This window comes from Pseudomonas sp. NPDC087614 (genome assembly GCF_044743485.1).
Classification (GTDB): Bacteria; Pseudomonadota; Gammaproteobacteria; order Pseudomonadales; family Pseudomonadaceae; genus Aquipseudomonas; species Aquipseudomonas baetica_A.
This window is the reverse complement of the sequence record NZ_JBIUWN010000051.1, coordinates 1-47,463: the sequence shown is the minus strand read 5'-3', so window position 1 is coordinate 47,463 and position 47,463 is coordinate 1. Positions and strand designations below refer to the sequence as shown.

Below are 47,463 nucleotides of genomic sequence, written 5' to 3'. Positions count from 1 at the left end.
AGAGCGCCCGCACCTGTCCTTAAAATACAAAACGCCCGATGCAGTGCATCGGGCGTTAGGGTGAGATAGGTGTAAACCTATTTCAGGACTAGACACATCGATACCCGCGGCATCGAAGTCGTGCCCGGCGCGGAAAACCTCTACCTGAACGATCTGGATTTTGAAGCCGATCCGACAGAGGGGCGCCTGTCGATGCCGACACGGGGCATCAGTGCCCAGCGGCTCTGGCTGGTGAACTCGCAACTGACCCGTGCAGCGTGCATCGAGGATGTATTCAAATGTGCCGGCGGCAGTGTCAGCGCTATCGAGAAAGCAACCTGGAACGGAACGCTCACTTACAGCGAGCAAGGCACCACGATTTATGACGCACTGATAGACCGAGTAGGCGCCGATGGCGCGAAGGTACTGTTCTTGCCGAAAGGACGCGACACATTTGCAGGTGACATCACCTGGCCGACACCCGAGCATGAAAGACCTTGAACTGAAGCCAGCGGTTTGACCGAATGAATCGCGCCATACTTCTAATCGAGGCATGGCGCTTTTTATCAGGTAACGGCTGAAAGCTTTTCAAAAACTTTAATTACAAACACAGCAGAACTGTAATTAAAAGCATCGTGTTTCGACAGGTTGGGATTGACATTCAGGAACGTGCTCATGCCCTTGACCACATTGCAATACAAAGGCCTGTTATTCGACTCACTGACCAAACCAATATAGGCCGCCCCGAATTCGATATCGCTAAAAGTAGTGCTCGACACCCCAAGCTTATTGATCGAAAAATAATCCGTTTTATCAGCCGTGCTGGCCAATAGATTATGTGTTTTGTTTTCGAAGGCTAATCTGGCGTTATCAAACATGCCGCGCTGCACGACGTGGATCGCGTACCGGTCGCCCTGCGCAACGAACTTCAACAGTAAAGGTTCGTCGTGTTCGTGATCAGCAAGGGTGAGTAAACTGGCAACACGAGAATCTGCCAGGTTAACTTCGGCATCCAGTTGCTCGCGTTTGGTAAGACGCGGACTGCGCAGACGCTGTTGGAGGCGCTGTTGATTGAGCACTACTGGCAGACCGTCAAGGTACAGGTTTGCAGTAAATGTGATGTCGGTGTTTATCGATACAGTCATAAAATTTCCATCCATGGAGGCCTGGCGCCGTAATCGTCAGGGTGCCAGGCCATCTGAAAAAACAGTCAGGCGGTCGCCGCTGCCACTATGGTTTTCGCGGTTGCAGACATACGCGGAACTTCGCTGACAGGAATTTTTTCAGATTTACGCTTACGCCGCGCAACCACCATCAAATCGGCATAGACGCAGGCCGCTTCAATCACATTGGCAACGTTATGATCAGCCCCGGCATGTTTCAAAATATACTTGCCAGCGATGTCATCCCAAAACGCCCACTCATCTTCATATACCGTCATGACGTCTTCCTTATTATTGTTCATATCACCCGCTTCCTGCGGGGAACTTGAACTTAAGATAAAGACAGAAGCAAAACAATACTGGCAGGCATTGTGAGTTGATTCAAAGTACAACTAGGTGAACAACTCTCCCTGTAATTCATCGAGCAACGCCTGGATGGCATCCAGTCGTTGTTGTGGATCATCAAGTTGCAGCAGATCGATCTTGTCTTCTTCGGCGAACGGCAGCAGATACGCCAACTGATTGGCGAGCGACTGCTGACCCGGCGCGTCAGTGCCCATGTTCAACGCCTCGACCATCGGGTGCTCGGCCAAAGCCTTGAGCAAGGCAACCAGGTCGGCGTCCTCGTCCTGCAACGGTTGCTCGGGATCGTCGTCCAGCCACTCAACGTCGGCGAGGATCAACTGATCGCGCTGCACGTCGGTGCGCAGCACATTGAAACGCCGTCCACCCTGTACACGAATGCCCAACAGCCCATTGTCCTGCTGCTGGAAATCGGTGATCCGCGCCTCGCACCCGACCAAGGCAAAACCTTGCGGCGCAACGCCGACTTCATGGCCGTCGAGGATGCACACCACACCAAAGCCACCGCCCTGTTTCATGCAGCGACCGATCATGTCCAGGTAGCGCGCCTCGAAGATCTGCAAGTCGAGGTTGCAGCCGGGAAACAGCACTGTGTTCAGCGGGAAAAGCGGCAGACTCATAGACATTTCCTTACACCACCATCGACACCGCCAACGGCAGGAACACCGCCGTGGCCACGCCCATCAGACTCATCGCCAGCGCCGCGAAGGCGCCGCACTCATCACTTTCCTGCAACGCCACCGAAGTGCCGACCGCATGCGCGGTCATGCCCAGCGCCATACCGCGCGCCTCGGGGCTATGCACGCCTAGCCGGGTCAACAACGCCGGGCCGAAGATCGCCCCGATCACGCCGGTGATCAACACAAACACCGCCGCCAATGCTGCGACACCGCCGATCTGCTCGGCCACCAGCATGGCGATCGGCGAAGTCACCGACTTGGGCGCCATGGTCATCAGAATCATGTGATCGGCGCCGAACCACCAGCCCAGCAAGACGCCCATCCCCGTGGCAACCACCCCGCCTATCACCAGCGTAGTAAAAATCGGCCAGAACAATTGGCGGATGCGTTTGAGGTTCAGATACAACGGCACCGCCAACGCCACCGTCGCCGGCCCCAGCAGAATGCTGAGGATCTCGGTGCTCTTGCGGTATTCGGCGTACGTCAGGCCACAGCCCACCAGCACACCGATCACCAACAGCATGGAGACCAGCACCGGTTGCAAAAAGATCCAGCGGGTTTTCTCGAACGCTGCCAGCACGAGTTGATAGGCACCCAGGGTGATGCCGATGCCGAACAGCGGATGGTGGATCACGGAGTCCCAGGCACCTTGCCAGTCGAAAAGCATCAGGACTCCTCCGAGCGGTGCGTGTGACGCCTGACCATGCGCTGCATCAGCATTCCGGCGAAGGCCATCGACAGAATCAACGACACCACCAGTGCGCCGACAATCGCCCAGAAGTCGGCGGCAATCGCCGCGGCGTAAACCATCACGCCCACTGCCGGTGGCACCAGCAGCAACGGCAAATAACGCAGCAGGCTCGCGGCCGCGAGATTCAGCGGTTCGTCGACCTCACCACGCATGATCAGGAACACCAGCAACAGCAGCAGGCCGATGATCGGCCCCGGCAGCACCGGCAACAGCAAGTGATTGAGCGCCGTGCCGAGCAATTGAAACAGCACCAGCAGGGTCAGGCCACGTAGCAACATCCGACATCTCCGTCTTACTTTCCGCCCAGCAGGGGCTCGGCATTATAAGCACGCCTGCGCTATGGATCGGCATTCGCCAAAAGCATGGTCAGTTGACCTGAGCAAATCGCCATGATGATCTACAGTGGTTCGCAGGGCGGTCAAATCCCCCACCTGAAAAACTATAAAACCGATGTACCCAAGGAGAGTCTCAATGCCCTATGTTCCAGTTGCAGAGCTCAAAGATTATGTCGGCAAGGAACTCGGACGTTCCGAATGGCTCACCATCGATCAGGAGCGCATCAACCTGTTCGCCGAAGCCACCGGGGATTATCAGTTCATTCACGTCGACCCGGTCAAAGCCGCGCAAACGCCATTTGGCAGCACCATTGCCCACGGTTTCCTGTCGTTGTCGCTGATCCCGAAATTGATGGAAGACATCCTCGTGCTGCCGCAAGGCGTGAAGATGGTGGTCAACTATGGCCTCGACAGCGTGCGTTTCATCCAGCCAGTGAAGGTCAATTCCAAAGTTCGCCTGAAGGTCGACCTGGGCGAAGTGACCGAGAAAAAACCCGGCCAATGGCTGCTCAAAGCCACAGCGACACTGGAGATAGAAGGCTCGGACAAACCGGCCTACATCGCCGAGCCCCTGTCGCTCTGCTTCGTTTAAGCGCCGGGATGCGAAGCAGCGCACGCTGTTTCGCATCCACTGTCTTAGCGGCGGCTGTATAAGGTCACATAGCTGCGGCATACTCGGTCGCCTAATTGCCCGGATCCCGCTATGCGCTCACTCGCCACTCTTGCCCCCCTAGCCTTGACCCTGTTGCTTGCCGCATGCGGCGACGGCGAATCGCTGTTGCCTCCTGATGCACGCCTGCCGGATGGCGGACGCTATCGCGGCGAACTGGTCGACGGTTTGTTGCAAGGCCAGGGGCGCGTCGACTACCCCAACGGCAGTTGGTACGCCGGGCAGTTCGACAAGGGGCAGTGGCACGGGCAGGGCGAATGGCATGGCAGCAATGGCGAGGTCTATCGCGGCCAGTTCCAGCAAGGTCTGTTCGACGGCCAGGGCAGCCTGACCACCAACGCCAGCAGTTACACCGGCGGTTTCAAGCAGGGCCGACGGGACGGCGAAGGCACCCTGAAAGAAAACGCCATGACCTACCGTGGCGAGTTCAAGGCTGATCAATATTCCGGGCTCGGCCGTCTCGAAATGGACGATGGCAGTTCCTATCAAGGCCAGTTCGCCCACGGCAAACCCAACGGCGAAGGCCAGCGTGGCGACTCCAGCGGCAACTCGTTCACCGGCCATTTCGTCAATGGTCAACTGGAAGGCAACGCCACCTTCAACAGCGCTGACGGTGACGTCTACGTCGGTGGTTTCAAGAACAACCAGTTGCACGGTAAGGGCCGCTACGAAAACGCCGACGGCGACGTTTGGCTCGGACAGTTCAAGGAAGGAGCGCTGACCGGCAAGGGTGAACTGATCGGCGCCGACGGCAGCCACTACGTGGGCGAATTCAACGACTGGCGCTTCAGCGGTCAGGGACGCTTGAATCTATCTGACGGCAGCTTCTACATCGGTGGTTTCGACAGCGACAGTTACTCTGGACGCGGCATCCTGGTGCTGACCGATGGCAGCGTGATGAGCGGCACCTGGGTCAATGGCCAGCGAGTGCGCGATGCCGACGGCAAGTTGCTGCCCGACATCCTCGAACTCGGCTTGCTGGCCCAGGGCCGCTTGCTTGATGACGCCCTGGCGGCCATCCCGGCCTCAACGCCAGCGGTTGAGCTGTACACCCTGACCTTGGGCGGCGATGGCAAGCAGAGCGTGTTCCTGCGCGAATCCGACTACGTCGCCAACATGCTCAAAACGCGGTTTGGGGCTTATGGCCAGATCCGCCTGGTCAACCACCGCGACCACCTCGCCGACCGACCGATGGCCACTCGCGAGAATCTGCGCCGCGCCGCGCAAACCCTCGCCGAACGCAGCGGCCCGGAAGACCTGCTGTTTATCTACCTGACCAGCCACGGCACCGCCGAACACGAACTGGTACTCGACCAGCCGCGCATGGAACTGGCCGACCTGCCCGCCGACGAACTCGCCGCCGTGCTGGCACCGCTGAAAAACCGCGACAAGATCATCGTGATCTCAGCGTGCTACTCCGGCGGCTTCATCCCGGCCCTCAAAGACGAACGCACGCTGATCATGACGGCTTCGCGCGCCGATCGCGTGTCCTTTGGCTGCTCCGAAGAGGCCAACTTCACCTACTTCGGCGATGCACTGTTCGCCCAGGCGCTGAACCAGACCGACGATCTCGAACACGCCTTCAAACTGGCCAAAGCCACCGTCGCCGAGCGTGAACTGGCGGACAATTTCGAAGCCTCGGAGCCGCAAATCTGGGCGCCGAAAACCGTGCTGTCACATTGGCAACTGCTGCGCAAACAGCAAGCCAGGAAAGCGTTGCAAAGTGCTGCATTGAACGACGCAGCGATAAAGAGCAACTAAGCTGAACAGTATCAAGGGGGAGACACTATGTACTTGACGCCTCAGCACGTATTGCTTGCCGGAGCCACTGGTTTGACCGGTGAACACCTGCTCGACCGTTTGCTCAACGAACCAACGATTTCTCGCGTGCTCGCCCCTTCCCGTCGGCCATTGGCGGAACACCCGCATTTGGAAAACCCGGTCGGCGACCCGCAGGTTTTTCTGCCGCAGCTCAGCGGCCGTGTCGACATCGCCTATTGCTGCCTCGGCACCACCATCAAACAGGCCGGCTCCGAAGCCGCCTTTCGTGCGGTCGACCTGGACATGGTGGTGGCGTTCGCCAAACGCGCACGGGAGATGGGCGCACGGCACCTGATCGTGATCAGCGCGCTGGGCGCCGATCCGAATTCATCGATTTTCTACAATCGGGTCAAAGGTGAAATGGAACAGGCATTGCGCGCACAGGACTGGCCGCAACTGACCATTTGCCGGCCATCGCTGCTGCTCGGTGAACGCACCGAACCGCGTCTGGGCGAGCAGCTTGCTGCGCCGTTTTCAAAATTGATCCCCGGTAAATACCGTGGCATCGAGGCCTGCCAACTGGCCCGCGCCATGTGGCGCCTGGCGCTGGAAGAACAGGATGGGGTGCGGGTGATTGAATCGGATGAGTTGCGCAAGCTCGGCAAGTAGTTTTGTGGTGTCTGGGCTGGCCTCTTCGCGAGCAAGCCCAGACACCACAGTAATCTTCAGCGAATACAGACCTGGCGTAAGACTCAATCCCTGTGGGAGCGTGGCTTGCCCGTGCCCGCCAATGGAGTGCGAGCACTCCCCTACAATCCACCAGTTGCCTGAAATCCCACGCCAATCACCGTGAGCAACGACAACGGCAGTAACAGCGTATCGAGCAACGCACTCGCCGGCAGATCCACGCCCGGATAGCTCGGCGCCTCAGCCCCGAACCGATCCATCGCGCAACACCCGCCATTGATCGCATACAAATCCAGCCGCGTACCGGCATACACCACCGGCGCCCCCGGTTTGGCGGCATCGAGCGTGCGTGCCGTAGCGCAACCGGCCAGTTGCAGCGCCAGCACAACGATCAGCAGCTTATTCATCGCTGCTCAGATGATGCTCACCCCAACGCGGCAGCATGTCTTGGGGAATGCCCAGCAGATTGAGAATCCGCGCCACGACGAAATCGATCAGGTCATCGATGGTCTGCGGCTGGTGATAGAAACCCGGCGACGCCGGCAGGATGGTCACGCCCATGTTCGACAACTTGAGCATGTGCTCCAGATGAATGCTCGAATACGGCGCCTCACGCGGGACCAGAATCAACTGGCGGCGCTCCTTCAGCGTCACGTCGGCGGCGCGCTCGATCAGGTTGTTGCAGGCACCGGTGGCAATCGCCGACAGCGTGCCGGTGGAGCATGGCACGACGACCATCGCCGCAGGTGCACCGGAGCCTGAGGCCACTGGCGACATCCAGTCTTCCTTGCCATACACGCGGATCTGCCCGGCGGCCGCTCCGGTGTATTCGGTGAGGAATGCCTGCATCGTCTGCGGTTTGGGCGGCAGCGACACATCGGTTTCGGTGGCCATCACCAATTGCGCAGCCTTGGAGATCAGGAAGTGCACCTCGCGATCTTCACGCACCAGACAATCGAGCAGGCGCAAACCGTACTGCGCGCCTGAAGCGCCGGTCATGGCCAGGGTGATGCGTTCGGGGCCATTGCTCTCCAAACGAGTGTTCATTGCAGCGCCTCGGCGAGTTTGCCGTGCAGGCCGCCGAAGCCGCCGTTGCTCATGATCACGACGTGAGTGCCGGGCTGAGCCTGGCTCTTCACCCGCTCGATGATGCCTTCCAGTGAATCGCTGACAATCGACGGCACCGTGCATAACGCAGCGGTGGCGGCCAGATCCCAGCCGAGGTTGGCCGGGGCGTACCAGATCACCTGATCGGCATCGACCACGCTGTCCGGCAAGCCGTCGCGGTGCGCGCCCAGCTTCATGGAGTTGGAACGCGGCTCGATGATCGCGATCAAGGGTGCATCGCCGATGCGCTTGCGCAAGCCGTCGAGGGTGGTGGCAATCGCGGTTGGATGGTGAGCGAAGTCGTCATAGATGGTGATGCCGCGCACCTCAGCGACTTTTTCCATCCGGCGTTTGACGTTCTTGAAGGCGCTCAGCCCGGCAATGCCCATCGACGGCACCACGCCAACATGACGCGCCGCGGCCAGCGCGGCCAGGGCATTGGCGACGTTGTGCTGACCGGTCAGCTCCCATTCGACGGTGCCTTGGGACACACCTTCGAACATGACTTCGAACGCCGAACCGTCGTCCTTCAGCAACTTGACCTGCCACTGCCCGCCGGCACCGGTGGTTTGCACCGGGGTCCAGCAACCCATTTCGATCACACGCTGCAAGGCAGGCTCGGTGGTCGGATGAATGACCAGGCCTTCACTCGGGATCGTGCGCACCAGATGGTGGAATTGCCGCTCGATCGCTGGCAGATCCGGGAAGATGTCCGCGTGATCGAACTCAAGATTATTGAGGATCGCGGTACGCGGGCGGTAGTGAACGAACTTCGAGCGTTTGTCGAAGAAGGCGCTGTCGTACTCGTCGGCCTCGATCACGAAGAACGGCGTACCGCCCAAACGTGCGGACACCGAGAAGTTCTGCGGCACGCCGCCGATGAGGAAACCCGGGCTCATACCGGCGTATTCCAGCACCCAGGCAAGCATGCTGCTGGTGGTGGTTTTGCCATGGGTACCGGCGACGGCCAGCACCCAGCGACCTTGCAGCACATGATCGGCCAGCCATTGCGGGCCGGACACATACGGCAAGCCTTTGTTCAGCACATATTCCACCGCCGGATTGCCGCGGGACATGGCGTTGCCGATCACCACCAGATCCGGTGCCGGATCGAGCTGGGCCGGGTCGTAGCCCTGAGTCAGCACAATGCCTTGGGCCTCAAGCTGCGTGCTCATCGGCGGATAGACGTTGGCGTCGGAGCCGGTCACATGATGGCCCAGCTCTTTGGCCAGAACCGCCATCGAGCCCATGAAAGTCCCGCAGATACCCAGAATATGAATGTGCATAGTCGACCTCGTAAAACATGGCCGCAGGTTAGCGTAGGGAGGGGGAAATCGCACCTTGTGTTTCGCGCCTTAGCGAGCAAGCCCGCGCCCACAATGTCAGCGCAGTCCTTGCGGGCGCGGGCTTGCTCGCCAATGGCGCGACCCGGTTTAGCGGGCGATAGCGTGCTTGCGCAGCTTTCTGTAAAGCGTATTGCGACTGACCCCAAGCTGTTGCGCCGTTTGTGTCATGTGCCACCGCGTCTGTTCCAGCGCGGCGAGCAAGGCCAAGCGTTCGGCATCTTCAAGGGGATGCTCGGCCGCACAAACCTCCACAGCCACCCTCGGTCGCACTTGTCGAAACATCGCCGGCAAATCCTCCAGCCCAACCCGCCCGTCATCACACAACGCCGCCAACGTGCGCAGCACATTGCGCAACTGCCGCACATTGCCCGGCCAGTTGAACGCCAGCAACGCCTCACGCGCCGGCGCTTCAATCAGGATTGGTTCGCCGCTTGCCTCTTCGGCCAGCAGAAAATCCAGCAATTGCGACTTGTCACTGCGATCACGCAATGCCGGCAGCGCCACTTCCAACCCATTGAGCCGGTAATACAGATCCTCACGAAAACTGCCGTCCTCGACCCGGCCCAGCAGATTGCGGTGGGTCGCGCTGATGATCCTCACGTTGACCGCTTCGGGCTCACCGCCAATCGGCACCACCTGCCGATCTTCCAGCACCCGCAACAAGCGAGTCTGCAAGGCCAGCGGCATGTCGCCGATTTCATCAAGGAACAACGTACCGCCATCGGCCTGCTGCAACTTGCCGCGCATACCGTCCTTGCGGGCACCGGTGAAGCTGCCGCCGCGATAGCCGAACAGTTCGCTCTCGATCAGGCTCTCGGGGATGGCCGCACAGTTGAGGGCAACAAAGGCTTTGCTCGATCGCTGGCTGGCCTGATGCACAGCCTTTGCGAAAGCCTCTTTGCCGGAGCCGGTTTCGCCGTTGATCAGCAGCGGTACATCGCGTTCGAACACGCGCAGGGCTTTACGAAAGTCCGCTTGCAGCGCCGCATCACCGAGGCAGATCCCCGACAGACGCGCAGGCTCGGGTTTGATGGGGGCCGGGATGATCGGCAGCGGCTTGCACGACTCGCCACGCAACACGGCAAACAGATGTCGCCCGTCGCGGGTGCGCAGCGGCCAACTGGCGCTGGCATTGGCACTCGCGCGGCCCAGCAACTCATCCAGCGAACAATCGAAAAACGCCTCGACCGGTTGGCCGAGCAACCCACCGCGAATATGCCCCAGCAGGTTCAGCGCACTCTGGTTGACCGCACTGATCCGCCCTTCCCCGTCAAACGCCAGCAAGCCTTCGCTGAACAGGCCGACGGACTCGGCCTGCAAATGAAAACGCAACAACCATTGGTTATCGAAACAGCGCAGGAAGTAGCAACTCTCGATCATCTTCGCCGACAGATTGACCAGCGCCATGGTGTGGAACTGGCTCTGGCGCGAGACGTCGTGGCGCGCCGAAGACACGTCGAGCACCGCCAACAGTTCGCCGTGCGGGTCGAACACCGGGCTCGCCGAGCAGGTCAGGCCGGTGTGACGACCGCGAAAGTGTTCATCCTGATGGATGGTCAACGCCTGACGCTCGACCAGGCAAGTGCCGATGCCGTTGGTGCCTTCACAGGCTTCGCTCCAGTCAGCCCCGAGCCAGAGGCCGGCGCGCTCGAAAATCCTGCGCTCGGCGGGCGCGGTGACGCAGTTGAGGATCACCCCGCGCGCATCGGTCAGCAGCACCGCGTGGCCGGCGCCGGACAGTTGTTGATGCAGGCTGCTCATTTCATTGCCGGCGATCTGCAGAACCTGTTGCAGACGCTCGCGGCTTTCAAGCACGCGCCCGTGTTCGAGCACGGTGGGCGCCATGGCCAGGGCCGGGTCGAGGTGATAGTCCTCAAGACAACGCAGCCAAGAGCGGGCAATCGACGGATCGGCACCGGGCCCGTGCAGGTGCGGTTTGCCCTGGGTGGCCGTGAGAACCTGCTGGGCATGGCGACTCAAATGGTTGTCGTGCATTTCTTATTGTTCTCCCCGAGGCTCGACGGCCCAATGCTTGAGGTGACGCCCAGCATCCTCCAGCCACCGACGCATTGCAATGCTGGCGAGACTGTCCGGTCACTGGCTGTGCCGAAAACGGTACAAACTGTCACCCCCGCTGTACCGAAACCGTCACAGGTGCGCTCCGCCCGTCCGACAAAAACCACGCAAGGCCTTGATTTACCTGACCTGCACGGCAGTGGCCCAACCTTTGCTCTACGCTTATAGCAAGCGCACTTGCGCGTTTCTCTAATAAGTACAAAGCCAAGGAGAACATCATCATGCGTTACGCTCACCCCGGTACTGAAGGCGCCAAAGTCTCGTTCAAGAGCAAGTACGGTAACTACATCGGCGGCGAGTTCGTCGCGCCTGTCAAAGGTCAGTACTTCACCAACACCTCGCCAGTCAATGGCCAACCGATTGCCGAATTCCCGCGCTCCACTGCCGAAGATATCGACAAGGCACTGGACGCTGCCCACGCCGCCGCCGATGCGTGGGGCGCGACCTCCGTGCAGGCGCGCTCGCTGATCCTGCTGAAAATCGCCGACCGCATCGAACAGAACCTCGAACTGCTGGCAATCACCGAAACCTGGGACAACGGCAAAGCCATCCGCGAAACCCTCAACGCCGACATTCCGCTGGCCGCCGACCATTTCCGTTACTTCGCTGGCTGCCTGCGTGCCCAGGAAGGCAGCGCTGCCGAAATCGACGGCAACACCGTGGCGTATCACATTCATGAACCGCTGGGCGTGGTCGGTCAGATCATCCCGTGGAACTTCCCGCTGCTGATGGCCGCGTGGAAACTCGCCCCGGCGCTGGCCGCCGGCAACTGCGTGGTGCTTAAACCGGCCGAGCAAACGCCACTGGGCATCTGTGTGCTGATGGAAGTGATCGGCGACCTGCTGCCACCGGGCGTACTCAACGTGGTGCAAGGCTTCGGCAAAGAAGCCGGCGAAGCCCTCGCCACCAGCAAACGCATCGCCAAGATCGCCTTCACCGGTTCGACCCCGGTCGGCTCGCACATCATGAAGTGCGCCGCCGAGAACATCATTCCGTCCACCGTCGAACTGGGTGGCAAGTCGCCGAACATCTTCTTCGAAGACATCATGCAGGCCGAGCCGACCTTCATTGAGAAGGCCGCTGAAGGTCTGGTGCTGGCGTTCTTCAATCAGGGCGAAGTCTGCACCTGCCCGTCCCGTGCGCTGGTGCAGGAATCGATCTACGAAGAATTCATGAAAGTGGTGATGAAGAAGGTCCTGTCGATCAAACGTGGCGACCCGCTGGACACCGACACCATGGTCGGCGCCCAGGCGTCCGAGCAACAATTCGACAAGATCCTGTCGTACCTGGAAATCGCCAAGGGCGAAGGCGCCGAACTGCTGACGGGCGGCAAGGTGGAAAAACTCGAGGGCAATCTGTCGACCGGTTATTACATCCAGCCGACCCTGCTCAAGGGCACCAACAAAATGCGCGTGTTCCAGGAAGAAATCTTCGGCCCAGTGGTGAGCATCACCACGTTCAAGGACGAAGCCGAAGCCCTGGCCATCGCCAACGACACCGAGTTCGGCCTCGGTGCGGGCCTGTGGACCCGCGACATCAACCGCGCCTACCGCATGGGCCGGGCGATCAAGGCCGGTCGCGTGTGGACCAACTGCTACCACCTGTACCCGGCGCATGCCGCGTTCGGCGGGTACAAGAAGTCCGGCGTTGGCCGCGAAACCCACAAGATGATGCTCGACCACTATCAGCAGACCAAAAACCTGCTGGTGAGCTACGACATCAATCCGTTGGGCTTCTTCTAAAACCGGGGGCAACACAAAGGTTTGTGTTGCCCGTTCAATCGCCTTCGCGAGTAAGCCCGCTCCCACAGGGGCCTTGCTTCGGCCCACATGGCTGGATTCGGCACAGATCCGATGTGGGAGCGGGATTGCTCGCGAAGGCGTCCTTAATGACACAACACACAAGGCCTGGCCGCTCTGGCACGGCCCTTGCGTACCCGTCATTCAGGATTTGCAGAAAAACTGCCGCTGCGTGAACAGCCTCCATCCACCCCAACCGCGACACCCGAAAGTCCAACAGATCAAACAATAAAAAAGACAGCGAGGACTTATGACTACCACCACACAACTCAAACCCACACTCGGCACCCTGCACCTGTGGGGCATTGCCGTCGGCCTGGTGATTTCCGGCGAATACTTCGGCTGGAGTTACGGCTGGGGCACCGCAGGCACCTTGGGTTTTCTGGTTACGGCGCTGATGGTCGCGACCATGTACACCTGCTTCATCTTCAGTTTCACCGAATTGACCACCGCGATTCCCCACGCCGGCGGGCCGTTTGCCTACAGCCGTCGGGCGTTCGGCGAAAAAGGCGGATTGATCGCCGGCATCGCTACGCTGATCGAGTTCGTCTTCGCACCACCGGCCATTGCCATGGCCATCGGCGCCTATCTGAATGTGCAATACCCCGAGCTTGATCCGAAGATCGCTGCGGTCGGCGCCTATTTCGTGTTCATGACCCTGAACATTCTCGGCGTGAGCATCGCCGCGACCTTTGAGTTGGTGGTCACGGTGCTGGCCGTCGCCGAACTGCTGGTGTTCATGGGCGTGGTCGCGCCGGGCTTCAGTTTCAGCAATTTCGTGCTCAACGGGTGGTCGGGCGCCAACGAGTTCACCCTGGGTTCGATCCCCGGGATCTTTGCCGCGATACCGTTTGCGATCTGGTTCTTCCTCGCCATCGAAGGCGCGGCCATGGCGGCGGAGGAAGCCAAAGACCCGAAACGCACGATTCCCAAGGCTTATGTCAGCGGCATCCTGACACTGGTGTTCCTCGCCATCGGCGTGATGGTGATGGCCGGTGGCGTTGGCGACTGGCGCCAACTGTCGAACATCAACGATCCGCTGCCGCAGGCCATGAAAGCGGTGGTCGGCAACAATTCGTCATGGATGCACATGCTGGTGTGGATCGGCCTGTTCGGTCTGGTGGCGAGTTTCCACGGCATCATTCTTGGCTACTCGCGCCAGTTCTTCGCCCTCGCCCGCGCCGGTTACCTGCCGAAAAGTCTGGCCAAACTCTCGCGGTTCCAGACGCCCCATCGCGCGATTCTGGCCGGTGGCGTGATCGGCATCGCGGCGATCTACAGCGACGGCCTGGTCAATCTGCAAGGCATGACGCTGACCGCGGCGATGATCACCATGTCGGTATTCGGCGCGATCGTGATGTACATCATCAGCATGCTCAGCCTGTTCAAACTGCGCCAAACCGAGCCGAACCTGGAACGCACCTTCCGCGCCCCGGGCTATCCGGTGGTGCCGGCCATCGCGCTGTTTCTGGCCGTGGTGTGCCTGGTGGCGATGGCGTGGTTCAACACGCTGATCGGCTGTGTGTTCCTTGGTTTCATGGTCATTGGGTATCTGTATTTCCAGTTGACCGCCAAGCAACGCGCCGACGCACCGACAGACGCTATGCTCGAAGGTATCTAGTTGCACCGGTACCGGGCCTTGCGCCCGGTGCCCGCCTTATTGAAGTGCATGGAGATCCCGCTCCCACAGGGGAACCGAGTTATCCACAGAATCAGGAGGACACCGCCCCATGGCCGCATTTGCCCATTGCGTCGGCGCCCAGACCTATCGCTTCGACAGCCTCAAGGACGTCATGGCCAAAGCCAGCCCGGCACGTTCCGGGGACTTTCTCGCCGGTGTCGCCGCGCTCAACGACGGTGAGCGCGTGGCCGCGCAAATGGCGCTGGCCGATATCCCGCTCACGCACTTTCTGCAAGAAGTGCTGATTCCCTATGAGTCCGATGAAGTCACCCGCCTGATCATCGACACCCATGACAAACAGGCCTTCGCCGTGGTCAGCCACCTCACCGTCGGCGGTTTTCGCGACTGGCTGCTCAGCGAGGCCGCCGATGAAACCAGCCTGCGTAATCTCGCGCCCGGCCTGACCCCGGAAATGGTCGCCGCCGTGTCGAAGATCATGCGCGTGCAGGACCTGGTGCTGGTGGCGCAGAAAATCCGCGTAGTGACCAAGTTTCGCGGCACCCTCGGCCTGCGCGGGCGCCTGTCAACTCGCCTGCAACCCAACCACCCGACCGACGAGCCGTCCGGCATTGCCGCGAGCATTCTCGACGGTCTGCTGTACGGCAACGGCGACGCGATGATCGGCATCAACCCGGCCACCGACAGCATCGCCTCGATCTGCGCGATGCTGGAAATGCTCGACGCGATCATCCAGCGCTACGACATCCCCACCCAGGCCTGCGTGCTGACCCACGTCACCACCTCCATCGAAGCGATCAACCGTGGCGTGCCGTTGGACCTGGTGTTCCAGTCGATCGCCGGCACCGAAGCGGCCAACGCCAGTTTCGGTATCAACCTGAATGTGTTGCAGGAAGGCTACGACGCCGGTTTGAGCCTGAACCGCGGCACCCTCGGGCAAAACCTGATGTATTTCGAAACAGGTCAGGGCAGCGCCCTGTCGGCCAACGCCCACCATGGCGTCGATCAACAGACCTGCGAGACCCGGGCCTACGCTGTGGCCCGCCATTTCAAGCCGTTCCTGGTGAACACCGTCGTCGGATTTATCGGCCCGGAATACCTCTACAACGGCAAACAGATCATTCGCGCCGGCCTCGAAGACCACTTCTGCGGCAAATTGCTCGGCGTGCCGATGGGCTGCGACATCTGCTACACCAACCACGCCGAGGCCGATCAGGACGACATGGACACCCTGCTGACCCTCTTGGGTGTGGCGGGGATCAACTTCATCATGGGCATCCCCGGCTCCGACGACATCATGCTCAACTACCAGACCACCTCGTTCCACGACGCGCTCTACGCCCGCCAGACCCTGGGCCTGAAACCGACGCCGGAATTCGAGCAATGGCTGGCGAACATGGGCATTTTCACTCAGGCGGACGGCAAGGTTCGCTTCGGCAACAACCTGCCGCCGGCCTTCCGCCAGGCCTTGGCGCAACTGGGATGAGTCTTATGGAAAACCCGCCCCTCGACCCGCAAAACCCATGGCTGGAACTGCGTCGCCTGACCCCCGCGCGGATCGCCCTCGGCCGCACCGGCACCAGTCTGCCGACCCGCGCACAACTGGATTTCCAGTTCGCCCATGCTCAGGCGCGGGATGCGGTGCACTTGCCGTTCGATCATGCCGGGCTCAGCGCCCAACTCAATGAGCGCGGGCGCCAGACGTTGCTGCTGCACAGCGCGGCGGTGGATCGCAACAGCTACCTGCAACGCCCCGATCTGGGGCGCAAGTTGAGTGATGACTCAGCCCAGGCTCTGCGCGACTACGCGGCGACCAATCCCGGCGGCGTGGATCTGGCGATTGTCGTCGCCGATGGCTTATCCGCGCTGGCCGTGCATCGCCACACGCTGCCACTGCTGACCCGACTTGAAGAGCAAATGGCCGCCGATGGCTGGTCCGCCGCGCCGGTCATCCTCGTGGAACAGGGCCGCGTCGCGGTCGGCGATGAAATAGGTGAACGGCTGGGCGCAAAAATGCTGGTGATGCTGATTGGCGAACGCCCGGGCCTCAGCTCACCCGACAGCCTGGGGGTGTATTTCACCTACAATCCAAAGATCGGGCTGACCGATGCCTACCGCAACTGCATTTCCAATGTGCGGCTTGAGGGCTTGAGCTACGGCATGGCGGCACATCGTTTGCTGTACCTGATGCGCGAAGCCTGCCGACGGCAACTGTCGGGGGTCAATCTGAAGGACGAAGCACAGGTTCAGACGCTGGAGTCGGACACCGGTGCGGACATGAAAGGAAACTTCCTACTCGGCCCGTCGACAACCTGAACCGATTCCGCATTGCGTTTCTGCGCCGGTATCAGGCAGGATCGACGCACGGCCGCCAGGGTTTCCCATCGCCGTCAGAGCAGTTGAAGACAGCCACTTGAAGACGAGACCTATCATGCGGATTATTCAAGCGACCCTCGAACACCTGGATTTACTGACTCCGATGTTCGTCACCTATCGTGAGTTCTACGGTTCACTGCCTTACCCGGATTCCTCCCGCGCGTTTCTCGAAAAACGCCTGCGCCGCAAGGAATCGGTGATTTATCTGGCCCTCGCCGACGATGACGACAAGAAGCTGATGGGCTTCTGTCAGCTCTATCCAAGTTTCTCTTCGTTGTCGCTCAAGCGCGTATGGATCCTCAACGACATCTATGTCGCCGAAGACGCCCGCCGCCAACTGGTCGCCGACAACCTGATCCGCACCGCGAAGAAAATGGCCAAGGAAACCCAGGCCGTGCGCATGCGCGTTTCCACCAGTGCCGATAACGAAGTGGCACAGAAAACCTACGAGTCCATCGGGTTCAAGGAAGACACCGAGTTCAAGAACTACGTGTTGCCAATCAGCGACGAACTCTGACCCAAGAAATCGCAGCCTTCGGCAGTTCTACAAAAGAACGCATCCCAATGTAGTCGCTACCGAAGGCTGTGATCCTGCAGGCCTTCTCCTCTCCCGTCGTCCCTGACAATTGTTCACACCCGGACATCCCTCGCTACAAAACCAACGCGCTTTTCACCTCTCAGACCGTATAATCCCGAGCTTTCCGGCTTGTAAGAAAAACTACACCTCGATGTAGGCTTACATGAAGTCATCCGCACAGGCCTGCAGAGTCGGGCCGCCACACAGGTGCCCCCATGGATTTCAACCCGCTCGACCTTATCCTGCATCTCGACGTTTACCTCGACTTGCTGGTGAACAACTATGGGCCCTGGATCTACGCCATTCTGTTTCTGGTGATTTTCTGTGAAACCGGTCTGGTGGTGATGCCCTTTCTGCCAGGCGATTCGCTGTTGTTCATCGCCGGTGCGGTAGCGGCAGGCGGTGGCATGGACCCAGTCCTGTTGGGCGGTCTGCTGATGCTGGCAGCGATCATGGGCGACAGCACCAATTACGTGATCGGACGAACAGTCGGAGAAAAACTGTTCAGTAACCCCAACTCGAAAATCTTCCGTCGCGACTACCTGCAACAGACCCACGACTTCTACGACAAGCACGGTGGCAAAACCGTGACCTTGGCGCGCTTCCTGCCCATCATTCGCACCTTCGCGCCATTCGTCGCCGGTGTGGCGAAGATGCCTTACCCGCGCTTCTTCGGCTTCAGTGTGTTCGGCACGGTGCTGTGGGTCGGTGGTCTGGTGACCTTGGGTTACTTCTTCGGCAACGTGCCATTCATCAAGAAAAACCTGTCGTTGCTGGTGCTCGGCATCATCCTGCTGTCGCTGGTACCGATGATCATTGGTGTGGTACGCAGCCGACTCGGCAGCGCCAAAGCCCAATCGCACTAAGCCGATGTGGTCACTGAGCGCCTGGCGTCGCCGGCGCATCCTGGCCAGGCACCCGATTGCCGACGACCTGTGGCAACGGGTGCGCCATCACCTGAGCTTTCTCGACGGCATCAGTGCAGCCCAAGACCAATGGCTGCGTGAAGCCTGCGTGCTGTTTCTCGAAGACAAACACCTGACCGCCCTGCCCGGTGTCGAATTGCATCAGGAACAACGCCTGCAGCTTGCGGCTCAGGCGCAATTGCCACTGCTCAATCTGGGCGATCTGAACTGGTACCAGGGTTTTCACGAGATCGTCCTCTATCCCGACGACTTCCTCAGCCCGCAGCGCCATCGCGATGCCAGCGGCGTCGAACATGAATGGGATGGCGAACACAGCGGCGAGGCCTGGCAACAGGGGCCGATCATCCTGGCCTGGCCGGGTGTAATGGCCAGTGGTGGCTGGGAAGGTTACAACCTGGTCATCCACGAACTGGCGCACAAACTCGACATGCTCAACGGCGATGCCAACGGCCTGCCGCCGCTGCACGCCGACATGCGCGTCAGCGACTGGGCCGAGGTCATGCAAAAGGCCTACGACGACCTCAACCGCCAACTGGACCGCAATCCGGACGCCGAAACCGCCATCGATCCCTACGCGGCCGAAAATCCTGCCGAGTTCTTCGCCGTCACCAGCGAATACTTCTTCAGCGCACCCGATCTGCTGCACAAGGCTTATCCACAGGTCTACTTGCAACTGAAGCTTTTCTACCGGCAGGATCCACTGGGCAGGCTGCGGCAACTTCAGGCCCAGGACCCGGTCTATCAGGCTCACGACTAAGGTCTGCACGACTTTCGGTGCGTGGCATCGGCGGCGGAATATGCCTATAATCGCCGCCACTTTTTGGTCAATCCGGCCAAGTGTTTTTGGTCAACTACGGGGGCAACGCCCAATGAGCTACAGCAAGATTCCGGCTGGCAAAGACCTGCCGAACGACATCTACGTCGCGATCGAGATCCCGGCCAACCACGCGCCGATCAAATACGAAATCGACAAAGACAGCGATTGCCTGTTCGTTGACCGTTTCATGGCCACCCCAATGTTCTACCCGGCCAACTACGGTTACATCCCGAACACCCTGGCTGACGACGGTGACCCCCTCGACGTGCTGGTTGTGACCCCTTACCCGGTTGCGCCAGGCTCGGTGATCCGCGCACGTCCAGTGGGCATCCTGAACATGACCGACGACGGCGGCGGCGATGCCAAAGTCATCGCAGTCCCACACGACAAGCTGTCCCAGCTGTACGTCGATGTGAAGGAATACACCGACCTGCCGCCACTGCTGATCCAGCAGATCGAGCACTTCTTCGCGAACTACAAAGATCTCGAAAAAGGCAAATGGGTCAAGATCGAAGGCTGGGCCGGTGCAGACGCCGCCCGCGAAGCGATCACCAAGTCGGTTGCTGCCTACAAAGGCTAAGCGCCTGCAACCTGCGTGATGCTTGAAGAAGACCCCGTTTGATACGGGGTTTTTTATGCGCGAGAACATCCTACTTAAACGCAACGTTTAAAGCATACGTAACAAAGTTTTAACCTGTTTAACTTCCCACAAGATGGGCTTACATCCCGTCGCAAAATTCAGCCTTTTTTTGAACGCCAAGTTTATTCAAACCGCTCTAGCACGGCCGTAGACTCCGTGTTTATGAGAAAGAACACTAGCGGTCCAAGATTCAAGGCACTCCTGGAAGCAGCGAACATCACCACCACGGGATTCGCAAAGTTCTGGGGCACGGAAGCCCAAAATGTCCACAACTGGTACACCCGGGGCGTCCCGGCGTATCGCATGGAAGAAGTCTCAAGGCTGCTGTCCGTTAACAGCGAATGGCTGAAGACCGGCGAAGGCATAAAGGAGTTGCCGAGCCTGACGCCGCCCGCCAGCAATGGCGACACCTTCGACGCCCACGCCATCCGCGGCGTCTACGCCGTCATCGACCCCAACGACGTCGACCTGGTGTTCTTCAAGGAAACGCCCCTCACCGACGGCTCCGGCAAAACCCACGTCATCCACGACACGGACCAATCCATCCGCCTGCTGCGCGCGCACCTCGATCAACTGGAAATCCGTCACTCCGACGCCATCTGCGCGCACATGATCGGCAACAGTATGGCCGACCGCATCGAAGACGGCTCCATCGTCGCCATCGACCGCGGCCTGACTCAAGTGGTGGATGGCGAGATCTACGCCATCGAACACGACGGCATGCTGCGCATCAAATACCTGCACCGCATGCCCGGCAACGGCCTGCGAATGCGCAGCCACAACAGCGCCGAATACCCGGACGAAGTGTTCCGCCCCGCGCAGATAGAAGAGCAACGGATTCATATACTGGGCTGGGTGTTCTGGTGGTCGACGCTGAGCAAACGCCGGCCGGTGGTGCCGTTTCTATGATCGGCCAGCACACACAAAACCCTGTGGGAGCGGGCTTGCCCGCGAAGAGGCGCTGAAAAACAGTTCAAATACCGGTTCTGTACTGCGTCAGTCGCTCTAAACCGCACTTCAGGCTGGGAATTCCCAACAAAACTCAGTATCCTGCGCCCCACATTCGCGCATCGCCCCGCTCCCGCGGCTCAGATGACGCCCGACGCGGCAGACCAACGTCTGACCAAGTCCCACAGCCGGACGCAGATCCGGATGTACGTTTTGAAGGCTGGCGCGGTTTACCAAAAATAAACCAAGCCAGTCCCCGAGAAGCCGGCCACAAGCCGGCTTTTTAATGCCTAATGCCTTCCTAGCAACAGCGGCTCACGCTTTCACAGCCCCAGCGCTAACGCTCAGAGCCCCCCTCAGCGAACGTTAATTTATACTCGCCTGCCGGTCAGTTCAAAAACACCCACCAGCACAGGGATGCGCCCATGTCCGTTCCAACCTACGATCAGTTCATCGAACCGATCCTGCGGTTTCTCGCCACAAAACCCGACGGTGCAATTGCTCGGGACGCCCACGAAGCGGCAGCCAAAATGCTGCAGTTAACAGAAGCGCAGCGTGAGGAGCTGATCGCGAGTGGTCAGGCCACCTACAAGAACCGATCTGGCTGGGCGCACGATCGTCTCAAGCGCGCCGGTCTTTCCAGCAGTGCCAAACGCGGTTATTGGAAGTTGACTGACGCAGGCGTGCAGTACGCCCAGGAGCATGCATTTCCACTGTCAGCCAAGGATGTGGAGCATTTGGCAATCGGTTACATGAATGTGAAGCTGAAAGTCGCGCCAGATGCCGAGCCACTGGATGACCAACCAAATGTGGAGCCAGATCTGGCCTCCGCCACCGAAAGCCCTGACGACCGACTGGAGCGAGCGCTAAAGGAACTGCGCGATGCCACGGCGGCCGACCTTTTGGACAACTTGCTGCAAGTCAGCCCCAACCGTTTCGAAGTGATCGTGCTGGATGTGCTTCATCGCTTGGGTTACGGCGCCAGTCGCAATGATCTGCAACGTGTCGGCGGTTCCGGTGATGCCGGCATCGACGGCATTATCTCGCTCGATAAATTGGGGCTGGAGAAGGTTTACGTTCAGGCCAAGCGCTGGCAGAACACGGTTGGCCGGCCTGAACTGCAGGCGTTCTACGGAGCGCTCGCAGGGCAAAAAGCCAAGCGTGGCGTGTTCATTACCACCTCTGGCTTTACTGCGCACGCTGTCGACTTCGCCAAATCGGTGGATGGCATTGTGTTGGTAGACGGCACGCGGCTGGTGCATCTGATGATGGATCATGAGGTGGGCGTGACATCCCGTTCGTTGCGGTTGCCGACGCTGGATCGCGATTACTTTGATGAGGAATAACGTTGAAGTTTCTGCTGTTCGAACCTTCTAGCTAAATCTCCACATTGGGCTTGTGGTCAAAACTGATGGCACACTAGAATCATCACGACTGTTCTACCAACCCCCACGGATCGAGGGTTACATCAGCACGGGGCGAGGCCGGGACTGAATTCAGTTTAGGTTGATGTGCAGGTCAAGGAGACCACTATGTCGGACGCAAATATCAGGGAAAAATACTTCGTTTACCACCTCACCTCCGTTGAGAATCTGGATGGAATCTTTAAGGAAGGCCTAAAGCCTCGGGCCAGTCTGGAAAATTTCACCGACGTCGCAGACAGCGAAATCCTCAAGAAGCGCAAAGCGCTCAATCTTGATCGCTATGTTCCATTCCACTGGTTCGCCGCGAATCCGTTTGATGGACGGGTACAGCTCAGCCGGCCCAAAGAGAAGTTCGTCCTCATCTCCGTCTTTCGATCATTTGCCAAACAAAGCGGTTGGAAAATTATTCCCCGGCACCCACTCGCTGATGATGCGATTCAACTGCTCGATTACAACGCAGGTTTTGAAGCAATTAATTGGGAGCTGATGAGTACTCGGGACTATCAGAACCCGGAATGCAAAAGCGTTTGCATGGCCGAATGCCTATCTCCGGAAGTGGTAAACCCCAAAAACTTTTCCAGGATTTATACACCCAACGATGAAGTCAGCTCGCTTTGTGAGGCTAAAATGCGCGAGGCAAAGCTTGCGACTCCCATCAGCGTGAATCCCGGAATGTTCTTATAAATGAACTACACCAGCCTGAATCCAGAGAAAGCTCTGATTTGGCGTATCGTCCATCGCGATAACCTGCCCTGGATTCTGGACAACGGTCTGCATTGCGCAAACTCGGAAGCACAGGCATCTCAGTACGTGAATATCGGTAACGTCGACTTGATCGACAAGCGCCGTTCCCGTCAGGTGCCCATCGCTCCCGAAGGCGTTCTGGCCGACTACGTGCCCTTCTATTTCACGCCCTTCTCAGTGATGATGCAGAACATTCACTCTGGCTGGAGTGTTCAGCAACGCAGCAATGACGAGATCGTGATTCTGGTCTCAAGCCTGTATCGCGTTGAAGAGCTCGGCCTACCGTTTGTCTTCACAAACGCGCACGCCTATCCGAGTTGGACAAACTATTACAGCGATCTGGCCAATCTCGACCAGATCGATTGGTCTATCCTTCAACGGCGCGACTTCAAGCGCGATCCTGATGATCCTCGCAAAATGGAGCGTTATCAGGCTGAGGCGCTGATCCACCATCACTTACCGATTACGGGACTACTGGGCATCATGTGCCACACCGATGCAATGAAAGCACGCATAGAAGCAGACGTCGCCGCTAGAGGCCTGACGCTGCCTGTCCATGCGCGTCCCAAATGGTATTTCCAATGATCCGATTCACCCAAGGCAACCTGCTGGAAGCCAACACCGAAGCCCTCGTCAACACAGTGAATACCGTGGGCGTGATGGGCAAGGGCATCGCATTGATGTTCAAAGAACGCTTTGCGCAAAATTACCGTCTCTATGCAGCAGCGTGTAAGGCGAAGGAAGTAGAAACCGGCAAGATGCATGTGACGGCCACCAATGAACTCGATGGCCCTCGCTGGATCGTGAACTTCCCAACCAAACGCCATTGGCGTTCTCCGTCGCAAATGGCATGGATCACTGAGGGCTTGCATGATCTGCGTCGGTTTCTGCTTGAGAACGACGTGAAATCTGTCGCCGTCCCGCCTCTAGGTGCTGGTAACGGCGGCTTGAAGTGGCCTGAAGTCCGTGAGCAGATTGTCGAAGTGCTGGGGGATCTGGACGCTGATGTCTTGGTATTCGAGCCCTCGAACCAGTATCTGAACGTCGCCAAACGTTCGGGCGTAGAAACGCTCACGCCAGCCCGCGCGCTTATCGCCGAACTGGTTCGTCGCTACTGGGTGTTAGGCATGGAGTGCAGTCTGCTAGAGATCCAGAAGCTGGCCTGGTTTCTTGAGCGCGCTATCGAGAAGTTGCCGAATACCGAGAACCCTCTGAATCTGAAGTTTGTCGCGCACAAATATGGGCCGTACGCCAACCGGCTGGAGCACCTGCTCGATAACCTCGATGGCAGTTATCTGCACTGTGACAAACGCATCAGTGACGCAGGCATTAGCGATGTGATCTGGTTTGATCAAGAGCGCAAAGCCTTTTTGCAGACTTATCTGAAGACGGAGGCCAAGGAATACTCTCAAGCCCTGGAACGGACTGCCGAGTTGATTGACGGTTTTGAATCGCCATTCGGCATGGAGTTGTTGGCGACGGTGGATTGGCTGTTGAGCCAGGAAGGGGTATCTGCGACCGTACCTGCAGTGCGTGAGGCGTTGAAGCAGTGGGACGGTGGCGCTGGTGCTGCTGCTCGCAAGAGCAAACTGTTCGATGATCAGGCACTTGATATTGCGCTCAAGCGTCTGACCTCCAGCAGTTTCCGACCTGAACTGGCGGCCTGAGTGATTGAAAGGAGTTGGGCAGCAACCTGCTGCTCAATTCCCCATCACGGATAACTAAACGCCTTCACCAACGTCAACTCCCCCACCGCCCGCATCGGGATCAAAAACGTCTCCATCTTCTCGCTTGGTGTGCCTTCCTCGGTAATCACCGTTACCTGCGCCGTCGTCAGCGGTTGCGCGGCTTCATCCCCGCCATCTTCATCGCTGCGATACCCGCCACCGTAGTAATTCACATACACCAGATACTGCCCCTTGATCGGCGCCGGCATGGCGAAGATTTCCGGGCCGTAGCCGGTGGTGACGTCGACGTCGAGGGCGCCGCCGTTGGGGGCGACGCGGTTGCCGTACCAGATGTGGGCGCCGTCGGGGGTGACGAGGTGCAGGTCGAGGTCGGTGCCGTCGCTGTCCCAGGCCAGCAGCACGCGCAGTTTTGGCGGGGTAGCACCGCCGCTGGTGTTGAGGAATTGAGTGCGGCGGCGTTGTTGGCCGTCGGGGCTGCGCACTTCGACGCTGTTGCTGCCGTTGGGGAAGGAGAACGGACGGTCGAAGCGGCCGGCGGCGTCGATTTTCAGCGGCATGCTGACGCCGTTGACGATCAGTCGACCGGGCTCATTATTCTTCGGACTGGCGTTGATCTGGCCGCTGATGCGCGCTGTGTTGGCCTGGCCGACCGGGGTGTTCACCGAGGAGGCCGGGTAGTTGACGGTCTGACGAAAGCTTTCGCCCTCGCCTTGCGGAGCGCCGGTGCGCCAGCCCCCGACCGGGGTGTCGAGTTTGATGCTGTCGGCGGCCATAGTCGGCGATAACGCGGTCAGCGTGCAGAGCAGCAACAAGACCTGTGGATAACGGAGTGTCATGGTCTATTCCAGCAAAAGGTGACGGGCGAGCCCTTCGATGTAGGTTTCATCCTGGCCGTTGGGATGCGCTTCAAAGGCCAGGTGCAGATATTCGTGGGTCAGGTCGAGGCGGTCTTGCAAGGTCAGTACGCCGCGCACATAGATGCGCTGGCGTTCGCGGTCGACGAAGGGGCGGCCGAACGCGAGTTTGCACACGGCGAACGTGCTGACTTCGTTGTAGCCGGTTTCGCTTTCAAGCTTCTGACGCCAGCCGCGTCGCTGTTTTTGCAGCCAGTCTTGCGCGGCGGGCAGTGCTTCGCAGGAAGCGACCGGGTTGTCCCAGCGGCTGAGGCTGGCGCGGGGATAGGCATGGAGCAGGATTGCGTCGTAGCGCTGGCCAGCGTTGGCTTGTTCGACGGCTTGCTGCCAGGCGAGTTTGTCCGGGCCGGGTTGGTCGGAGTGATAGGTGACGGTGCTGCCAGCCAACACCAGATCGGCCGTCCAGGCGGCGATGTTGCGCGATTGCGCCGATGCCGGGCGTGGAGCAACCCGCTGGCGATTGGTGCTGTCGTCGATGCTCAGGCAATCGCCGTGGCGCGTGGCGTTTTGCAGCAAATAGGTACGGATCGCCACGGCCAGTGCTTTGGCGGCTTCGCCAGGTTCGGGTTTGGCTTCGCGATCAAGGACACGGGCGACGTATTCTTCGCGATCCAGCCTTGCGACGAGTTTGTCATTGAGCAGAAACAGTTCGCCGTCGCTGTGGATATCCAGCGCGTTGCCGTTGGCGAAATCAACACGGTAGTCGCCCTGCAACGGGCCAGACGTCACGACCCGTTCGCCCGCCAGAACCCGTACAACGGGATAGCGCGAGAACAGTCCGACTTCGACACAACGCCTCGCCTCTGCCGGCCACGCAACCGGCAACACCGTCGCCAACGCAGCGCCGTAATGCCGTAAAACCATTTGACTGGTGCCGCGCCCTCCGGCCCAAACCGGCGAGCCGTCCGCTGTCCATCCGGCAAATCCGCCCTGCCGCGACTGCCGGTCGTGATCGCCGAGCCAGCTCCAGGTTTTCACCCGCAAGCGCGCGCCGAGTTCTCCGACGACATTGCCGTCGGCAGCATTGAGCACCACGTCGAGCAACACGCGGCGCATCTGTTCTTGAGCTGGCAGCAACGCCAGAACGCTCAGCAACTCACTCACCGAAACCCGCGTGGCCGGTTGCACCGACGGCAAATCCAGCAACCACAATGGCGCCTTACGCGCCTGCCAGTAGGTTCGCCAATCGCCGGAAGAAATCCCCAACCGCGCTGGCTCGAAATACAGCCCACACGACTTCACCAACGCCTGATCCCGCTCGATCTTGCCGCCCGCCGAGCAGCAATAGACTTCCTCTTTCGACTGCCCGCGACATTCATATGCCGGCTCCCGAGCGCCGGTATCCACCAGCCACGCGTAGACAAACAGTTTCCAAAGACTGCCCAGCGGTGCATCCAGGGTCGAAGGCAACGGTTCACGAGCAATCAGTTGCGTCGTACTCAGTGACAACAGCTCACCTTTGTACGCCACGCGCAGTGGCTCATCCTGCGCTGTCGCCAGCGCAGGAATCATCCACAACAGCAGCCACAGCAGCGGCCGGGTCATGTCAGTTGACCGTGACCTGACCGAGGGCGGCTTTCGCTTCCTGGGCTTGATGCTGTGGCGCGTACACCTGAGTGAAACGCACCGGCGGCAGGTTGAACCGGCCCTTCTGCGAGAAGCGCACCAAATGGCGCAGACGCAACTCGCCGCTCAGGGCATCCACCGGCACCGCGTAGGCCAGTTGTCCCGGCTCGAAACGCGCCTTCTCCAGCGAGGTCGGTTCGGTACCGTCCTTGCCCTGCAACTTGATGCCCCACGTTGTGCGCTCGACATCGGCGCCCGGTGGCAGCGGCACTTCGAGCATGCCGTAGCGCAGCGGTTTGGGCGCTTTGCTGGTGAGGATCACTTCGTCCAGATACAGGCTGTCGCTGGACAGCGGTTTGGTGCCGACCGGCTCCAGTTTGAAAGTGAACGCTTCGTCGCCCGACACCAGTCGCGACAGGCGACGGGTGATGGTCACCGCCATCGGATCGACGGCCGGTTGCTGGGTCTGGAAACTCAGCGCCGCACGCAGCGGACGCTCTTGAGTGCCAGACACCGTCAACACGCTTGGCACCGCTGCATTGCCCTGCCACGTCCAGTACATCTCACCGGTTGCGCCGTAATTTTTCTTCCAGCCTTCACCCGGTGTCAGGGCGATGGTCGGCGACGCCTGGGCGATGCTGCGTTGCAGCCAGGTCAGCGCCAGCGCACGTTCGAGGGTCGATTGCTGTGGCAGCAGACGCTGCAACAACGCCGTCGCCCGGGGCTGATCAAACGCTTGCAGCGACAGGTTCAGCGCTTCGGCAAACGGCTGCGAGCTGACGGCCAGACGCTGTTGTGCCGCACTCACCTGACGACTGAAGGCTTCAGGTAACGGCACTTTCGATTGCGTGGCCAGCGAGGCGGTCAAGACCCGCGCCGCCGCCAGACCCAAAGCCGAATCCGGATCGCTCATCACCAGGCTGTCCTGGCCGTCGTCCATCAGCGTCTCGGCATTACCTTCACCGGCCTTTGCCAGATCCTCCATCAAACCGCTGAGCAACGTGTTGACCGGCAAGCGCATTTGCTTGGCGAACGACAATATCAGCGCCCGTTTCAGCAACGGCGTGTTCGGCGCCTGTTTGGCGTAAACCTCCAACACTCGCTGCCAGTGCACTGGCGGCAAGGTCAGTTCCAGCACCTGGCTGGCGTTCCAGTCAGCGTAGTAGGCGTACGCGGTGAGGAATGCATCGGGCTCACCGGCATAGCCCCACCAAGTGAAGCTCGCTGACGGCCCGGCCATTTGCACCAGACGTAGACGGCTGTTCTGCATGATCAGGCGCAAGCGATCACGGATCTGCGGGCTAGAGGCCAGCGACGGATAGGCGATGCTCAGCGGCAGCAAACGGCTGGCGGTTTGCTCGACGCCGCCGTACGGGTAGCTCAGCAGATCGTCGAGGGCGGAACGGAACAGCGCTTGCGGGCTGTCATCCAGGCGCAGGCGAATATCGGTGGCGTCAGCCGGCAGGCTCAACGCCGTGTCACCGCTGGCTACATCAAGGCTTTGCGTCTGCGTCACTTGCCAGCCATCGCCGGTCGCGCTCAAGCGCACGGCCAAGGCATCAGCGATTTTGCCGTCCTGCACCAGTTCCGCTGTCCACTCGCCCGAAGCCAACGCAAATGCCGGCAGCGGCACATAGTTGATGCCGTTATTCAGGGTCACCGGCAGGCGTTGTTCGGCGCCGGCGTAATGGGTCACCAGTTCAGCCTTGACCGGTTTCTCGGCCTGACTGAAGGCGAATACACCGAGTTGCGGCTGATCGCCCTTACGGAATTTGCTCGGCCCGCTCCACTTCAGGTACAGCGGTTTTTCCGAACGGACGAACTGTTTCTTCTGCCCGACCTGACCGTCATCGGCAATCGCCCGAGCCGTGATGCGCCAGCGGGTCAGCGAGTCCGGCATTTTGAAAGTGAAACGGGTTTTGCCGTCGGCGCCGGTCAGCAACTCTGGTTGCCATGCGGCGGTGTCGACGTCTTCGCGACGCGGACGCTCCAGCACTTTCACGCCACGCTCGCTGCGGTTGGCCTTGCCCGGCGCGCCAGGACTGCCCGGCAACGCTACGTCGTAACTGATGAACGACAGGCTGGCGCTGGTGCGCACGTTGTTGCGGCGTGGGTGGTAGAAGAACTGGTCGATGCTCGGCGCGACTTCCGGTTGCAGCGCGTAGACCATTTCATCGACGACGCTGACGGTCAGGTGCGCCGGTACGGCTTTGCCGGCGAACTGCGTGGTCAGGTCGACGGTGACGGTGTCGCCCGGCAGATACACCGCTTTGTCGGTGCTGATCGCCACGTCGATTTGCGGCGCGACCACTTTGATCCCGGCATTCTGGAAGCTGTACTGACCGCCCTTGGTGTACAGCACGGAGAAGGTCAGGTTCGGCGCAAAGTTGTCCTTCACCGGGATGCGTGCGCGGTATTGGGTGTCGCTGAGTTTTTCCAGTGTCAGCCAGTCGCCGCCCTTGGCCAGCAGCGCGGTGGCTTCGACCTTGTCGCGCTCCAGCGACAGCAAGGCATCGCTGACCGGTTCCGGGAAGGTGATCAGCGCCAGCGCTTCATCGCCAGCCTTGTACTCGGGTTTATCGAGGACGATTTCCACGGTGCCCGGCACGGCTTTGACGCCGTCGCCGGTGACCGAATGCGCGTTAGCGCCGAGGACGCGACCGTGCTGATCTTTCAAGGTCAGGTTGTAGGTGCCCGGACGTTCAAAAGCGAGGCTGAAGCCTTTATCGCTGGCCGCCAGTTTGCCTTCGCCCGTGCTCTGATCCTCCAGACGCACCCAGCCATAAGAGCTCGGCGTCACGGCTTTGCTTTGCTCGCTGCCACCTTCGTTGGCGTAGCTGAACGCGACTTTGTCGCCGACCGCACTGAAGCGTTGCGGCGCGCTCAAGCGAAAACTCGCGGCGCCACGGTCGATAAGGATTTCCTTGGTGGTCTTGACCCGATACGCCGCACCATCGCTGGCGAACACGGTGAGCATGTAGCGGCTCGGTTTGTCGGCGGCCGGCAGGTCGAGGCTGGCGTTGCCCTTGCTGTCGGTGGTCAGTTCGGTGCTGGTCAATTCCACCGGGAATTGCCCCAGGTATTGCAGTTCGTTGTCGACCATCGACAGTTGCTGGGCGCGCAGGCTCAGGCTCAGTTTGGCGTTGGCCACCGGTTTGCCGTCCGGGTACAGCAACACCAGACTGCCTTTGACCGGTTCGCCGGTGCGGTAATCCTGTTTGGCCAGATTCAGCGAGATTTCGAAGTGCGGCTTGATGTACTCCGCCACACGGAACGCACTGCTGTACGCCTGATCCTTGTAGTTGAAACGGAGTTCATAACCACCGGCCACGGCGTTGTCCGGCAACTGGAAACGGCCCTGAGTGCCGGCCTTCGAATCGAGCTTCAGATCCATTCGTTGCAGTTCGGTGCCGGTGGCGTCGAGCACGCTGACGTTGACGTCCGCCGCACCCGGCAGCACCGAATCCCGTGCGTTCTTGAACTCACGACCGACGATCTTCAGCGACACCCAGTCGCCCGGGCGATACAACGGGCGGTCGGTGAACGCATAGAGCTTGGTGTCGTAGATTTCGCTGTCGTAATAGAAGTTTTCAGAGACGAACACCCCGCCCTCTTCGTCCTCGCCGATCACGAATGAACGCTCAGGGCTGACGTGTTTCAGGCGCAGCAAACCCTCGGCATCAGTAGCACCGCTGCTCATCACGCCGAGGCCGTCAGTCCACAGCACATTGACCTTCGGCACCGAACTGCCTTCGTGCTTGCGCGCCGCCCAGACGAGTAATTCATCACCGGCGATTTTGCTCACCGCCACGGTGTTGGAGACGAACACCATGGTGGTTGCGCGGTATTTGCCGATCAGCGCTTCGACCAGGTACAGACCGGGTTTCAGGTTGCCCAGCGGAATGTAGACGTTGCCCGGCGCGACGCTGACGAAATCGCTGGAGGAGCCGGCCAGATTGACCCCGGCCGGCGGCTGGATCGGTTTGGCCTGCCACAGCGGATAACGGAACTGGCTGACCACCGGCAAACCCGGAATCAGTGCGAATTGCGGTTGCGCGTCATACGGGGTCGGTGCGGCGATGGCGTTGCCCATCTTCAGTTCCGGCACTTCCTCGGTGACCTGTTTGCGCGACTCGTAAGAGAACGCGCGCTGCATCACCCGCCGCGATTTGCGGTACCAGTTGTCCCACAGATACGCGAGGGTGTTGGACAGGCCTTCGCCCTTGAACTGGCCATCGCTGACCACGCGGTGCAGGTTCTTCTGGCGTTTGAGGAAATCCAGTGGCTTGTCGATGCGATACACGCGAATGTCGGCGCCACCGTAGGGTTCCATGCGGAAACGACGGTAGTCACGGCCCGGTGCTTCGAGGCGCACCATCGCCTGTTCGTCCGCCGCAAAACTGCTGTCGGCCAGCAGGAAGAAGCTTTCACCGGACACCGGCGTGTAACCGCTCGGTTCGACCGAATCGTCGGCATTAACAGTCGCCAGCGGCAGCAGCAGTGCCAGCAACAGAGGAATTTTTGCGCAGAGTCGCAACATGCGGGCACCGATCATTGGGAGAGAAAGTTCAGTCGATAGACGCCGATGAAGTTGGGGTTGGCTGCGTCGGGTATCCATCGGGTGTCCTTCCATGTCATGAGTTGCTGCAGGCTTGCCGAACGCATGCCGTTGTCAGTGGGGGTTGTGGTGCCGGTGTGATAGGCGATGTAGCGGCCCATCCAGATCATCAGGTGCTGGTCGTCGCCCTGATCGAAAAACATCAGGTCACCGGGGCGCGCCTGTGACACGTCACGGCTGACCAGATGACTGTTGAACTGAATCAGTTTGATTGCGTTGACGTACGGCCCGATTTTGCCCCCGCCCTGTTGCCATTGCTGGGCGAGCTTGCGCTGGTCATCGCTCAGCGACAGCTCCGGCGGCAGATAGCGGTTGGACAGGCCATTGCTGCGCAGCCATTTGTTGTCATGGACTTTCAGCGCTTCGTTGGCAGCGAAACGCACCAGGCCGGCGCAGTCCTGCTGGTACCAACGCGGGCTCGGCCCCTGGCTCAATTGCTCTTGGGCGATGCGGACAAACCAGGCGCGGAACACCTGTGATTGCGCCGGATCGAGCGCCGGTGCCTCCATGGCGCGGGCACCCGCGCTGAGCAACAGCGCGAGCAGGCCGAGGCTGCGGATCAGTGCCGTCACAGCGCTTTCCATTCCAGCGGCAGCCATTGCCAGTGGCCGTCGGGTTCGCTGCCTTCGGGCAACGTCAGGGCATATTTGCCATAACCGCCGAGGGTGCGCAGTTTCGGGATCAGGTAGGTTTGCGCGGCGTTGTAGAACACCGGTTCCATGTCCTGCGGCAGGCTGTCGAGGGTTTCCTGCTGCATCAGTTGCGCCATCGAGTCAGGGCCGAAATAGATCGGCATCAGTACGTCTTTGGGCAGCACATCGGCCATCGGCGGGAAGCGTTTGTCGAGGGTGCCGAGCGCTTTGTCGACCAGCTTGTCGTCGAGGGAAAACAGCAGCGTCGAACCGTGGCGGGCGAGGCTGACGTTCATGAACGCCCGACCACTGATCGCGTCCGGGTTCTCGGCGGTTTTTGCTGCGTATGGGCCGAAATTCGAGCTGACCTGACGCCGCCAGACATGGCTTTGGCCTTCTTGCTTCTCGATCACCGGGAAGACACTTTCTTCGACGTTGGGCTCGAAGGCGCCGACCATCGAGCCAAACAGTTTGCCGAGATCACCGTCGAATTGGCTGTTGCCCTCATCCTTCAAACTGGCAACCAACAGTGGCGTGTACAGCCGCGAATCGGCGTACCAGCATAGGCCCGCCGCGCCAGCCACGTGTTCGGTGAGTGTCTGCGCTACCGCCTCTTCGGCGCCGAGTTTCACCAACAGCGGTTTCTGCGGTTCGGCCGCCACCGGCAAGGTCACACAGGCACTGGCGCCCAGCGGCATGGCTTGCCACACCGGTTTGAAATCGAAGTCCGGCTGGTTGTCCAGCTCGTCCATGGCCAGGTAGCTGTGCCAGCCCTTGTCGTCCATGTCGAAACGCAGCCCGGCGAAGTTCGGGATAAAGCGCTGATACCCCATGGCGAGCACGCTGGAATTCACCGACAGGCGTTGTTTGATCTCTGGCGCCTTGGCCGGCAGGCCGAACGCTTGCGGGAACAGTTTGTCGCCATTGAGCAGTGCCGCCAGCGCTTGAGACGAAACGTGCCCCCACTCTGCGGATGCGCCGTTTTCTGCCTCGTAGTATTTCGCAGGATTGGACAGCACCACCAGTTTGTCGCCATGGGAGGCGAACAACAGGGATTTACTGGCGTTGTAGCTGAGCTGATAAAGCGGCACCTCGTCGCTGCCGACTTCAAGTTTGCCGAACACGCTGAGCTGCGTGTCATCCAGCGCCACTTTCGCCAAAGGCTCCAGCAGTTTCGCCAGCCCGCCGCGATCCATCACCAACAGGAAATCCTTCAACCGGCCATCAGCCCCGCGCCATAGTGCTACGTCTGCCGGTTGATCAAAAAGCTGCTCGATCAGGCTGTCCTGCAGTTTCAGGTCGTGCTCGTAAATGATCCGGCGCAGGCTGCCGATCAGCCCGAGTCGGTCGCCGTGGGTTTCGTAATAGAAAACGAAATCTTCGGTAAGCGTGGCTTTGAGAAACGGCACCGTCAGCAGGTCTTTGGGCAACTGGCTCAGGGAGCGGGTTTCCAGCAGCGCATCGGGACGGCTCAGGCCGAGCTTGTCACTGGCCAGCTCGGCCGGCGGTGTTTTGGGCTTGAGCAGCAGCCAGCCAAAACCACCCGCCACGCCGGCCACCAGGCATAGCCCGATCAGCAGCGCCGGCCAGCGTCGGGAAGGTTTGCCGGCCGGTGTCGGGACGGCCGGAGAAGCAGCGTTATCACTCATATTCACAAAACCCGAAGTTCATCCGTGTTGCGGGATGCTTAATAGTTGAAAGTCTTGACCAGCAGCAGATCACCGATCGCCCGCAGGGGCACGATGAACGTCTCGCGTTTTTCGTCGACAGTGTTTTCGTTGAGTACCAGCGTGATTTGCGAGGTGATCACCTCGTTCTGGTTGCTGGTCTCCTCGAAGTTATAGCCGCCGTTGCCGAAGTTGCCCCAATAGTTGACGTAAACCAGATAGGTACCGTGCAGCGGAGCAGTCATGGTGAACATTTCCGGGCCGGGGCCATCGACGCCATCCGGGTCCAGACCGCCGCCATTGCTCAGCGCCGGCCGCGCCCAGAACGCATGCTGACCGTCAGGCGTGACAATGTGCAGATCGAGTTCGGCTTTCGGATCGTCCCACCCCAAGACAAGACGAATTCGCGCCGGCGTGCGCAGGTTATTTGCTTCATAAAATTGCACGCGCTTGAGCGACTGGCCTTCGGCGCTGATCACTTCGACACTGTTGGAACCGGCGCCGAACGCGTACGGCCGGGCGAAACGCCCCTGATCGTCGGTGTACAAATTCAGCGGATTGCCATTCACGGCGAGACTGTGCGGCGGGCGCATGTGGCCGATGGCCTTGAGCTGGCCTTGAATCATCGTGCGATTGCGCTGGATGCCGCGATCGATTGGCGGCGTCGGATAGGCGACTTGCGGGTTTTCACTGCGATCAAGCAACCCGTGATAGCGCCAGCCACCCACCGGTTCGGACATCTCAGCCGTCGGCGCGGCCAGCAGCGCAGGCGCGCAGGCCAACCCGATCAGCAGCCAAAGAAATGAACGCATGTAACGCCTCCTGCCATGCCTGAACGAAACCTTGCACCCGATCCTCGGTACTTCACAGCGGTAGAAACTGCGTTTCGTCTGAAAGACCCGTGACTGCCAGGTCGTAGAAGGCGCGAAGAGTAGCGATTTAGTAGTTTTTTAACAATCGGATACATCTGCTTTTGCGGTGGGAATCACGCACATTTATTGGGTGTGAGCCGAATAGCGGGCTTATTCGGCTCACGAAATGAGCCGAATAAGCAGTCTGATCCAATCAACCCACGCGAAATGGCCAATCCTGGCTGGCAAGACCTCCGGTTTTGCCTTGGCCAGAGGCATGACTGGCGCGAACTCAAAGCACTATTTCAACTGGAGCTCAAGGTCATCTCATGGTCAACTACTGCCAGAAAAACCGTCGGCAAGGACGGTAGGAGACCAGAGGTGGACCTGTGAAGCTGCGCAAACTGAAATTAAAGGATTTCCGTCGATTCGAAGAGATCGAAATCGATTTCCATCCTGAACTGACAGTCATTGCCGCACGTAACGGGCAAGGTAAAACTACAATTCTTGAGGCCATCGCAACCGCTCTTGGACCATTTGTCGGTGCTTTTGATATGGGGAAATCCAAACATATCGAGCGGACAGACGCTCGTTATGTGCGTCTGGGCAACAGTTTCGAAAATGAACAAAACTTTCCTGTCATTATCGATGCAGTGCTTGAGGAGCCAGATATCGAGTGGCAAAGAGCATTGCATGGCCCCAAAAGCCGTACTACGACAAAAGAAGCATCCGCTCTGGCGAACTGGGGCAAAAAACTCCAGGACTCGCTGCGTTCCAAAGTAGCAACAGCCTTGCCGCTGGTTAGCTATTACCCTGCCGGACGATTGTGGATAACCCATAACAATAGCTCGCGTAAAGCCGTGGTTAGCGCCAGCCGAACCATGGGCTATGAAGACTGCCTGTCCTCTGCTTCCAACTTTGTACAAATGCAGCAATGGATGCGCAAGGCGACAATGGCACTTCTCCAGCAGCGGGAATTACCGGGGTATGAAGAGTCAGATCTACAACCCAGAATCGCCGGGATTCAAAATGCCGTGAATCTGGTTCTGGAGAATGAAGGGTGGAGTAACTTTCATTACAGCCTCAGTTTCGAAGATCTCGCAATGTCCCACCCAGATCATGGACTGTTACCTATCAGCCTGCTCAGCGATGGTGTTCGAGCCATGATTTCGCTTACCGCCGACATGGCCTTTCGTTGTGCACGCTTGAATGGTCAGTTTCAAGATCAGGCGCCTTTGCTGACAGAAGGCATTGTTCTCATTGATGAAGTCGACCTGCATCTGCATCCTGCCTGGCAACAACAAGTTCTGGCAGCCTTACGCAGGGCATTTCCCAAGATCCAGTTCATCGTGAGCACGCATAGTCCTCAAGTACTGACCACCGTGAACCGTGAACAGATCCGTGTGATTCATAGAGACGAACAAGGATGGATCTCGGAACAACCGGCAATGAGTCCTTTGGCACAGAAGTCAGGAGATGCCCTGGCCGGGGTCATGAATGTGAGCACCCGTCCACCGATGCCGATAGTCGAAACAGCGCACGCCTATGAACAGCTATTTCGAGATGGCGCGGGCATGACTCCGCAAGCGCAACAGTTGAAACAGGAACTGGACGAAGCGGGTTATGAAATCTCCGAAGCAGATATGACGCTCTGGACATTCCTTGCGGCGCAAGTCAGGAAGACGCGCAATGATTGAGTTGGCTCACAACCCCGTAATGCCGCAAGCGCTTCTGGACTTCAATGCTGCCTATCCACAAGCAGGGCCAAATGAATTCGATGGCGCTGCTTTTCACTTGGTGAAAAAAATCGTGAAGGCAAGTCTCCATCACGATCAGGGTGGGCTTTGTGCCTACTGCGAAACGCCATTGGAAGCCGATACCGGACAAATCGACCACATCAAGCCCAAGCGCGGCAATGATGGGCATCCTCACTTGACGTTCACCTATACCAACTATGCACACGGATGTATTCGGTCAGATGGATGCGGCCAACGAAAGGGTGACCGGCTCCTTCCGATTGAGCCTGCACCCGGCTGTAACGAACAGTTCTCACTGTCGTCGGATGGCTCACTGGAGCCTATGCCTACTCTCAGCAGAAGGGAGAAGCATGTGGTTCGTCAAACGAGAGACATGCTTGGCCTTCAAAGCGCTGCGCTCGTTCTTGAACGGGAAAAATGGAGCCTTTGTTAGCCTGCTGCAAGAACAACCTCTGGTCGCGAATGATTTTTTGAAGGAGGCACCTTTCCGCTACATATTGCTTCGTTTGATCAGCTAGATATTTCGTCATACCCGATCATTAACGCGTCCCCGCTCATTTGCCCATAAACCCCCTATCTGCTAGTGTCGCGCCGGTTTAACGTCAACCGGAAATAGCCGCCATGGCCCGCAAAAAAGCTGCACTGGATTTCGAACAGTCCCTCGCCGACCTGCAAACATTGGTCGAGCGTCTGGAGAACGGTGAATTGTCGCTGGAAGACTCGCTGACCGCTTTCGAGCAGGGCATCGGGCTGACCCGTGACTGCCAGGCAGCGCTGGCCCAGGCCGAGCAGAAGGTGCAAGTGCTGCTGGAGCGTGATGGCGAACTCGCCGAGGAACCCTTCGACGCGGAACAGCCAGAATGATTGCAGCGTATTCGGCGACCAGCCAGGCCCGGGTCAACGCGGCACTGCAAAGCCTGTTCGACGCCCCTTTGCCGGAACTGTCGCGCCTTTACGAAGCGATGCGCTACAGCGTGATGAACGGCGGCAAACGCGTGCGTCCGCTGTTGGCCTACGCCGCGTGTGAAGCGCTCGGTGGCAAGGCTGAGCAGGCCAACGGCGCAGCGTGCGCCGTTGAACTGATCCACGCTTACTCGCTGGTGCACGATGATTTGCCGGCAATGGACGACGACGATCTGCGTCGCGGTCAGCCGACCACGCACAAAAAATTCGATGAAGCCTGCGCGATACTCGCCGGTGACGGCTTGCAGAGCCTGGCATTCAGCGCCCTGCTCGCCCCCCACCTGAGCGATCTGAGTGCCGACATTCGCCTGCAAATGGTCACTGCGCTGGCTCACGCCGCAGGCCCGGCGGGCATGGTCGGCGGTCAAGCCATCGACCTCGGCTCGGTAGGGCTGAAGCTCGATCAGCAAGCCCTCGAACAGATGCACCGGCACAAGACCGGCGCGCTGATCGAAGTCAGCATCAAACTCGGCGCCCTGGCTAGCGGCCGTGCCGAGCAGGATGAACTCAACGCCCTGCAGACTTATGCACAGGCCATCGGTCTGGCCTTTCAGGTTCAGGACGACATCCTCGACGTCGAAAGCGATACCGCCACCCTCGGCAAGCGCCAGGGCGCCGATATCGCTCGCGACAAACCGACCTACCCGGCCCTGCTGGGTCTGGACGCGGCCAAGGCCTATGCCCTGGAGTTGCGCGATCAGGCTCTGCACGCCCTGCGACCGTTTGACGCGGCAGCCGAGCCTTTGCGCGAGCTGGCCCGGTATATCGTCGAGCGCCGCCACTGACGGCAAATCCGCCAAAGAAGACCAACGCGTGGGCAGGGGGCGATGCATCAGGTAAACTGCCGCCTCTTCTATACCTATAACGATTCGCCTGATGCCCACGACGTTTCATGAGATTCCCCGCAAGCGCCCGACCACGCCCCTGCTCGACCGCGCGAACACGCCGGACGGCCTGCGCCGGTTAGGCGAAGCCGAGCTGGAAACCCTGGCCGATGTGTTGCGCCTGGAATTGCTCTACACGGTCGGTCAGACCGGTGGGCATTTCGGTGCCGGCCTGGGCGTCATCGAGCTGACCATCGCGCTGCATTACGTCTTCGACACCCCGGATGACCGGCTGGTGTGGGACGTGGGTCATCAGGCGTATCCGCACAAAATCCTCACCGGCCGTCGCGAGCGCATGGGCACCCTGCGCCAGAAGGACGGCATAGCGGCCTTCCCGCGCCGCGCCGAGAGCGAATACGACACCTTTGGCGTCGGCCACTCCAGCACCTCGATCAGCGCGGCGCTGGGCATGGCGATTGCCGCCCGTCTGCAGAACAGTGATCGCAAGGCGATTGCCGTGATTGGCGACGGCGCGCTGACCGCCGGCATGGCCTTCGAAGCGCTGAACCACGCGCCGGAGGTGAACGCCAACATGCTGGTGATCCTCAACGACAACGACATGTCGATCTCGCGCAATGTTGGCGGTCTGTCGAATTACCTGGCGAAAATCCTGTCCAGCCGCACTTACGCAAGCATGCGTGAAGGCAGCAAGAAAGTGCTGTCGCGCCTGCCTGGTGCCTGGGAAATCGCCCGTCGCACCGAAGAGTACGCCAAAGGCATGCTGGTGCCCGGCACCCTGTTCGAAGAGCTGGGCTGGAACTACATCGGCCCGATCGACGGCCACGACCTGCCGACCCTGATCGCCACGCTGCGCAACATGCGCGATCTGAAAGGCCCGCAGTTCCTGCACATCGTCACCAAAAAAGGCAAAGGCTTCGCCCCGGCGGAAGTCGACCCGATCGGTTATCACGCAATTACCAAACTTGAACCTGTCGACGCCCCGGCCGCTGCGCCGAAAAAGGCTGGCGGGCCGAAGTATTCGGCGGTGTTTGGCCAATGGCTGTGCGACATGGCAGCAGCGGATCCGCGTCTGGTCGGGATTACCCCGGCAATGAAGGAAGGTTCGGATCTGGTGGCGTTCAGCGAGCGTTTCCCGCTGCGCTACTTCGATGTGGCCATTGCCGAGCAACACGCGGTGACGTTCGCTGCCGGCATGGCTTGCGAAGGCGCCAAACCGGTAGTGGCGATCTACTCGACGTTCCTTCAGCGCGGTTATGACCAGCTCGTTCACGATGTGGCGGTGCAGAATCTCGACGTGCTGTTCGCCATCGACCGCGCAGGTTTAGTGGGTGAAGACGGCCCGACACACGCTGGCAGCTTCGATCTGTCGTACCTGCGCTGCATCCCGGGCATGGTCATCATGACCCCGAGCGATGAAAACGAACTGCGCAAAATGCTCACCACCGGCCACCGCTACAACGGCCCTGCGGCTGTACGTTACCCTCGCGGCACGGGCCCGAATGCGACCATCGAGAAAGATCTCGAGCCGATCGAAATCGGTAAAGGCATCGTCCGTCGTCAGGGCAGCAAAGTCGCTCTGCTGGTGTTCGGCGTGCAACTTGCCGAGGCGCTGAAAGTCGCTGAGACGCTGGATGCCACCGTGGTCGACATGCGCTTCGTCAAACCGCTGGATGAAGCACTGGTGCGCGAAATTGCCGGCAGCCACGAGCTGCTGGTGACGATCGAAGAGAACGCGATCATGGGCGGCGCCGGTGGCGCGGTCAGCGAATTCCTCGCACGCGAGAACATCCTCAAGTCGATGCTGCACCTGGGCTTGCCGGATATTTACGTCGAGCACGCCAAGCCTGCGCAGATGCTGGCCGAGTGCGGGCTGGATGAGGCCGGGATCGAAGCGTCGATTCGCGAGCGTCTGGCACTGCTCAACAAATAAACGCAATACCCTGTGGGAGCGGGCTTGCTCGCGAAAGCGCCGGATCAGTCAAATATTGAGATGACTGACACTGCGTTTTCGCGAGCAAGCCCGCTCCCACATTTGGTTTGTGTACACCTGAAAGACCTACGGATCACCGATGAACCTCTCGCGCCTCGCCCTGCCCTTCCTTCTGTTGCCAGCCACCAGCGCCCTCGCTGACACCTTCGAACGCGATCAGGCCCTGAAACTGCCGGACACGCTGATCAGCGCCAACCGTCAGGTCGAAGCGCGCAACGACAGCAGCGCCGCCAACACGGTGTTCACCCGTGAAGACATCGACCGCCTGCAACCCAGCGACGTACCCGATCTTTTGCGGCGCATGCCCGGCGTGCAGGTGGCGCAAACCGGTGGGCGCGGCAGCCTGCCGGGCATTTACATCCGCGGCACGCAGTCGGCGCAGAGCCTGGTACTGGTCGATGGCCAGCGCATCGGCAGTTCCACTTCCGGCGACAGCAACCTGCAGCACTTGAACATCGAGCAGATCGAACGCGTCGAAGTGCTGCGCGGTTCGCGTTCAGTGATTTACGGCAGCGATGCGATTGGCGGGGTGATTCAGATCTTCACCCGACGCGGCACTGAGCAAGGCTTGCAGCCACGCCTGCACGTCGGTTTCGGCAGCCATCAGATCTGGGAGCGCAGCCTTGGCTTGTCCGGTGGCGATGACAAAACCCGCTTCAATCTGGGTGCCAGCCTGGATGAAACCGCCGGGATTGACCGCACACACGAGTCCTACCCCAGCGACGGCGATCACGACGCTTACCGCAACAAGTCCGTCAGCCTGAGCCTCAGCCATGCGCTGACCGAGGACGTCGAAGTCGGCGCGAACCTGCTGGATAACCGAGGCAAGAGCGAGTTCGACAACCCGTTCGGCCGTTTCGACATGAACACGTTTGAGTCTGTGCAACAACAGCCGTACAGCGATTTCAACGTCAGTAGCGTCAGCACTTACCTCGACGCACGGATCAATGAAACCTGGAAAACCCGCGTCGAGTTCGGCCATACCGAAAACCGCGAGAAGACGCTCGACAAGCTCAGCGACGAGCGCACGGTGTTCAACACCTACCGCGACTCGCTGAACTGGCAGAACGACCTGACCCTGGATACGCGCAACAGCCTGATTCTGGGCGGCGACTGGTACGAAGACCGCGTCAACAGCAGCACCGCGTTCGACGAGAACAGCCGCTGGAACCGCGCCGCGTTCATCCAGCATCGTTATCAGGCTGACAGCTTCTCCACCGAACTGGGCCTGCGCCACGACGACAACCAGCAGTTCGGCAGCCAGAACACCTGGAGTGGCACGTTCACCCTGCCGCTGAACCCGGACAACGATTTGCTGCTCAGCTACAGCGAAGGGTTCCGCGCACCGACCTTCAATGACCTGTACTACCCGGAGTTCAGCAACCCGAACCTGAAACCGGAAACCTCGAAAAGCTACGAACTGCAATGGCGCAGCCAGTTGAACGACAGCACCCGCCTGGAAGCCTCGCTGTACCGTACCGACCTTGAGGACGCGATCATATTCGGCAGCAACTCGCGGCCGCAGAACGTGGCCTCAGCCCGAATAAACGGTTTCGAAGCGGCGCTGAAACAGGAGCTGTTCGGCTGGCAGAGCAATCTCGGCGTGGCGATCATCGATCCGCGTGATCGCGAAACCGGGCACACCTTGGCACGTCGGGCGCGACGCACGTTGAGTTGGGATCTGGATCGGCAGTTCGATCGACTGAGCCTCGGCGCCAGTTGGCAGGCGATCAGCAGCAGTTACGACGACCTGAAAAATCAGCAGCCATTGGGTGGATACGCGCTGTTCGGATTGCGCAGCAGTTGGACGCTGAACCGCGAGATCAAGCTGGAGTTGAAGGTGGATAACGTGCTGGACAAGGGTTACAGCCGGGCGAACTACAGTTATGACGGCAATCAGTATGGCTATCGCGAAGAGGGCCGAGCGTGGATGTTTGGAGTGACTTGGACGCCGGGCCGCTGATCCAGAATTTGCGCCGCTTTGGCTAGCCTCTTTGCGAGCAAGTCGAAGAATTCACCTCGGTCTCAGCGCTCAGGCGCGATTAGGTGGCAGAGCCTGGCGGTTGCCTCGATCATCTGCCCGCTCGGGCGCTCCAAGCCTTTATCAGTGACCAGCAACAGTTGGCCACGCGCTACCGCCACTACCTGCGGCCAGGCTTTCCAGGCATCAAGCTGGGCCTGAGCGCCGGCCACAATCACCTCGGGATTGCGCTGCAACACCGCCTCGATACTGACCTGCGGGGCCGGCAGGCTCAGATCGGCGAACACGTTGCGCGCACCGCACACTTCAAGCGCCGCGCTGATGATCTGCCCGCCACCGACGGTGTACAACGGCTTGTCCCAGACTTGGTAAAACACTTTCAGCGGCGCGTCCCGGCGATAGCGCAGGCGCAGATTGTCGAGTTTGCTGCGCAACTGCGCCGCCAGTGTCACCCCGCGCTCGGGTCGCTTCAGTCGAGCGGCAATGGCTTCAATCTGTGCAGACAGCTGTTCGAGATTGTGCGGTTCGGCCACGTAAGTCGGGATATTCAGATGTTTGAGTTGGTCGCGTTGCGCCGGGCCGACACTGCCGGGCCACAGCAGCAATAAATCAGGCTTGAGGCTGAGCAAACGCTCCATGTCGAGTTGGCCGTAACGACCGACCGAGGGAACGTTGGCAATCGCAGGCGGACGCTCGCCGGCATCCAGCACACCGACCAGCAGATCAGCCGAGTCCAGCTCAACGACGATTTCAGAAAGAGAAGGTGCGAGGCTGACGACCCGCAGGCTCGCCAGCACCGGGCCGCTGACGGCCAGCAGCAGAACCGCCAGCCAGAGACGGCGCATCAGCCGAGTTGACGCGGGATACGGTAGAGGTAGAACAGCACCGCAGTGGACAGCGCCAGCAACACCAGGGGTACCGCCTCAAGGCCGACGAATACGGCCACTGCGCCGATCCACGCCGGCAACGCTGCCGCAAGGAACGCGTTACGGCGAACCGCTGCCAGAGCAATCCAGGCCGCTGGTTCATCGGCGCTATCGAGGGCTTTTTGCGTGGCGATCAATGCGTGCTTATAGCGGCCGAAAAACTTCAGGCTGACAAACATCGACGCCACGCCGGCAATGAACAGCGGCATCGCTAGCACCGGCAGAACGCCCTCGCCCTGACCAAACAGCGCGTTGAGCAAAAACAGCGGTACCAGCGCCAGCGACAGGTATTTCCACCAGTCGACGCTCAGACGACGACGAACCTGACCTCGGGTCACGCCCGATCTACCTCGCCCTGATGCTCGTTGCCCATCATGTGGTCGAGCTTGCTGGCCTTGGTTGCCAGGTAAAGTTTGTTGTGCGGATTGTGGCCGGTGTGCAACGGCACGCGTTCGGCGACGACGATACCCATTTCGGTCAAGGCTTTGACCTTGCGCGGGTTGTTGGTCATCAGACGCAGGGACTTCACGCCCAGATGCTCGAGCATCGGCAGGCACATGGCGTAGTCGCGCTGATCGGCGGCGAAGCCCAGGCGTTCGTTGGCTTCGACGGTATCAGCGCCGCCGTCCTGCAACTCATAGGCGCGGATCTTGTTCAACAGACCGATGCCACGGCCTTCCTGACGCAGGTAGAGCAACACGCCACGGCCTTCGCGAGCGATGGCTTTGAGGGCGCCCTCCAGTTGCGAGCCGCAGTCGCAACGCTGGCTGAACAAGGCGTCGCCCGTCAGGCATTCGGAGTGCAAACGGCCGAGTACCGGGGCTCCGTCGGCAAAATCACCCAGGCTCAGCACAACGTGCTCTCGGCCGGTGGCTTCATCGAGAAAACCGTGCATGGTGAATTGCGCAAAAGGCGTTGGCAGCTTGGAAGCGGCGACAAAGACGACAGGCACCGGTGTGCTCCTGATCTAAAGAGTCTGAAAATTCGCAGGCGGGCATTGTAACAGCAGGTTCCTACAGACGCTTAGGCTGAATTATCGGGCATAACGATCAAAAAGCTTGATAACTGCGGGCCCGCTCCCACAGGGGGACAGTGCTGGACGCAAGATCTGTGGTCAGTTCGGCTCGAACGGATACGGCTGCTTCCACTTCTCGAAGATCGGTTTCAGCTCACCGCTCTTCACCAAATGCTCCATGCGCTTGTCGAACAGCGCCATCAACGTACGGGCCTGTGACGTATTGGCGAAGCACAGATACAGGGGCAACTCTGCAATATGGGTTTTGCGAAACTGCGCTGGATCGTTGGCCCGACTCACGACGAAATCGACTTCCGTCAGCGCATCGATGTAATAGTCGGCGCGATTGTGGGTCAGCATCGATAAAATTCCGGTTCGCCGGATGACTTCATTGAAGCTGCGCACGTTGGGAAGATAATTCTGATAGTCGTAGCCACGAACCCAGGCCAAGCGGTAGTTGCCCAGGGTTTCGGGGGTTGGCGCGGGGTTGCTGGCAAGGCCCAGGGCATAGATGTGATCGGTGTCGAAATTCCAGCGAGGATAGAGCAGGTCGCTGGCTTCATCATGATAAGCACCCACACAGGCATCAATTTCGCCGCGCTGGGCCAGCCCCACTGAGCGTGTATAGGGCTCAGTGCGAATATCCAGTTGCACCCCGGCCGGCTCGAATACTTTGCGCAGCACATCCCAGGCCAAGCCATGGCCATCAGCGGCGGTGTAGTCTGCCCAGTCTTCACTGGCCAAATGAATGACCGTTGGCGCATGCGTTGCTTCCTGCGCATTGACCACAGTGCCCAGCAGAGCAAAAACCAACAGCGCCCACCAGCGTCGAGCCATCCCTAGTCCCTCACTTAACCCTGACAAGTCCTCAGATCAGGCGAAAACCCAAACCAGCCCTTGCATCGACAGCCAGGCGAACACGCCAGCCAGCACGTCGTCGAGCATGATGCCAACGCCGCCATGGACATGCCGGTCGATCCAGCGAATCGGCCACGGTTTAAGAATGTCGAAGAAGCGGAACATCAGGAAACCCGCCAGCAACCAGTACCAGCCTTCCGGCACCAGCCACAGGGTGATCCACATCCCGACCATTTCGTCCCAGACGATGCCTTCGTGGTCGTGCACCCGCAGATCATCAGCCACTTTGCCGCACAGCCAGAAGCCGAACAGCATGGTGATGCCGAGCATCAGCCAGTAACCCCAGTCAGGCAACATCTGCCACAACGGGATGAAGGGTAGCGCAACCAGCGAGCCCCACGTGCCCGGCGCCTTGGGCAAGGTGCCCGAGCCGAAGCCGAATGCGAGGAAATGCCAAGGATTGCGCCAGACCGACGGCGGCACGAATTCGGCCGGAACCTGTTTCGGGTGATCTGTCACGGTGACTCCTGAAAATGTTGATAGCCCCGGATTTGCGGGGTGATGTCCTGTCCTTCGCGATCGAGCAGCACCACACCCTGGCCCTGCGCCACGCGACCGATCACATGGATCGGCCAGCCATTGGCCAGCAGCGTCGGCAACTCGACGGACGGTAGCGTGAAGGCCAGCACATAATCATCACCACCGCTCAACGCCGCACGTTCGGCGCCACGCTGACCGAGAAACGCGACCAATGCATCCGACAGCGGTACACGCTCGCGTTCAATCTCAAGCCGCACCTTTGACGCCAGGGCAATATGGCCGCAATCGGCCAGCAAACCGTCAGAGATATCCAGCGCTGAAGTCGCTTTGCCGCGCAACGCCTGACCCAGGGCCAGTTGCGGTTGTGGCGACCAGTAATGATTGAGCAGCGGTTGGGCGATATGTGCCTGGGCCTCACGCTGACCGAGCACCAACGGCAAGGCGCCAGCGGCGTTACCCAGCTCACCGCCGACACAGAGCAAATCCCCCGGTTGCGCGCCGTTGCGGGTCAACGCTTGACCCGCAGGCACGCGCCCAAACACGGTCACCGTCAGACTCAACGGCCCACGCGTGGTATCACCGCCGACCAGCGCCACGCCGCAATCCTGCGCCATGCGGTTCAAACCGCGGGCATAGGCTTGCAGCCAATCGGCGGTCACCGTCGGTACAGTCAGGGCAAGGGTAAAAGCGATGGGCGTAGCACCCATGGCGGCCAGATCGCTGACCGCGACGGCCAGCGAGCGCTGACCGAGCAGAAACGGATCGCAAGGGTCGGCAAAATGCACGCCGGCCACCAGCGTATCGGTGGAAATCGCCAGCTGTTCTCCGGGAGCAACCGCCAGCAAGGCGCAGTCGTCGCCGATTCCCAGTGCAACGCCTTCGCCGCCCTGCGCACAGGGCGCGGCGGCGAAGAAATTGCGGATCAGTTCAAACTCGCCCATAGCCGTTTCAAACGCCAATCAGCGCTTGAACGCCTTCACTTCAGCTTCACGCAGGCGTGGGGCCAGCTTGTCGAGCACGCCGTTGACGAATTTGTGGCCGTCGGTCGAACCATAGACTTTCGCCAGTTCGATCCCTTCGTTGATGACCACGCGGTACGGCACGTCGACACGTTTGAGCAGCTCCCAGGCGGACAGGCGCAGTACGCACAGTTCAACCGGGTCGAGTTCCTCGATGGTCAGGTCCAGGCACGGCGCCAACGCGGCGTCGATTTCGGTCAGGCTGGCCGGAACACCGTGCAGGATGTCGTGGAAGTAGCTGGCATCGGCAAAGGTAAAATCGTTATCGACGCGAAACTGCGCTTCGATTTCGTTCAGCGAGGTACCGGCCATGTGGCGCTGGTACAGCGCCTGAGTTGCCAACTGACGGGCAGCCCGGCGCTTCTCGCTTTTCGAAGGCTTGCCGGCGTCCGTTGGACGTGGCTCGCGCGGGTTGAAACGATCGCTTTCGTCGCTAATCACTTGGCCTCCAACTGCGCCAGCAGGCTGACCATTTCCAGAGCGGACAGGGCAGCTTCAGCACCTTTGTTACCGGCCTTGGTGCCGGAACGTTCGATGGCTTGCTCGATGGAATCAACGGTCAGGACGCCGAAAGCAACCGGTACGCCGAACTCCATGGACACCTGGGCCAGGCCCTTGGTGCACTCGCCCGCCACGTATTCGAAGTGCGGAGTACCGCCACGAATGACCGCGCCGAGGGCGATGATGGCTGCAAACTCGCCTTTCTGAGCGACTTTCTGCGCAACCAGCGGAATTTCGAAGGCGCCAGGTGCGCGGATGATGGTGATGTCGCTTTCGCTCACGCCATGGCGAACCAGGGCATCAACTGCACCGCTGACCAGGCTT

Annotated in this window: 46 protein-coding genes; 23 read left to right on the top strand and 23 right to left on the bottom strand. The window is 59.8% G+C overall.

Features of this window, described 5'->3' with window-relative positions; genetic code table 11:
* Window positions 1-120 precede the first annotated feature (120 nt).
* Window positions 121-480 (top strand): hypothetical protein, encoded by a 360-nt coding sequence (locus ACIOWA_RS18735; RefSeq protein WP_401161270.1) that lies wholly within the window; start codon window positions 121-123, stop codon window positions 478-480.
* 65 nt (window positions 481-545) lie between these two features.
* Here the strand turns inward: ACIOWA_RS18735 and ACIOWA_RS18730 are convergent, their stop codons facing one another.
* The 5 genes from ACIOWA_RS18730 to ACIOWA_RS18710 form a co-directional block, all read right to left on the bottom strand.
* A complete protein-coding gene (locus ACIOWA_RS18730; protein ID WP_401161268.1) occupies window positions 546-1,124 on the bottom strand; it encodes a hypothetical protein in 579 nt (192 codons plus the stop codon).
* Window positions 1,125-1,189: 65 nt separating this feature from the next.
* Window positions 1,190-1,444, bottom strand: a complete 255-nt coding sequence (locus ACIOWA_RS18725; RefSeq protein ID WP_339431337.1) for a hypothetical protein — start codon at window positions 1,442-1,444, stop codon at window positions 1,190-1,192.
* Window positions 1,445-1,534: 90 nt separating this feature from the next.
* Window positions 1,535-2,125, bottom strand: a complete 591-nt coding sequence (locus tag ACIOWA_RS18720) for an LON peptidase substrate-binding domain-containing protein (protein WP_339431336.1) — start codon at window positions 2,123-2,125, stop codon at window positions 1,535-1,537.
* 10 nt (window positions 2,126-2,135) lie between these two features.
* Window positions 2,136-2,852, bottom strand: a complete 717-nt coding sequence (locus ACIOWA_RS18715) for an LrgB family protein (RefSeq protein ID WP_221730200.1) — start codon at window positions 2,850-2,852, stop codon at window positions 2,136-2,138.
* A complete protein-coding gene (locus ACIOWA_RS18710) occupies window positions 2,852-3,214 on the bottom strand; it encodes a CidA/LrgA family protein (RefSeq protein ID WP_339431335.1) in 363 nt (120 codons plus the stop codon). The genes ACIOWA_RS18715 and ACIOWA_RS18710 overlap by 1 nt, the downstream gene beginning before the upstream one ends.
* A 193-nt stretch (window positions 3,215-3,407) precedes the next feature.
* Here ACIOWA_RS18710 and ACIOWA_RS18705 point away from each other — a divergent pair, with 193 nt between their 5' ends.
* From ACIOWA_RS18705 to ACIOWA_RS18695, 3 genes are all read left to right on the top strand, one after another.
* Window positions 3,408-3,863: a MaoC family dehydratase gene (locus ACIOWA_RS18705; protein ID WP_034153755.1), complete on the top strand. Its 456-nt coding sequence runs from the start codon at window positions 3,408-3,410 to the stop codon at window positions 3,861-3,863.
* Window positions 3,864-3,974: 111 nt separating this feature from the next.
* Window positions 3,975-5,702 carry a C13 family peptidase gene (locus ACIOWA_RS18700; RefSeq protein ID WP_401161265.1) on the top strand — a complete coding sequence of 576 codons (1,728 nt, stop codon included), beginning with the start codon at window positions 3,975-3,977 and terminating at the stop codon, window positions 5,700-5,702.
* A gap of 27 nt (window positions 5,703-5,729) precedes the next feature.
* Window positions 5,730-6,371, top strand: a complete 642-nt coding sequence (locus ACIOWA_RS18695) for an oxidoreductase (RefSeq protein ID WP_339507600.1) — start codon at window positions 5,730-5,732, stop codon at window positions 6,369-6,371.
* A 140-nt stretch (window positions 6,372-6,511) separates the two neighbouring features.
* Here the strand turns inward: ACIOWA_RS18695 and ACIOWA_RS18690 are convergent, their stop codons facing one another.
* The 4 genes from ACIOWA_RS18690 to ACIOWA_RS18675 form a co-directional block, all read right to left on the bottom strand.
* Complete coding sequence (locus ACIOWA_RS18690; RefSeq protein ID WP_339431332.1) at window positions 6,512-6,796, bottom strand: YceK/YidQ family lipoprotein; 285 nt, start codon at window positions 6,794-6,796, stop codon at window positions 6,512-6,514.
* The gene (gene ubiX / locus ACIOWA_RS18685; RefSeq protein ID WP_221730205.1) at window positions 6,789-7,436 is read right to left on the bottom strand and encodes a flavin prenyltransferase UbiX; all 648 of its coding nucleotides are present in this window, start codon (window positions 7,434-7,436) and stop codon (window positions 6,789-6,791) included. Before ubiX ends, ACIOWA_RS18690 begins: the two co-directional genes overlap by 8 nt.
* The gene (gene mpl, locus ACIOWA_RS18680; RefSeq protein WP_401161261.1) at window positions 7,433-8,782 is read right to left on the bottom strand and encodes a UDP-N-acetylmuramate:L-alanyl-gamma-D-glutamyl-meso-diaminopimelate ligase; all 1,350 of its coding nucleotides are present in this window, start codon (window positions 8,780-8,782) and stop codon (window positions 7,433-7,435) included. Before mpl ends, ubiX begins: the two co-directional genes overlap by 4 nt.
* Before the next feature lie 147 nt (window positions 8,783-8,929).
* Window positions 8,930-10,837, bottom strand: coding sequence for a sigma-54-dependent Fis family transcriptional regulator (locus ACIOWA_RS18675; RefSeq protein ID WP_401161259.1), 1,908 nt, complete (start codon window positions 10,835-10,837; stop codon window positions 8,930-8,932).
* A 302-nt stretch (window positions 10,838-11,139) separates the two neighbouring features.
* Here ACIOWA_RS18675 and ACIOWA_RS18670 point away from each other — a divergent pair, with 302 nt between their 5' ends.
* The 13 genes from ACIOWA_RS18670 to ACIOWA_RS18610 all read left to right on the top strand — a co-directional run bounded on the left by ACIOWA_RS18670 (window position 11,140) and on the right by ACIOWA_RS18610 (window position 24,475).
* Window positions 11,140-12,660 (top strand): aldehyde dehydrogenase family protein, encoded by a 1,521-nt coding sequence (locus ACIOWA_RS18670; protein WP_339464735.1) that lies wholly within the window; start codon window positions 11,140-11,142, stop codon window positions 12,658-12,660.
* 307 nt (window positions 12,661-12,967) lie between these two features.
* Window positions 12,968-14,338: an ethanolamine permease gene (gene eat / locus ACIOWA_RS18665; RefSeq protein WP_339464737.1), complete on the top strand. Its 1,371-nt coding sequence runs from the start codon at window positions 12,968-12,970 to the stop codon at window positions 14,336-14,338.
* A gap of 109 nt (window positions 14,339-14,447) precedes the next feature.
* The gene (locus tag ACIOWA_RS18660) at window positions 14,448-15,842 is read left to right on the top strand and encodes an ethanolamine ammonia-lyase subunit EutB (RefSeq protein ID WP_401161256.1); all 1,395 of its coding nucleotides are present in this window, start codon (window positions 14,448-14,450) and stop codon (window positions 15,840-15,842) included.
* 5 nt (window positions 15,843-15,847) lie between these two features.
* A complete protein-coding gene (gene eutC / locus ACIOWA_RS18655) occupies window positions 15,848-16,672 on the top strand; it encodes an ethanolamine ammonia-lyase subunit EutC (RefSeq protein ID WP_339431326.1) in 825 nt (274 codons plus the stop codon).
* A gap of 115 nt (window positions 16,673-16,787) precedes the next feature.
* Window positions 16,788-17,249 (top strand): N-acetyltransferase, encoded by a 462-nt coding sequence (locus tag ACIOWA_RS18650; protein WP_221730212.1) that lies wholly within the window; start codon window positions 16,788-16,790, stop codon window positions 17,247-17,249.
* Between the two features lie 275 nt (window positions 17,250-17,524).
* The gene (locus ACIOWA_RS18645; protein WP_339431325.1) at window positions 17,525-18,175 is read left to right on the top strand and encodes a DedA family protein; all 651 of its coding nucleotides are present in this window, start codon (window positions 17,525-17,527) and stop codon (window positions 18,173-18,175) included.
* Between the two features lie 4 nt (window positions 18,176-18,179).
* Window positions 18,180-18,992: a zinc-dependent peptidase gene (locus tag ACIOWA_RS18640; RefSeq protein WP_401161253.1), complete on the top strand. Its 813-nt coding sequence runs from the start codon at window positions 18,180-18,182 to the stop codon at window positions 18,990-18,992.
* A gap of 112 nt (window positions 18,993-19,104) precedes the next feature.
* Window positions 19,105-19,632, top strand: coding sequence for an inorganic diphosphatase (ppa, locus tag ACIOWA_RS18635; protein WP_003205933.1), 528 nt, complete (start codon window positions 19,105-19,107; stop codon window positions 19,630-19,632).
* A 222-nt stretch (window positions 19,633-19,854) separates the two neighbouring features.
* Window positions 19,855-20,601: a helix-turn-helix transcriptional regulator gene (locus tag ACIOWA_RS18630; RefSeq protein ID WP_339431323.1), complete on the top strand. Its 747-nt coding sequence runs from the start codon at window positions 19,855-19,857 to the stop codon at window positions 20,599-20,601.
* A 464-nt stretch (window positions 20,602-21,065) separates the two neighbouring features.
* Complete coding sequence (locus ACIOWA_RS18625) at window positions 21,066-21,986, top strand: restriction endonuclease (RefSeq protein ID WP_401161251.1); 921 nt, start codon at window positions 21,066-21,068, stop codon at window positions 21,984-21,986.
* A 186-nt stretch (window positions 21,987-22,172) separates the two neighbouring features.
* Window positions 22,173-22,748 carry a DarT ssDNA thymidine ADP-ribosyltransferase family protein gene (locus ACIOWA_RS18620; protein ID WP_221730228.1) on the top strand — a complete coding sequence of 192 codons (576 nt, stop codon included), beginning with the start codon at window positions 22,173-22,175 and terminating at the stop codon, window positions 22,746-22,748.
* Entirely contained in the window at window positions 22,749-23,393 is a 645-nt protein-coding gene (locus tag ACIOWA_RS18615) for a DUF4433 domain-containing protein (RefSeq protein ID WP_401161248.1), read from the top strand.
* Window positions 23,390-24,475, top strand: a complete 1,086-nt coding sequence (locus ACIOWA_RS18610) for a macro domain-containing protein (RefSeq protein WP_339431319.1) — start codon at window positions 23,390-23,392, stop codon at window positions 24,473-24,475. Before ACIOWA_RS18615 ends, ACIOWA_RS18610 begins: the two co-directional genes overlap by 4 nt.
* Window positions 24,476-24,519: 44 nt before the next feature.
* Here ACIOWA_RS18610 and ACIOWA_RS18605 read toward each other — a convergent pair whose 3' ends face one another.
* From ACIOWA_RS18605 to ACIOWA_RS18580, 6 genes are read right to left on the bottom strand one after another with little or no spacing between them, the layout of a single operon-like run.
* Window positions 24,520-25,332 (bottom strand): DUF2135 domain-containing protein, encoded by an 813-nt coding sequence (locus ACIOWA_RS18605; protein ID WP_339507595.1) that lies wholly within the window; start codon window positions 25,330-25,332, stop codon window positions 24,520-24,522.
* A 3-nt stretch (window positions 25,333-25,335) separates the two neighbouring features.
* Entirely contained in the window at window positions 25,336-26,955 is a 1,620-nt protein-coding gene (locus ACIOWA_RS18600) for a DUF2300 domain-containing protein (RefSeq protein ID WP_401161246.1), read from the bottom strand.
* A 1-nt stretch (window position 26,956) separates the two neighbouring features.
* Window positions 26,957-31,531, bottom strand: coding sequence for an alpha-2-macroglobulin family protein (locus tag ACIOWA_RS18595; RefSeq protein ID WP_401161274.1), 4,575 nt, complete (start codon window positions 31,529-31,531; stop codon window positions 26,957-26,959).
* Window positions 31,528-32,178 (bottom strand): DUF1175 domain-containing protein, encoded by a 651-nt coding sequence (locus tag ACIOWA_RS18590; protein WP_401161272.1) that lies wholly within the window; start codon window positions 32,176-32,178, stop codon window positions 31,528-31,530. Before ACIOWA_RS18590 ends, ACIOWA_RS18595 begins: the two co-directional genes overlap by 4 nt.
* Window positions 32,163-33,875: a DUF2138 domain-containing protein gene (locus ACIOWA_RS18585; protein ID WP_339464746.1), complete on the bottom strand. Its 1,713-nt coding sequence runs from the start codon at window positions 33,873-33,875 to the stop codon at window positions 32,163-32,165. The genes ACIOWA_RS18590 and ACIOWA_RS18585 overlap by 16 nt, the downstream gene beginning before the upstream one ends.
* Before the next feature lie 38 nt (window positions 33,876-33,913).
* A complete protein-coding gene (locus tag ACIOWA_RS18580) occupies window positions 33,914-34,705 on the bottom strand; it encodes a DUF2135 domain-containing protein (protein WP_339464747.1) in 792 nt (263 codons plus the stop codon).
* 428 nt (window positions 34,706-35,133) lie between these two features.
* On the opposite strand from ACIOWA_RS18580, the gene ACIOWA_RS18575 reads away from it, so the two are divergent.
* The 6 genes from ACIOWA_RS18575 (at window position 35,134) to ACIOWA_RS18550 (ending at window position 42,262) form a co-directional block, all read left to right on the top strand.
* A complete protein-coding gene (locus ACIOWA_RS18575) occupies window positions 35,134-36,441 on the top strand; it encodes an AAA family ATPase (protein WP_339538029.1) in 1,308 nt (435 codons plus the stop codon).
* A complete protein-coding gene (locus ACIOWA_RS18570; protein ID WP_401161243.1) occupies window positions 36,434-36,934 on the top strand; it encodes a retron system putative HNH endonuclease in 501 nt (166 codons plus the stop codon). The genes ACIOWA_RS18575 and ACIOWA_RS18570 overlap by 8 nt, the downstream gene beginning before the upstream one ends.
* A gap of 188 nt (window positions 36,935-37,122) precedes the next feature.
* Window positions 37,123-37,365, top strand: coding sequence for an exodeoxyribonuclease VII small subunit (locus tag ACIOWA_RS18565; RefSeq protein ID WP_003228627.1), 243 nt, complete (start codon window positions 37,123-37,125; stop codon window positions 37,363-37,365).
* On the top strand, window positions 37,362-38,249 hold the full coding sequence (ispA, locus tag ACIOWA_RS18560) for a (2E,6E)-farnesyl diphosphate synthase (RefSeq protein WP_401161241.1): 888 nt from the start codon (window positions 37,362-37,364) through the stop codon (window positions 38,247-38,249). The genes ACIOWA_RS18565 and ispA overlap by 4 nt, the downstream gene beginning before the upstream one ends.
* A gap of 91 nt (window positions 38,250-38,340) precedes the next feature.
* Window positions 38,341-40,239: a 1-deoxy-D-xylulose-5-phosphate synthase gene (dxs, locus tag ACIOWA_RS18555; RefSeq protein ID WP_401161239.1), complete on the top strand. Its 1,899-nt coding sequence runs from the start codon at window positions 38,341-38,343 to the stop codon at window positions 40,237-40,239.
* Between the two features lie 139 nt (window positions 40,240-40,378).
* A complete protein-coding gene (locus ACIOWA_RS18550; RefSeq protein WP_401161237.1) occupies window positions 40,379-42,262 on the top strand; it encodes a TonB-dependent receptor domain-containing protein in 1,884 nt (627 codons plus the stop codon).
* Between the two features lie 62 nt (window positions 42,263-42,324).
* On the opposite strand, the gene ACIOWA_RS18545 is transcribed toward ACIOWA_RS18550, so the two are convergent.
* From ACIOWA_RS18545 to ribE, 8 genes are all read right to left on the bottom strand, one after another.
* Entirely contained in the window at window positions 42,325-43,125 is an 801-nt protein-coding gene (locus ACIOWA_RS18545) for a cobalamin-binding protein (RefSeq protein WP_339431309.1), read from the bottom strand.
* Entirely contained in the window at window positions 43,125-43,544 is a 420-nt protein-coding gene (locus tag ACIOWA_RS18540) for an MFS transporter (RefSeq protein WP_339431308.1), read from the bottom strand. The genes ACIOWA_RS18545 and ACIOWA_RS18540 overlap by 1 nt, the downstream gene beginning before the upstream one ends.
* Window positions 43,541-44,158: a GTP cyclohydrolase II gene (gene ribA, locus ACIOWA_RS18535; RefSeq protein WP_339431307.1), complete on the bottom strand. Its 618-nt coding sequence runs from the start codon at window positions 44,156-44,158 to the stop codon at window positions 43,541-43,543. Before ribA ends, ACIOWA_RS18540 begins: the two co-directional genes overlap by 4 nt.
* A gap of 162 nt (window positions 44,159-44,320) precedes the next feature.
* Complete coding sequence (locus tag ACIOWA_RS18530) at window positions 44,321-45,058, bottom strand: substrate-binding periplasmic protein (protein WP_401161233.1); 738 nt, start codon at window positions 45,056-45,058, stop codon at window positions 44,321-44,323.
* Between the two features lie 36 nt (window positions 45,059-45,094).
* On the bottom strand, window positions 45,095-45,598 hold the full coding sequence (locus ACIOWA_RS18525; RefSeq protein ID WP_221730243.1) for a phosphatidylglycerophosphatase A: 504 nt from the start codon (window positions 45,596-45,598) through the stop codon (window positions 45,095-45,097).
* Window positions 45,595-46,560: a thiamine-phosphate kinase gene (gene thiL / locus ACIOWA_RS18520; RefSeq protein ID WP_401161231.1), complete on the bottom strand. Its 966-nt coding sequence runs from the start codon at window positions 46,558-46,560 to the stop codon at window positions 45,595-45,597. The genes ACIOWA_RS18525 and thiL overlap by 4 nt, the downstream gene beginning before the upstream one ends.
* 18 nt (window positions 46,561-46,578) lie before the next feature.
* Window positions 46,579-47,079: a transcription antitermination factor NusB gene (nusB, locus tag ACIOWA_RS18515; RefSeq protein ID WP_339431304.1), complete on the bottom strand. Its 501-nt coding sequence runs from the start codon at window positions 47,077-47,079 to the stop codon at window positions 46,579-46,581.
* On the bottom strand, window positions 47,076-47,463 hold a 388-nt coding region (gene ribE / locus ACIOWA_RS18510), incomplete at its 5' end, for a 6,7-dimethyl-8-ribityllumazine synthase (protein ID WP_401161228.1). The genes nusB and ribE, both read right to left, overlap by 4 nt.

What these genes read in the sequence shown, in the direction of transcription:
- ACIOWA_RS18550 (WP_401161237.1), top strand. Translation starts at nt 40,379, where the DNA reads ATGAACCTCTCGCGCCTCGCCCTGCCCTTCCTTCTGTTGCCAGCCACC.
- ubiX (WP_221730205.1), bottom strand. Translation starts at nt 7,436, where the DNA reads ATGAACACTCGTTTGGAGAGCAATGGCCCCGAACGCATCACCCTGGCC.
- ACIOWA_RS18590 (WP_401161272.1), bottom strand. Translation starts at nt 32,178, where the DNA reads ATGGAAAGCGCTGTGACGGCACTGATCCGCAGCCTCGGCCTGCTCGCG.
- ACIOWA_RS18565 (WP_003228627.1), top strand. Translation starts at nt 37,123, where the DNA reads ATGGCCCGCAAAAAAGCTGCACTGGATTTCGAACAGTCCCTCGCCGAC.
- ACIOWA_RS18710 (WP_339431335.1), bottom strand. Translation starts at nt 3,214, where the DNA reads ATGTTGCTACGTGGCCTGACCCTGCTGGTGCTGTTTCAATTGCTCGGC.
- ACIOWA_RS18570 (WP_401161243.1), top strand. Translation starts at nt 36,434, where the DNA reads ATGATTGAGTTGGCTCACAACCCCGTAATGCCGCAAGCGCTTCTGGAC.
- ACIOWA_RS18610 (WP_339431319.1), top strand. Translation starts at nt 23,390, where the DNA reads ATGATCCGATTCACCCAAGGCAACCTGCTGGAAGCCAACACCGAAGCC.
- ACIOWA_RS18595 (WP_401161274.1), bottom strand. Translation starts at nt 31,531, where the DNA reads ATGATCGGTGCCCGCATGTTGCGACTCTGCGCAAAAATTCCTCTGTTG.
- ACIOWA_RS18670 (WP_339464735.1), top strand. Translation starts at nt 11,140, where the DNA reads ATGCGTTACGCTCACCCCGGTACTGAAGGCGCCAAAGTCTCGTTCAAG.
- ACIOWA_RS18725 (WP_339431337.1), bottom strand. Translation starts at nt 1,444, where the DNA reads ATGAACAATAATAAGGAAGACGTCATGACGGTATATGAAGATGAGTGG.
- thiL (WP_401161231.1), bottom strand. Translation starts at nt 46,560, where the DNA reads ATGGGCGAGTTTGAACTGATCCGCAATTTCTTCGCCGCCGCGCCCTGT.
- ACIOWA_RS18675 (WP_401161259.1), bottom strand. Translation starts at nt 10,837, where the DNA reads ATGCACGACAACCATTTGAGTCGCCATGCCCAGCAGGTTCTCACGGCC.
- ACIOWA_RS18705 (WP_034153755.1), top strand. Translation starts at nt 3,408, where the DNA reads ATGCCCTATGTTCCAGTTGCAGAGCTCAAAGATTATGTCGGCAAGGAA.
- dxs (WP_401161239.1), top strand. Translation starts at nt 38,341, where the DNA reads ATGCCCACGACGTTTCATGAGATTCCCCGCAAGCGCCCGACCACGCCC.
- ACIOWA_RS18700 (WP_401161265.1), top strand. Translation starts at nt 3,975, where the DNA reads ATGCGCTCACTCGCCACTCTTGCCCCCCTAGCCTTGACCCTGTTGCTT.
- eutC (WP_339431326.1), top strand. Translation starts at nt 15,848, where the DNA reads ATGGAAAACCCGCCCCTCGACCCGCAAAACCCATGGCTGGAACTGCGT.
- eat (WP_339464737.1), top strand. Translation starts at nt 12,968, where the DNA reads ATGACTACCACCACACAACTCAAACCCACACTCGGCACCCTGCACCTG.
- ACIOWA_RS18625 (WP_401161251.1), top strand. Translation starts at nt 21,066, where the DNA reads ATGTCCGTTCCAACCTACGATCAGTTCATCGAACCGATCCTGCGGTTT.
- ACIOWA_RS18600 (WP_401161246.1), bottom strand. Translation starts at nt 26,955, where the DNA reads ATGACCCGGCCGCTGCTGTGGCTGCTGTTGTGGATGATTCCTGCGCTG.
- ACIOWA_RS18605 (WP_339507595.1), bottom strand. Translation starts at nt 25,332, where the DNA reads ATGACACTCCGTTATCCACAGGTCTTGTTGCTGCTCTGCACGCTGACC.
- ACIOWA_RS18615 (WP_401161248.1), top strand. Translation starts at nt 22,749, where the DNA reads ATGAACTACACCAGCCTGAATCCAGAGAAAGCTCTGATTTGGCGTATC.
- ACIOWA_RS18585 (WP_339464746.1), bottom strand. Translation starts at nt 33,875, where the DNA reads ATGAGTGATAACGCTGCTTCTCCGGCCGTCCCGACACCGGCCGGCAAA.
- ACIOWA_RS18530 (WP_401161233.1), bottom strand. Translation starts at nt 45,058, where the DNA reads ATGGCTCGACGCTGGTGGGCGCTGTTGGTTTTTGCTCTGCTGGGCACT.
- ACIOWA_RS18660 (WP_401161256.1), top strand. Translation starts at nt 14,448, where the DNA reads ATGGCCGCATTTGCCCATTGCGTCGGCGCCCAGACCTATCGCTTCGAC.
- ACIOWA_RS18695 (WP_339507600.1), top strand. Translation starts at nt 5,730, where the DNA reads ATGTACTTGACGCCTCAGCACGTATTGCTTGCCGGAGCCACTGGTTTG.
- ACIOWA_RS18620 (WP_221730228.1), top strand. Translation starts at nt 22,173, where the DNA reads ATGTCGGACGCAAATATCAGGGAAAAATACTTCGTTTACCACCTCACC.
- ACIOWA_RS18690 (WP_339431332.1), bottom strand. Translation starts at nt 6,796, where the DNA reads ATGAATAAGCTGCTGATCGTTGTGCTGGCGCTGCAACTGGCCGGTTGC.
- ACIOWA_RS18720 (WP_339431336.1), bottom strand. Translation starts at nt 2,125, where the DNA reads ATGAGTCTGCCGCTTTTCCCGCTGAACACAGTGCTGTTTCCCGGCTGC.
- ACIOWA_RS18640 (WP_401161253.1), top strand. Translation starts at nt 18,180, where the DNA reads ATGTGGTCACTGAGCGCCTGGCGTCGCCGGCGCATCCTGGCCAGGCAC.
- ACIOWA_RS18650 (WP_221730212.1), top strand. Translation starts at nt 16,788, where the DNA reads ATGCGGATTATTCAAGCGACCCTCGAACACCTGGATTTACTGACTCCG.
- ACIOWA_RS18545 (WP_339431309.1), bottom strand. Translation starts at nt 43,125, where the DNA reads ATGCGCCGTCTCTGGCTGGCGGTTCTGCTGCTGGCCGTCAGCGGCCCG.
- mpl (WP_401161261.1), bottom strand. Translation starts at nt 8,782, where the DNA reads ATGCACATTCATATTCTGGGTATCTGCGGGACTTTCATGGGCTCGATG.
- ACIOWA_RS18730 (WP_401161268.1), bottom strand. Translation starts at nt 1,124, where the DNA reads ATGACTGTATCGATAAACACCGACATCACATTTACTGCAAACCTGTAC.
- ispA (WP_401161241.1), top strand. Translation starts at nt 37,362, where the DNA reads ATGATTGCAGCGTATTCGGCGACCAGCCAGGCCCGGGTCAACGCGGCA.
- ACIOWA_RS18580 (WP_339464747.1), bottom strand. Translation starts at nt 34,705, where the DNA reads ATGCGTTCATTTCTTTGGCTGCTGATCGGGTTGGCCTGCGCGCCTGCG.
- ACIOWA_RS18630 (WP_339431323.1), top strand. Translation starts at nt 19,855, where the DNA reads ATGAGAAAGAACACTAGCGGTCCAAGATTCAAGGCACTCCTGGAAGCA.
- ACIOWA_RS18715 (WP_221730200.1), bottom strand. Translation starts at nt 2,852, where the DNA reads ATGCTTTTCGACTGGCAAGGTGCCTGGGACTCCGTGATCCACCATCCG.
- ACIOWA_RS18645 (WP_339431325.1), top strand. Translation starts at nt 17,525, where the DNA reads ATGGATTTCAACCCGCTCGACCTTATCCTGCATCTCGACGTTTACCTC.
- ppa (WP_003205933.1), top strand. Translation starts at nt 19,105, where the DNA reads ATGAGCTACAGCAAGATTCCGGCTGGCAAAGACCTGCCGAACGACATC.